The organism is Escherichia sp. KTE96 (assembly GCF_000408525.1).
Taxonomy (GTDB): Bacteria; Pseudomonadota; Gammaproteobacteria; order Enterobacterales; family Enterobacteriaceae; genus Escherichia; species Escherichia marmotae.
This window is the reverse complement of sequence record NZ_KE137146.1, coordinates 587,235-644,905: the sequence shown is the minus strand read 5'-3', so window position 1 is coordinate 644,905 and position 57,671 is coordinate 587,235. Positions and strand designations below refer to the sequence as shown.

Here is a 57,671-nt window from a genome sequence, read left to right as displayed (position 1 = left end):
GTTTTCAGGCTGCCAGGCTCCAGGTTCACAACATTTACGCCGAGTATGTCCATTTTGCTGACCTCAATGCACCGTTAAACGATGATGAGCACGCGCAACTTGAACGCCTGCTGAAATATGGCCCGGCACTCGCCAGCCATGCCCCGCAAGGCAAACTACTGCTGGTGACTCCGCGTCCTGGCACCATCTCTCCCTGGTCTTCGAAAGCGACCGATATTGCCCATAACTGCGGGCTGCAACAGGTAAACCGTCTTGAACGTGGCGTTGCTTACTATGTTGAAGCCGGTACGCTGACTCACGAACAATGGCAGCAGATTACCGCTGAACTACACGACCGCATGATGGAAACGGTCTTTTTTGCGTTAGATGATGCAAAGCAGTTGTTTGCTCATCATCAACCGGCTCCGGTTACCAGCGTTGATTTGCTGGGACAGGGTCGTCAGGCCCTGATCGACGCTAACCTGCGTCTTGGTCTGGCATTGGCAGAAGATGAGATTGACTATCTGCAAGACGCTTTCACAAAGCTTGGTCGTAACCCGAACGACATCGAGCTTTATATGTTCGCCCAGGCGAACTCTGAGCACTGCCGTCACAAGATTTTTAACGCCGACTGGATTATCGACGGTGAACAACAGCCAAAATCGCTGTTCAAGATGATTAAAAACACCTTCGAAACCACACCAGATCACGTTCTCTCTGCATATAAAGATAACGCCGCCGTGATGGAAGGTTCCGAAGTAGGCCGCTATTTTGCCGACCATGAAACGGGGCGCTACGATTATCATCAGGAACCGGCTCACATCCTGATGAAAGTGGAAACCCACAACCACCCGACGGCAATTTCTCCGTGGCCGGGTGCGGCGACCGGTTCCGGTGGTGAAATCCGTGATGAAGGCGCAACCGGACGCGGCGCGAAGCCGAAAGCCGGCCTGGTTGGATTCTCCGTTTCCAACCTGCGTATTCCAGGCTTTGAACAGCCGTGGGAAGAAGATTTTGGTAAACCGGAACGTATTGTTACCGCACTGGACATTATGACCGAAGGCCCGCTGGGCGGCGCGGCGTTTAACAACGAATTTGGCCGTCCGGCACTGAACGGTTACTTCCGTACTTATGAAGAAAAAGTGAACAGCCACAATGGCGAAGAGCTGCGTGGTTATCACAAGCCGATCATGCTGGCGGGCGGGATCGGCAACATCCGCGCCGATCATGTGCAGAAAGGCGAAATCAACGTTGGTGCTAAGCTCGTCGTCCTCGGTGGTCCGGCAATGAACATCGGTCTTGGCGGCGGAGCAGCGTCTTCTATGGCTTCCGGTCAGTCTGATGCCGACCTCGATTTCGCTTCTGTACAGCGCGACAACCCCGAAATGGAACGTCGTTGCCAGGAAGTGATCGACCGCTGCTGGCAGTTGGGCGATGCAAACCCAATCCTGTTTATCCATGACGTTGGTGCAGGTGGTCTTTCTAACGCTATGCCGGAACTGGTGAGTGACGGCGGGCGTGGCGGTAAATTCGAATTGCGCGATATTCTTAGCGACGAACCGGGGATGAGTCCGCTGGAAATCTGGTGTAACGAATCCCAGGAACGCTACGTGCTGGCTGTTGCCGCCGATCAGTTGCCGTTGTTTGACGAACTGTGTAAGCGTGAACGCGCGCCATATGCGGTGATTGGTGAAGCAACCGAAGAACTGCATCTTTCTCTGCACGATAGTCATTTTGATAATCAGCCGATCGATCTGCCGCTGGACGTGTTGCTTGGTAAAACGCCGAAGATGACCCGCGATGTACAAACGCTGAAAGCGAAAGGCGACGCGCTGGTTCGTGAAGGGATTACTATTGCTGACGCGGTGAAACGCGTGCTGCATCTGCCGACCGTGGCAGAGAAAACCTTCCTCGTTACCATTGGCGACCGTAGCGTAACCGGCATGGTGGCGCGCGATCAGATGGTCGGTCCGTGGCAAATACCGGTAGCTAACTGTGCGGTTACTACCGCCAGCCTCGACAGCTACTACGGTGAAGCAATGGCAATTGGTGAACGTGCGCCGGTTGCGCTGCTGGATTTTGCCGCCTCTGCTCGTCTGGCGGTCGGTGAAGCGTTAACCAACATTGCTGCTACGCAGATTGGCGATATTAAACGCATCAAACTTTCCGCCAACTGGATGGCGGCGGCAGGTCACCCTGGTGAAGATGCGGGCCTGTATGAAGCAGTGAAAGCGGTGGGCGAAGAACTTTGTCCGGCGCTCGGCCTGACGATCCCGGTCGGTAAAGACTCTATGTCGATGAAAACCCGCTGGCAGGAAGGTAATGAAGAGCGCGAAATGACCTCCCCGCTGTCGCTGGTAATCTCTGCATTTGCCCGTGTGGAAGATGTGCGTCACACCATTACGCCGCAGCTTTCTACCGAAGATAACGCACTGCTGCTGATTGACCTCGGCAAAGGCAATAACGCGCTGGGCGCAACGGCGCTGGCGCAGGTATATCGTCAGCTTGGCGATATACCGGCAGATGTGCGCGATGTTGCTCAACTGAAAGGTTTCTACGACGCCATTCAGGCGCTGGTCGCCCAACGTAAGCTGCTCGCCTACCACGATCGTTCTGACGGTGGCCTGTTGGTGACGCTGGCGGAAATGGCGTTTGCCGGTCATTGCGGCATTGAAGCAGATATCGCAACTCTGGGTGAAGATCGCCTGGCCGCGTTGTTTAACGAAGAGCTGGGGGCGGTGATTCAGGTACGCGCTGCAGACCGTGAAGCCGTAGAAGGCGTACTGGCACAGCACGGACTTGCTGATTGTGTCCATTATGTCGGTCAGGCTGTTTCTGGTGACCGTTTTGTGATTACGGCCAACGGGCAGGCTGTATTCAGCGAAAGTCGCACCACGTTGCGTGTCTGGTGGGCAGAAACCACCTGGCAGATGCAGCGTCTGCGTGACAATCCGGAGTGTGCCGATCAGGAACACCAAGCGAAATATAACGATGCCGATCCGGGTCTGAATGTGAAATTGTCGTTCGATATCAACGAAGATGTGGCGGCACCGTTTATTGCCACTGGCGCGCGCCCGAAAGTTGCTGTGCTGCGTGAGCAGGGTGTGAACTCGCATGTTGAAATGGCGGCAGCGTTCCACCGTGCGGGCTTCGATGCTATCGACGTGCATATGAGCGACCTGCTGGCTGGACGCACTGGCCTGGAGGATTTCCACGCCCTGGTCGCGTGCGGTGGTTTCTCCTACGGTGACGTGCTGGGCGCAGGTGAAGGTTGGGCGAAGTCTATCCTGTTCAACGACCGTGTGCGCGATGAGTTTGCAACCTTCTTCCATCGTCCGCAAACGCTGGCGCTGGGGGTATGTAACGGTTGCCAGATGATGTCTAATCTGCGTGAATTGATCCCTGGTAGTGACCTGTGGCCACGTTTTGTGCGTAACACCTCCGATCGCTTTGAAGCGCGTTTCAGTCTGGTTGAAGTGACCCAAAGCCCGTCACTGCTGTTGCAGGGGATGGTAGGTTCACAGATGCCGATAGCTGTTTCTCACGGTGAAGGGCGCGTGGAAGTGCGTGACGCTGCGCATCTGGCGGCACTGGAAAGCAAAGGGCTGGTGGCGCTGCGCTATGTTGATAACTTTGGTAAAGTCACTGAAACTTACCCGGCTAACCCGAACGGTTCCCCGAACGGCATTACGGCGGTCACGACTGAAAGCGGTCGTGTCACCATCATGATGCCGCACCCGGAACGTGTTTTCCGCACTGTCAGCAACTCCTGGCACCCGGAAAACTGGGGTGAGGATAGCCCGTGGATGCGTATTTTCCGCAATGCGCGTAAGCAGTTGGGGTAAGACTGCGGGTATTTTACGCAACGCATTGGTTTTACAGGCCGGATAAGGCGTTTACGCCGCATCCGGCATTAAACACCAACCATTATCATATGCTCCCAACTCCGGGAGCTTTTTTGTGTCTGTAAATCACGACAATGGGTGGTTTACCGTGTCGCTTATTGGCGACATTTAACCTGTTGATTTTATTTAAGACTAATAATTTTATCTTTAACCGTCTCTTTTAGGCGACACAACGGCTGATTTATAGTCAAATCGTGAAGCACTCATAAACCTATCAAAACAACGTACAATCAGTACGTTATCAAACTATTTTGTTTATTGGCACAGTTAATGCATAATAGTAAACAGTGGCTCATTCACCCACTTATGTCAGCCCCTTCGGGACGTGCTACATAAAAACCGAATGACGCACAACAAGGTGCCTGCCGTCCAACTTCTGATATCAGCGTAGCTATATCAACCATCGGGCGAAACGTCGAGTTAGGCACCGCCTTATTCCACAACAAAGCCGGGTAATTCCCGGCTTTGTTGTATCTGAACAGCCCCTCGGTTAGCATCACGTTATTCGCGTCTGACGAGAGTAATGCCTTGAAACGCTGGCCCGTTTTTCCCCATTCATTACGACAACTGGTAACGCTGGCATTCCTGCTGATCCTGCTGCCCTTGTTAGTGTTGGCATGGCAAGCCTGGCAAAGCCTGAATGTACTTAGCGATCAGGCGGCGCTGGTCAACCGCACGACGCTTATCGATGCCCGGCGCAGTGAAGCGATGACCAACGCGGCGCTGGAGATGGAGCGTAGCTACCGTCAGTATTGCGTGTTGGACGATCCCACCCTGGCGAAGGTCTACCAAAGCCAGCGCAAGCGTTACAGCGAAATGCTCGACGCCCACGCAGGCGTGCTGCCGGACGATAAACTCTACCAGGCATTGCGTCAGGATTTGAACAATCTCGCCCAACTTCAGTGCAACAACAGCGGCCCCGATGCCGCCGCTGCTGCGCGTCTGGAAGCCTTCGCCAACGCGAATACTGAAATGGTACAGGCCACGCGCACCGTGGTGTTCTCTCGTGGGCAGCAACTGCAACGAGAAATTGCCGAACGTGGGCAATATTTCGGCTGGCAATCGCTGGTACTGTTTCTGGTAAGCCTGGTAATGGTGCTGCTTTTCACACGGATGATTATCGGTCCGGTAAAAAATATTGAACGGATGATCAACCGATTGGGGGAAGGGCGTTCTCTGGGGAATAGCGTTTCGTTCAGCGGCCCTCGTGAATTACGTTCGGTCGGGCAACGAATTATCTGGTTAAGCGAGCGCCTGTCATGGCTGGAATCTCAACGCCATCAGTTTTTAAGACATCTATCTCATGAATTAAAAACGCCGCTGGCGAGTATGCGCGAAGGTACTGAATTACTTGCTGATCAGGTTGTTGGGCCGCTCACGGCAGAGCAGAAAGAGGTGGTGAGCATTCTCGATAACAGCAGTCGCAATCTGCAAAAGCTGATCGAACAACTGCTTGATTACAACCGTAAACAGGCGGACGGCGCGGTGGCACTGGAGAACGTCGAGCTTGCACCACTGGTGGAGATGGTAGTTTCCGCTCACAGCTTGCCTGCACGGGCTAAAATGATGCATACCGACGTCGATCTGCAGGCAACAGTTTGCCAGGCAGAGCCAATGTTGTTGATGAGCGTGCTGGATAATCTTTACTCCAATGCGGTGCACTACGGGGCTGAATCCGGTAACATTTGCCTTCACAGCAGCTTACATGGTGCGCGGGTTTACATTGATGTCATCAATACAGGTACGCCCATTCCGCAAGAGGAACGCGCCATGATCTTCGAACCCTTTTTTCAGGGAAGTCACCAGCGAAAAGGGGCGGTGAAGGGCAGCGGTCTGGGATTAAGCATTGCCAGGGATTGTATTCGCCGTATGCAAGGGGAACTGTATCTGGTCGATGAGAGCGGGCAAGACGTTTGTTTCCGTATTGAATTGCCTGCGTCAAAAAACACGAAATAATGCTAAGAGCCTATCCCATTAGGCTATTTTATTTGCCAGTTTGGCCCCGGGCAGTGCTCGAAATCCTCACGTACTACGTGTACGCTCCGGTTTCTTCGCGCTGTCCATGTCCAAACTTCCTGCAACAATTACGCCCACTGGGAAAGGCTCTAAGTCTGGTGAATATGCGACACATTTTTCAACAAATTTTGCCCCGGCGGCTATGGCTGGCGGGGTTGCCTTGTCTGGCATTGCTGGGTTGTGTGCAGAGTTACAATAAACCAGCTCTTAATACGCCAGCAGAAGAAAAAATTCCGGTTTATCAACTGGCTGATTATCTTCCTACTGAATGTAGTGACATCTGGGCGCTGCAAGGGAAATCAACCGAAACTAACCCGCTTTACTGGCTACGGGCGATGGATTGTGCCAACCGCTTAATGCCAGCGCAATCGCGTCAGGAAGCCCGCAAGTATGGCGACGGTAGCTGGCAAAATACCTTTAAACAGGGAATTTTGCTGGCCGACGCTAAAATTACGCCTTTTGAGCGCCGCCAGTTAGTTGCGCGCATTGACGCGTTAAGTACCGAGATCCCGGCGCAGGTTCGCCCGCTGTATCAGCTCTGGCGCGATGGTCAGGCGTTACAATTGCAACTGGCGGAAGAGCGTCAACGCTACAGTAAACTCCAGCAGTCCAGCGATAGCGAGCTGGATGCTTTGCGCCAGCAACATCACGTTCTACAGCAGCAACTGGAACTTACCACCCGTAAACTGGAAAATCTGACCGATATTGAACGTCAGCTCTCGACCCGTAAACCTGCCGGAAATTTCGCGCCGGACGCGACGCACGAGAGTGAAAAGCCCGCGCCATCTACCAATGAGGTCACCCCTGATGAGCCATAAACCTGCGCATTTATTATTGGTCGATGATGATCCCGGATTGTTGAAATTACTTGGTCTGCGCCTGACCAGCGAAGGCTACAGCGTGGTCACGGCGGAAAGTGGCGCTGAAGGGTTGCGGGTACTGAATCGCGAAAAAATAGATTTAGTCATCAGCGACCTGCGGATGGATGAAATGGACGGTATGCAACTGTTTGCCGAAATCCAGAAAGTGCAGCCGGGGATGCCGGTTATCATCCTCACCGCGCATGGTTCCATTCCCGATGCCGTTTCCGCGACACAGCAAGGCGTGTTTAGTTTCCTCACCAAACCCGTCGATAAAGACGCGTTGTATCAGGCAATTGACGATGCGCTGGAGCAATCCGCGCCAGCCACCGACGGACGCTGGAGCGAGGCTATTGTCACCCGCAGTCCGCTGATGCTGCGTTTGCTGGAACAGGCGAGGCTGGTAGCGCAGTCTGACGTTAGTGTGCTGATTAACGGCCAGAGCGGCACGGGGAAAGAGATTTTCGCCCAGGCGATCCACAACGCCAGCCCACGCAACAACAAACCGTTTATTGCCATTAACTGTGGCGCATTGCCTGAACAGTTGCTGGAGTCAGAACTGTTTGGTCATGCACGCGGCGCGTTTACTGGTGCCGTCAGCAATCGCGAAGGTTTATTCCAGGCGGCGGAAGGCGGTACGCTGTTTCTCGATGAGATTGGCGATATGCCCGCGCCGTTACAGGTAAAATTGCTGCGCGTGTTGCAGGAGCGCAAAGTCCGTCCGCTGGGCAGCAACCGCGATATTGATATCGACGTGCGGATTATTTCCGCCACTCATCGCGACCTGCCAAAAGCGATGGCGCGAGGTGAGTTCCGCGAAGATCTCTATTACCGCCTCAACGTTGTTAGTCTGAAGATCCCCGCACTGGCGGAACGCACGGAAGATATTCCGTTGTTAGCAAACCATTTATTGCGTCAGGCGGCAGAGCGACATAAACCGTTTGTCCGTGCGTTCTCCACCGATGCGATGAAGCGCCTGATGACCGCCACCTGGCCGGGCAATGTGCGCCAGTTGGTGAATGTGATTGAACAGTGCGTGGCGCTGACGTCATCTCCGGTGATTAGTGATGCGCTGGTGGAGCAGGCGCTGGAAGGAGAAAACACGGCGCTACCCACCTTTGTTGAGGCGCGTAATCAGTTTGAACTCAACTACTTGCGCAAGCTGCTGCAAATCACCAAAGGCAATGTCACCCACGCGGCGAGAATGGCGGGGCGCAACCGGACAGAATTTTATAAACTGCTTTCCCGACACGAACTGGATGCAAACGATTTCAAGGAATGAATTGGCGTAATGTGTTACGTTTAGCAGATCAAAAGACAGGCGACCTTTTCAAGGAATAGCATGAAAAAGATTGATGCGATTATTAAACCCTTCAAGCTGGACGATGTCCGCGAAGCACTGGCTGAAGTCGGCATTACCGGTATGACGGTAACCGAAGTGAAAGGTTTTGGCCGCCAGAAAGGCCATACCGAGCTGTATCGCGGCGCGGAGTATATGGTGGATTTTCTGCCGAAGGTGAAAATTGAGATCGTCGTACCCGACGACATTGTGGATACCTGTGTAGACACCATTATTCGCACAGCGCAAACCGGTAAAATTGGTGACGGTAAAATCTTCGTCTTTGACGTGGCACGGGTCATTCGTATCCGTACCGGTGAAGAGGACGACGCGGCAATTTAAACCGCGTCGGGGTTGCCGGATGTCTCCATCCGGCAATATCAAATCACAGCACCTTATGTGGGCCAAAGCATTCGTAATGAATGTTTTCCTGCTTCACGCCCAGATCCACTAACTGTTTTGCGGCAAACTGCATGAAGCCAACCGGGCCGCAGAGATAGAACTGCATTGTCGGATTGCTGAACGCACCTTCGAGTTTGCTCAGATCCATCAGACCTTCGCTATCAAACTGACCTTTCGCGCGATCGGCTTCACTTGGCTGACGATACCAGGTATGCGCGGTAAAGCGCGGCAGCGATTGCCCCAGTTCCTTAACTTCATCGGCAAAGGCGTGAACATCGCCATTTTCTGCAGCATGGAACCAGTTCACCTGGGCGCTATGGCCTGTTTTTGCCAACGTGTCGAGCATCGCCAGCATTGGCGTCTGACCGACACCCGCAGAGATTAAGGTCACTGGCGTGTCATTCGCTACATCCATAAAGAAATCACCAGCCGGAGCCACCAGCTTAACGACATCGCCAACGTTAGCGTGATTGTGCAGCCAGTTGGATACCTGTCCGCCATCTTCGCGTTTCACTGCAATACGATAGCCTTTGCCATCCGGTTTACGGGTCAAAGAGTACTGACGAATTTCCTGATGCGGGAAACCTTCCGGCTTCAGCCAAATGCCGAGATATTGTCCCGGACGGTATTCTGCCACTGCGCCACCGTCGACCGGTTCCAGTTCGAAACTGGTGATCAATGCGCTGCGTGGTGTTTTAGCCACAATGCGGAAATCGCGCGTACCTTCCCAGCCACCGGCTTTGCTGGCGTTTTCGTTATAAATTTCTGCTTCGCGATTGATAAACACATTTGCCAGTACGCCATACGCTTTGCCCCATGCGTCCAGCACTTCCTGACCCGGGCTGAACATTTCGTCGAGGGTGGCCAGCAGGTGTTCGCCTACGATGTTGTACTGCTCCGGTTTGATCTGGAAGCTGGTGTGTTTCTGCGCGATTTTCTCCACTGCTGGCAGCAGCGCAGGCAGGTTTTCAATATTACTGGCGTAGGCGGCAATGGCGTTAAACAGGGCTTCACGTTGATCGCCATTACGCTGGTTACTCATATTGAAAATGTCTTTGAGTTCTGGGTTATGAGTAAACATACGGTCGTAGAAATGGGCGGTTAATTTCGGCCCTGTTTCCACCAGCAAAGGGATAGTGGCTTTTACTGTAGCGATGGTTTGAGCGTCAAGCATAGAGTCTTCCTTTTTTTGCATCTTAATTGATGTATCTCAAATGCATCTTATAAAAAATAACCCTGTCCTGTAAATGGTTCCTTGGTGTTTTTCATTAGGAATGTGATGAAGTGAAAAATTTGCATCACAAACCTGAAAAGAAATCCGTTTCCGGGAGTAAGTCCTTTATTCACCAAAGCCTTGACGTGCTTGAAGGTAATCGTTTGCGTAAATTCCTTTGTCAAGACCTGTTATCGCAGAATGATTCGGTTATACTGTTCGCCGTTGTCCATCAGGACCGCCAAAATTAGGCGAAAAAATTTTATTGTTAGCTGAGTCAGGAGATGCGGATGTTAAAGCGTGAAATGAACATTGCCGATTATGATGCCGAACTGTGGCAGGCTATGGAGCAGGAAAAAGTACGTCAGGAAGAGCACATCGAACTGATCGCCTCCGAAAACTACACCAGCCCGCGCGTAATGCAAGCACAGGGCTCTCAGCTAACCAACAAATATGCTGAAGGTTATCCGGGTAAACGTTACTACGGCGGTTGCGAGTATGTTGATATCGTCGAACAACTGGCGATTGATCGCGCGAAAGAGCTGTTCGGCGCTGACTACGCTAACGTTCAGCCGCACTCCGGTTCCCAGGCTAACTTTGCGGTCTACACCGCGCTGCTGGAACCAGGCGATACCGTTCTGGGTATGAACCTGGCACACGGCGGTCACCTGACTCACGGTTCTCCGGTTAACTTCTCCGGTAAACTGTACAACATCGTTCCTTACGGTATCGATGCAACAGGTCATATCGACTACGCAGATCTGGAAAAACAAGCGAAAGAACACAAACCGAAAATGATCATCGGCGGCTTCTCAGCATATTCCGGCGTGGTTGACTGGGCGAAAATGCGTGAAATCGCTGACAGCATCGGTGCTTACTTGTTCGTTGATATGGCGCACGTTGCGGGCCTGGTTGCTGCTGGCGTCTATCCGAACCCGGTTCCTCATGCTCACGTTGTCACTACTACCACTCACAAAACCCTGGCGGGTCCGCGCGGCGGCCTGATCCTGGCGAAAGGTGGTAGCGAAGAACTGTACAAAAAACTGAACTCTGCAGTCTTTCCGGGTGGGCAGGGCGGTCCGCTGATGCACGTAATCGCCGGTAAAGCAGTAGCGCTGAAAGAAGCGATGGAGCCGGAGTTCAAAACTTACCAGCAGCAGGTCGCGAAAAACGCCAAAGCGATGGTAGAAGTGTTCCTCGAGCGCGGCTACAAAGTGGTTTCCGGCGGTACTGATAACCACCTGTTCCTGGTTGATCTGGTTGATAAAAACCTGACCGGTAAAGAAGCTGACGCCGCTCTGGGCCGTGCTAACATCACCGTGAACAAAAACAGCGTACCGAACGATCCGAAGAGCCCGTTTGTGACCTCCGGTATTCGTGTGGGTACTCCGGCGATTACCCGTCGCGGCTTTAAAGAAGCAGAAGCGAAAGAACTGGCTGGCTGGATGTGTGACGTGCTGGACAGCATCAATGATGAAGCGGTTATCGAGCGCATCAAAGGTAAAGTTCTCGACATCTGCGCTCGCTACCCGGTTTACGCATAAGCGAAACGGTGGTTTGCTGACAATGTGCTCGTTGTTCATGCCGGATGCGGCATGAACGCCTTATCCGGCCTACAAAACTTTGCAAATTCAATACATTGCAATATCCGTGTAGGCCTGATAAGCGTAGCGCATCAGGCAATCTTACGTTTGTGATCATCGCGAGGCTTCCTTCGGGAAGCCTTGTTACGTTATCGCGGCATTAAATTTGCCGTAACTGCGCTTCAACATACAAATAGCCAATCCCCAGCACCTGTTGCGCGCGGCTTAATTGCCCGAAGCCAATTTGCGTCGCTTTCACGCCAGGCCCTTCATCGCGGTCGAACGGATTAAACCCTGTCTGGCGAATAATGGTATTAAGCCAGTTCTCGCCAAAGGCGCAGCTACGACCATACAGCCAAATCTGATTAATATTGAGGATGTTGAGGAAGTTATACAGACTTAAACCAATGGCGTTAGCACTGCGGTCAACCCAACTGGTGACCCACGGTTCTCCACTTTGCCAGGCAGCGATTAATTGCGCGGTAGTCAGTTTTTCGGGATCAAGTTGAGTATTGTCCGGCTGTGATTTTAGCCATACCCGCGCCTGCTTTTTTAATGCGCTTAACGAGGCGACGGTTTCCAGGCAGCCGTAACGTCCACAATCGCAGGCGACGCCATCGGGGTTAACGATGGTGTGACCAATCTGTCCGCTGCCATACAAACTGCCGCGATAAATTTGCTCGTTAATCACGAACGACGAGCCAATGCCGTAATCAACGTTGATCACGCAGAAATCACGCCCCTGCGAATTTTTTTGCCATTTCTCCGCCAGCGCCAGCATCACGCAGTCATTATCGACCATTACCCGAATGCCGAGCTTCTCTTCCAGCAGATATTTCACCTCAACCGGCGCTGTCCACGGCGCTTGCGGCATGGTTTGCGATACGCCGGTGACCGGATCAACCTGGCCGTGAATTGCCAGCGCCAGATTGATAGTGCGCTCTGGCCACAGTTTGCGATGGCGATGCCAGCATTTTTCGATCTCCGCCAATAGCGCCTGCGGTGTCGGAGCGTCAATCTGAAAGCGTTCAAATTCACCTTTCGGACTTAAACAGGCATTAGCGACCTGACACTCAATGCTGGTGGGCGTAACGTTCAGACACAGCGTCCAGGCACCCTCCGGTGCAATGAGCCATGTGCCGCTGCTATGCCCGCGCGTCTGGCTTTCATCGTCGATATTCACCACCCGCTTTTCGTTTTCCAGCTCCTGCAAAATATTACTGACTGCCGGAATCGAAATTTGCGCCAGTCGGGCCAGCGTCGATTTATTGGCACGTTTTTGCCGGTACAGCAGTTCCAGAATCACGCATTTGTTATGGTGGCGGATCTGTTGATTGTTAATGCAGGCTCTCATCTTCACTAAACCTTGTTTAGTTAATTGCGTGATTATTCCGCGAAAACATTGCCAGATTGTTCAATACACTGCCACAAATCTTTTAATTCAGTATGTCTTGTTAATATTGAGGGCACCATGACTCCAGTAAAAGTGTGGCAAGAGCGCGTTGAGATCCCGACCTATGAAACCGGGCCGCAGGATATACATCCCATGTTTCTGGAAAATCGCGTTTATCAGGGATCGTCCGGCGCGGTTTATCCCTATGGCGTGACGGATACGCTGAGCGAGCAGAAAACCCTGAAATCGTGGCAGGCGGTATGGCTGGAAAACGACTACATCAAAGTGATGATCCTGCCGGAACTGGGCGGTCGTGTGCATCGCGCGTGGGATAAAGTAAAACAGCGCGATTTTGTCTATCACAATGAGGTGATAAAACCGGCGCTGGTAGGGCTGCTGGGGCCGTGGATCTCGGGCGGGATTGAGTTTAACTGGCCGCAACACCATCGCCCGACCACCTTTATGCCCGTTGATTTCGCCATCGAAGCACATGAAGATGGCGCACAGACAGTATGGGCTGGCGAAACGGAACCGATGCACGGTTTACAGGTGATGACCGGTTTCACGCTGCGCCCTGACCGTGCCGCACTGGAAATCGCCAGCCGCGTCTATAACGGCAATGCTACGCCGCGTCATTTTTTGTGGTGGGCCAATCCGGCGGTGAAAGGTGGTGAAGGGCATCAGAGTGTTTTCCCACCGGATGTGACTGCGGTATTCGATCATGGCAAACGGGCCGTTTCAGCTTTCCCCATTGCCACCGGAACCTATTACAAAGTGGACTACTCCGCCGGAGTGGACATTTCTCGTTATAAAAATGTACCCGTTCCAACATCATATATGGCCGAAAAATCACAGTACGATTTTGTTGGCGCGTGGTGTCACGATGAAGATGGCGGTTTGCTTCACGTTGCCAACCACCATATTGCACCAGGTAAAAAACAGTGGAGCTGGGGACACAGTGAATTTGGTCAGGCGTGGGATAAGAGCCTGACCGACAATAACGGCCCGTATATCGAACTGATGACTGGCATTTTTGCTGACAACCAGCCCGATTTTACCTGGCTTGATGCTTACGAAGAGAAGCGTTTCGAGCAGTATTTCCTGCCTTATCATTCTCTGGGCATGGTGCAAAACGCCTCCCGCGACGCGGTGATTAAATTAGAGCGTAGCGAGCGGGGGATTGAGTGGGGGCTGTATGCCATCTCCCCGTTGAGTGGATATCGTCTGGCGATCCGCGAAATCGGCAAATGCAACGTGTTACTTGACGATGCCGTAGCCCTGACACCAGCGACCGCCATCCAGGGCGTGTTACACGGTATTGATCCGGGCAGATTGACTATCGAACTTTCCGATGCTGACGGCAATATTGTACTGAGTTATCAGGAACATCAGCCGCAAGAGCTACCGTTGCCGGACGTTGCTAAAGCGCCACTGGCAGCACAAGACATTACCAGTACAGATAAAGCCTGGTTTGTCGGTCAGCATCTGGAGCAATACCATCACGCCAGCCGTTCGCCGTTCGATTACTACCTGCGCGGCGTGGCGTTGGATCCGCTCGATTATCGCTGCAACCTGGCCCTGGCGATGCTGGAATATAACCGCGCAGATTTCCCGCAAGCGGTGGCATATGCCAGTCAGGCGCTAAAACGCGCACATGCACTGAATAAAAACCCGCAGTGCGGACAGGCAAGTTTGATTCGCGCCAGTGCTTACGAACGTCAGGGGCAATATCAACAAGCTGAAGAGGATTTCTGGCGTGCAGTCTGGAGCGGCAACAGTAAAGCGGGCGGCTATTACGGTCTGGCACGACTGGCGGCGCGTAATGGCAACTTCGAGGCAGGGCTGGATTTTTGCCAACAAAGCCTGCGCGCCTGCCCAACTAATCAGGAAGTGCTTTGCCTGCATAATCTGCTGCTGGTATTAAGCGGCCGTCAGGATAATGCGCGTTTACAGCGCGAGAAACTGCTGCGCGATTATCCGCTGAACGCCACCCTGTGGTGGTTGAACTGGTTCGATGGTCGTTCTGAATCTGCCTTCACGCAGTGGCGAGGTCTGTGTCAGGGGCGCGACGTGAACGCCCTGATGACTGCCGGGCAGTTGATTAACTGGGGAATGCCCGCCCTGGCGGCAGAGATGCTGAACGCACTGGACTGCCAACGCACGTTGCCGCTTTATCTGCAAGCGAGCTTATTGCCGAAAGCTGATCGTGGCGAACTGGTGACAAAAGCCATTGATGTCTTTCCGCAGTTTGTCCGTTTCCCGAATACGCTGGAGGAAGTGGCGGCACTGGAGAGCATTGAAGAGTGTTGGTTCGCCCGTCATTTACTGGCCTGCTTCTACTACAACAAGCGTTGCTACGACAAAGCCATTGCCTTATGGCAGCGTTGCGTAGAGATGTCGCCGGAGTTTGCCGACGGCTGGCGCGGGTTGGCGATCCATGCGTGGAATAAGCAGCACGATGATGAACTGGCCGCGCGTTATCTTGATAATGCTTATCAGCTTGCGCCACAGGATGCACGTCTGCTTTTCGAACGCGATTTGTTGGATAAGTTAACCGGATCTTCGCCGGAGAAACGACTGGCACGTCTGGAAAATAATCTGGAAATTGCCCTGAAACGCGACGACATGACCGCAGAACTGCTCAATTTGTGGCATCTCACCGGTCAGGCAGACAAAGCGGCGGACATTCTCGCCACGCGCAAATTCCATCCGTGGGAAGGCGGGGAAGGGAAAGTTACCTGCCAGTTTATCCTCAACCAGTTGTTACGCGCCTGGCAACACCTTGATGCCAGACAGCCGCAGCAGGCAAGCGAACTGCTTCATGCCGCGCTGCATTATCCGGAGAATTTAAGCGAAGGTCGTTTACCTGGGCAGACTGATAACGACATCTGGTTCTGGCAGGCAGTATGCGCGAAAACGCAGGGCGATGAAGCTGAGGCGACGCGCTGCTTACGAATGGCGGCGACCGGCGATCGCACCATTAACATCCACAGTTATTACAACGATCAGCCGGTCGATTATCTCTTCTGGCAAGGGATGGCACTGCGATTGCTGGGCGAACAACAAACGGCACAGCAACTGTTCAGTGAAATGAAACAGTGGGCGCAACAGATGGCGAAAACCAGTATCGAAGCGGATTTCTTTGCTGTTTCACAACCGGACTTGTTGTCGCTGTATGGCGATTTACAACAGCAGCATAAAGAAAAATGCCTGATGGTGTCGATGCTGGCGGCTGCGGGATTAGGGGAGATTGCGCAATATGAATCTGTGCGCGCTGAACTGACGGCGATTAATCCGGCCTGGCCGAAAGCGGCATTATTCACCACCGTGATGCCTTTTATTTTTAACTACGTTCACTAAACCCTATTAACTGTAATATTTGAGCGGCATGCGCTGCCGCTCATCACTAAATAATTAAAATAAGCCGTTGTAAATAAAAACCCTACAGGAGGCACTATGCCTGAAAAAATGAGAGCAACCCGTAATATAATTTTAATAGCTACGCTTTTGGGTAGCGCACTATTCGCCAGGGCTGCGGAAAAAGAAATGACCATTGGCGCAATATATCTTGATACTCAGGGATATTACGCCGGTGTACGTCAGGGTGTTCAGGATGCGGCAAAAGATTCCTCAGTACAGGTACAGTTAATAGAAACCAACGCACAGGGGGATATTTCAAAAGAAAGTACTTTTGTTGATACCCTCGTGGCGCGTAATGTTGATGCCATTATTTTGTCGGCAGTGTCTGAAAATGGCAGTAGCCGCACCGTTCGACGCGCCAGTGAGGCGGGTATTCCAGTGATTTGCTACAACACCTGTATTAATCAGAAAGGGGTCGATAAATATGTCTCGGCGTATCTGGTGGGCGATCCTCTGGAATTCGGTAAAAAACTGGGTAATGCCGCCGCCGATTATTTTATTGCCAACAAAATTGAACAACCAAAAATTGCCGTCATAAATTGCGAAGCTTTTGAAGTTTGTGTGCAGCGGCGTAAAGGGTTTGAAGAAGTATTAAAAGCCCGTGTTCCCGGAGCGCAAATTGTCGCGAATCAGGAAGGTACTGTTTTAGATAAAGCGATTTCTGTCGGTGAAAAACTGATTATCTCCACGCCGGATCTCAACGCCATTATGGGGGAATCGGGCGGCGCGACACTCGGCGCAGTTAAAGCAGTACGTAATCAAAATCAGGCCGGGAAAATTGCCGTTTTTGGTTCAGATATGACGACTGAAATTGCCCAGGAACTGGAAAACAACCAGGTGCTGAAAGCGGTAGTGGATATTTCCGGTAAGAAAATGGGTAACGCTGTTTTTGCGCAAACATTGAAGGTTATCGATAAAAAAGCCGACGGTGAAAAAGTGATTCAGGTGCCTATCGATCTCTATACCAAAACGGAAGACGGTAAGCAGTGGCTGGCAACGCATGTTGATGGTCTGCCCTAATAGCTGATTCGCAGAGGTCCCTATGTTCACGGCAACAGAGGCAGTCCCGGTAGCAAAAGTGGTGGCAGGAAATAAGCGTTATCCCGGCGTCGTTGCGCTGGATAACGTTAATTTCACGCTCAATAAAGGCGAAGTTCGCGCGCTGTTAGGTAAAAACGGCGCGGGCAAATCGACCCTCATTCGAATGCTCACCGGCAGCGAACGCCCGGACAGCGGCGATATCTGGATTGGCGAGACGCGGCTGGAAGGTGACGAAGCTACGCTGACTCGCCGTGCCGCTGAACTGGGGGTACGCGCGGTTTATCAGGAGTTAAGTCTGGTGGAGGGGCTGACGGTGGCGGAAAACCTCTGCCTTGGTCAATGGCCACGCCGCAACAGCATGATTGATTACCCGCAAATGGCGCAGGATGCCCAATGTTGCTTACAGGCGCTGGGTGTCGACGTTAGCCCTGAACAACTTGTTTCGACGCTAAGTCCGGCGCAAAAGCAACTGGTGGAAATTGCGCGGGTGATGAAGGGCGAGCCGCGCGTGGTCATTCTTGATGAACCCACCAGTTCGCTTGCCAGTGCGGAAGTTGAACTGGTGATCAGCGCCGTGAAAAAGATGTCGGCACTGGGCGTGGCGGTGATTTATGTCAGCCACCGGATGGAAGAAATCCGCCGTATCGCTTCCTGCGCCACCGTCATGCGCGATGGTCAGGTGGCGGGCGATGTGATGCTCGAAAACACCTCTACCCGTCATATTGTGTCGCTGATGCTTGGACGCGATCACGTTGATATTGCGCCGGTTGCCGCCCAGGAAATTGCTGACCAGATCGTGCTGGATGTTCGTGCGTTACGCCACAGACCAAAACTTGCGGAGATCAATTTTTCACTGCGTCGTGGTGAAGTGCTCGGTATTGCTGGCCTGCTGGGAGCCGGGCGCAGTGAATTGCTGAAAGCGATTGTTGGACTGGAAGCGTTTGAGCAGGGCGAAATTGTTATCAACGGCGAGAAAATCACGCGCCCGGATTACGGCGACATGTTGAAACGCGGCATCGGCTATACCCCGGAAAATCGCAAAGAAGCGGGGATCATTCCCTGGCTGGGCGTTGACGAAAATACAGTGCTGACCAACCGGCAAAAAATCAGCGCTAACGGCGTGCTGCAATGGTCCACCATCCGCCGCCTGACCGAAGAGGTGATGCAACGGATGACAGTCAAGGCTGCCAGTAGCGAAACGCCGATTGGTACGCTTTCCGGCGGTAATCAGCAAAAAGTGGTGATCGGTCGTTGGGTCTATGCCGCCAGCCAGATTCTGTTGCTCGACGAGCCAACGCGCGGCGTCGATATCGAAGCCAAGCAGCAGATTTACCGTATTGTCCGCGAGCTGGCCGCCGAAGGAAAAAGCGTGGTGTTTATCTCCAGTGAAGTGGAAGAGTTGCCGCTGGTGTGCGACCGCATCCTGTTGTTACAGCACGGCACGTTCTCGCAGGAGTTTCACTCGCCGGTCAATGTGGATGAGCTGATGTCCGCCATTCTGTCTGTGCACTGATGAATTTTACCGAGGAACCTGAAGATGTCTGCTTCGTCATTACCATTGCCGCAGGGCAAGAGCGTCTCGCTCAAACAATTTGTCAGTCGCCACATTAATGAGATCGGTTTGCTGGTGGTGATAGCCATTCTATATCTGGTCTTCTCCCTGAACGCGCCAGGCTTTATCTCATTAAATAACCAGATGAACGTGCTACGCGATGCCGCCACCATCGGTATTGCCGCCTGGGCGATGACGCTGATTATTATCTCCGGTGAAATTGATGTCAGCGTTGGGCCAATGGTGGCTTTTGTCTCGGTGTGCCTGGCATTTTTACTGCAATTTGAGGTTCCTCTGGCGGTGGCGTGTTTGTTGGTGTTGCTGTTAGGCGCGCTGATGGGAACGCTCGCCGGGGTGTTACGTGGCGTGTTTAACGTGCCAAGTTTTGTGGCCACGCTGGGGTTGTGGAGCGCCCTGCGCGGTATGGGGCTGTTTATGACTAACGCCCTGCCTGTGCCGATTGACGAAAACGAGGTACTGGACTGGCTGGGTGGGCAATTTCTCGGCGTGCCGGTATCCGCGCTGATCATGATGGTGTTGTTTGCGCTGTTTGTGTTCATCAGCCGTAAAACTGCCTTCGGGCGTTCGGTTTTTGCTGTGGGCGGTAATGCCACGGCGGCGCAGTTGTGCGGGATTAACGTCCGGCGAGTACGCATTCTTATTTTTACCCTTTCAGGATTATTAGCGGCGGTGACCGGCATTTTACTGGCGGCGCGCCTCGGTTCTGGTAACGCAGGCGCGGCAAACGGTCTGGAGTTTGACGTGATCGCAGCCGTGGTAGTTGGTGGTACGGCGCTTTCCGGCGGTCGCGGCTCCCTGTTCGGTACGCTGCTTGGCGTTCTGGTCATTACGCTAATCGGTAACGGTCTGGTGCTGCTCGGAATTAACTCCTTTTTCCAGCAGGTGGTTCGCGGCGTCATCATCGTGGTGGCGGTACTGGCGAATATCTTGCTGACTCAGCGAAGCAGTAAAGCGAAACGCTAAATATTAACGCCCCTGGCGCGGGTGCGGCAGGGATGAAAATTAATCGTATTGTTAATGAGGGACTTATGAAAACGATGCTGGCAGCTTACTTACCAGGAAATTCGACCGTTGATCTAGGGGAAGTTGCGGTGCCGACGCCGGGGATTAACCAGGTACTGATCAAAATGAAATCCTCCGGGATTTGCGGAAGCGATGTCCACTATATCTATCATCAACACCGCGCCACGGCGGCGGCGCCCGATAAACCGTTGTATCAGGGATTTATCAACGGTCATGAACCGTGCGGGCAGATTGTGGCTATGGGGCAAGGCTGTCGCCATTTTAAAGAGGGTGACCGCGTGCTGGTGTATCACATTTCCGGCTGTGGTTTTTGCCAGAACTGTCGTCGTGGTTTTCCTATCTCCTGTACCGGTAAAGGAAAAGCGGCTTACGGCTGGCAGCGTGACGGCGGTCATGCCGAATATCTGCTGGCGGAAGAAAAAGATCTGATCCTCCTGCCAGACGCACTGAGCTACGAAGATGGAGCGTTTATCAGTTGCGGCGTTGGCACGGCGTATGAAGGGATTTTGCGCGGCGAAGTCTCCGGCAGCGATAACGTGCTGGTGGTCGGTCTGGGGCCGGTCGGGATGATGGCGATGATGCTGGCGAAAGGTCGCGGTGCGAAACGGATCATCGGCGTTGATATGTTGCCGGAACGTCTGGCGATGGCGAAACAGTTAGGTGTGATGGATCACGGTTATTTAGCAACCACTGAAGGTCTGCCGCAGATAATTGCCGAGCTCACCCACGGCGGCGCGGATGTTGCGCTCGATTGTTCCGGTAATGCTGCGGGGCGCTTGCTGGCATTGCAATCCACCGCCGACTGGGGACGCGTGGTTTACATCGGGGAAACTGGAAAAGTGGAGTTCGAGGTCAGCGCCGATCTGATGCATCATCAACGGCGGATTATTGGCTCCTGGGTGACCAGCCTGTTCCATATGGAAAAATGCGCTCACGATCTGACGGACTGGAAACTGTGGCCGCGTAACGCCATTACCCACCGCTTCTCACTGGAACAGGCGGGTGAGGCGTATGCGCTGATGGCAAGTGGCAAATGTGGGAAAGTCGTGATTAATTTCCCGGATTAAGGAGTTAGCGGATGACCATCTATACCTTATTTCATGGGGCGCTAAAGCTGGATATCTCTGACCAGGGCGGAGTCATAGAAGGCTTCTGGCACGACACGACGGCGTTGCTACGTCCGGGTAAAAAAAACGGTGTGGCAACCGATGCCTCCTGTTTTCCGCTGGTGCCGTTTGCTAACCGGGTGAGCGGCAACCGCTTTGTCTGGCAAGGGCGTGAGTATCCGCTACATCCTAACGTTGAATGGGACGCGCATTATCTGCACGGCGATGGCTGGCTGGGCCAGTGGCAATGTGTAACGCGCAGCGATGATAGTTTATGTCTGGAGTATGAACATCGCGGTGGCGTTTATCATTATCGGGTAAGTCAGACGTTTCATTTAACGGCAGATGCGCTGACGGTCACGCTCTCTGTCACCAATGAAGGTGCAGAGACGCTGCCGTTTGGTACGGGCTGGCATCCTTATTTTCCGTTGTCGTCGCAAACGCGGATTCAGGCGCAGGCGAGCGGTTACTGGCTGGAGCGGGAACAGTGGCTGGCGGGGGCGTTTTGCGCGCAGTTACCGCTGGAGCTGGATTTCAATCAGCTCGCGCCGTTGCCGCGTCAGTGGGTGAACAATGGTTTTTCCGGATGGAATGGTCAGGCACGCATTGAGCAGCCACAGCAGGGTTACGCCATCACTATGGAAACGACGCCGCCCGCACCGTGTTATTTCATCTTTGTTTCGGACCCGACGTTTGATAAAGGGTATGCGTTTGATTTCTTCTGCCTGGAGCCGATGAGTCATGCGCCGGATGACCATCATCGTCCCGAAGGCGGAGATCTCATTGCGCTTGCACCGGGGGAGTCAACAACCTTAGAGATGTCGTTGCGGGTTGAGTTGCTGTAATTTATAAAATGCCGGATGCACAGGCCTACAATGGGTGCCGGAGCGGTAGGCCGGATAAGGCGTTCACGCCGCATCCGGCATGTTTTTAACGCCGATCGAGAGAAATCGCCCCCGGTCCGGTAATCGCCAGCAGCAGGAATGCGCCTGCAATACTGACATTTTTCCAGAAATTAATCATATTTGGCCCGACCGCATCCCCCGTCATATCCCAGTAATGATGGCCAATCACCGCTGTACCCAGCGTGTAGAAAATAAACAGCACCGCCAGCGGACGAGTGAAAAAACCAAGCACGATTAATATCGCGGCAGGCACTTCCATAACTACCGCAATAATTGCCGCCAGCATCGGCATTGGTGCGCCCAGCGAGGCCATATATTGGACCGTACCGTCAAAGCCCATCATTTTGGGAAAACCAAAAATAATGAAAATTAAGATGATGGCAATACGGGCAATTAATAACAAAACGGGGCGGGCTGCGCCAAAATCAAAATAACGTAGTGTGTTCATAACCAATTCCTTTGCAAAAAGATGTGATTTAAACGTAATACACACTCTGGCACCTCGCCACGCCCCAGGCGTTGAGATATTCGCTAATTATCCTGGTTTGCTATAACGGCATAGCGCAGGTCGCTGACAATGTGCTTGCTGCTTCATGCCGGGAAGCTCGCTCGAATATTCTTATTTTCCAACTTGCAACAACATTCGATTAACTCCAGACTAACGCCTCCTGACGGGAGGGACTCATGGTTTTGCAATCCACGCGCTGGCTGGCGCTCGGTTATTTCACGTACTTTTTTAGCTACGGCATTTTTCTACCTTTCTGGAGCGTCTGGCTTGAGGGGATTGGCTTAACGCCAGAAACCATCGGTCTGTTGTTAGGGGCCGGTCTGGTTGCCCGTTTTCTCGGTAGTTTGATAATCGCGCCCCGCGTCAGCGATCCTTCTCGTCTGATTTCCGCGCTGCGGGTGCTGGCGTTGCTGACGCTGCTGTTTGCCGTCGCCTTCTGGGCTGGCGCGCATGTCGCGTGGCTGATGGTGGTAATGGTCGGTTTTAACCTCTTTTTCTCACCGTTGGTGCCGTTGACTGACGCGCTGGCGAATACCTGGCAAAAGCAGTTTCCGCTTGATTACGGCAAAGTGCGGCTGTGGGGCTCGGTGGCATTTGTCATTGGTTCGGCGCTGACGGGCAAACTGGTCACTGTGTTTGATTATCGGGTGATCCTCGCGATGTTGACGCTGGGCGTGGCATCCATGCTACTTGGTTTTCTCATTCGCCCGACCATTCAACCACAAGGGGTAAGCCGCCAGCAGGAGAGCACGGGATGGCCGGCCTGGCTGGCGCTGGTTCGCCAGAACTGGCGCTTTCTGGCTTGTGTTTGTCTATTGCAGGGAGCGCACGCGGCGTATTACGGTTTTAGCGCCATTTACTGGCAGGCAGCGGGTTACTCGGCTTCGGCGGTGGGCTATTTGTGGTCACTTGGGGTGGTGGCGGAAGTGCTCATCTTTGCGCTGAGTAACAAACTTTTCCGTCGCTGTAGCGCTCGCGATATGTTGTTGATCTCAGCGATTTGCGGAGTGGCGCGTTGGAGCATTATGGGGGCAACCACTGAGTTACCGTGGTTGATATTGGTGCAGATCCTGCATTGCGGCACTTTTACCGTGTGCCACCTGGCCGCCATGCGCTATATCGCCGCTCGTCAGGGTAGTGAGGTGATCCGTTTGCAGGCGGTTTACTCTGCCGTCGCGATGGGCGGCAGTATCGCTATCATGACCGTCTTCGCCGGATTCTTGTATCAATATCTGGGGCACGGCGTGTTCTGGGTGATGGCATTGGTGGCGCTTCCGGCAATGTTTCTGCGCCCAAAAGTGGTTCCCTCATGCTGATTATTCCAGCATTTTACGGATCTGCTCCTGTTGGTGTGCGGTCAGGGTCTGATTCGTATGAATCAGCGGCGGCGAAAAGAGCGGTAACGGGATGGTATAAGGTGCAATAATCAGCACAGCGTTTCTCGGTGCGCCATTTCGTAAAAAGGCCTTCACCGATATATGTTTAATATTGAGCGGCAGTAGCGTAATTTCGCGCAATTGTTGCTCAATACTTGCTTCTCTTTCACTGTCATTGTCCGTCAGTAAAACAATCTGTTTTTCGTTAACTTCATTTGCTTGCATCAGCCATGCGCCGAAAATCACCGCCACCAGACCACTTTCCTCATCGGAAAAACGGACATTGTATTCACTTTCAAACCCGGCCAGCGCCGCGCGGGTTGTACGAACCAGGCGTGGGTAAAGTCGGCTGAACTCTTCTGGCAAGGTGTTATCAATACCGATGGCAAACAAACTGCGGCGTAATGCCTGAGCGAGATGAGTATAAAGCTGATCGCATAACCCCTGTTCATCATAGAAACGGACATTTCCCAGCTCACGAAAATGTTGTACCAGACGGACAATAGCCTGACGCAATTGCCGATCGCGCTGATGGGTATCCTGCAGCGGATTGGGCACCCGCAACATGGAAAAGAGCAATGCCATAAACAACGCTTCATCTGGTGGTACAGGCTGGCGCGCCCGGCGTTGCCAGTGGCGGCCAATTTCTTGTGCTATCTGAAATTCAAGGCAGGATTCAGCCCATCGACGTTGCTGTGGGTTAAATTGTGGCGTGATCCCGGCATGATGTTGTAGCAGGCAATATTGCAGATACAGGCATAGAAAATGAATATCACGAGCTTCAAAGCATTTTTGCAATCGTCGCGAACACAGATTAACTAAAGCTTGTAGGTTGGTATCGTCGTAAAAGTTGCGAGCAATCCCCCGACGCTTCAATTCTCCCTTTATGGCAGGGGCGAAACGACCGGTGATAAATGACGGGCATAAACGGAAACCGCGTCGTAGCCAGTGAAATAAACATAAACGTTGATTAAGTACTGTACCTTCAATCCGGTAGCTACCGTCATAACCAGTAGTGAGCGTGAGTTGATGATAGCGCAGGATCTCCCGTCCTGTTTCGCTGATATCAAAACTGGCAATATCATCATCCACACCATTAAGCTCGCTAAACGTTGCCGTGGTGGCGGTCAACCCCGGCTGAAATAGCGTTAACAAGATCTGGCAGCGGCGCTGGGGAGCAGAAAGGGCAGATGGTGGAGCAAGTGTAGACATCATCTGTTGATCTCCCATAAGCATAATTGATAAGGATAGCTAAAGTTTGCTTAGGGAAATGGTGAATGGAACGCTATTTATCAGAAATGCGGGCAGGCGTCACAGAATTTTTATCGATATAAACAGCAATGGCCAGTTGAATGCCATGTCTTAAGGTGATTTCATGCTGTTTTATCGGGTTTTAATCTTAAGGTTAATTCTACGGGCTCAACGTATTGAGGATAAAATCTACCGCTTGTTCGCGATAAACATCACCATGACGATCGGAAAAAGCGTCAATGTGTTCGCCATCGGGGATCAGAATCAGCCGTTTTGGCTCTTTCGCCAGAGCATATAACTTTTCACTGTGCTGCCAGGGGATAACGTGATCGGCTTTGCCGTGAATCAGTAAAAGCGGAATGGGGCTGACGCTGGCAATGTAATTTTCACCGCTGTAACTTTCATCAAGTAAGTAACCACTGCCGGGGATCATCTGGTTGGCGATGGTTGAGTAAGAGGCAAATGTGGAGTCGAGGATCACCGCGCGGATGCCCTCACGATTGCCCTGACCAATAACATCAAGAATATTCGCACCGCCAATACTCTGACCAAACAGTACCAGTCGCTGCGGGTTTACATCACTGCGATGGCGCACCACGTTGATGGCGCTCAGTGTATCGTCCAGTAATCCGGCTTGCGAAGGCGTTCCTTTAGACTTACCAAACCCACGATAATCAAACATAAACACGTTGAAATTGCGTTCGGGTAACCAACTGACCAGTGGCCAATGTGCAGACATATTTCCGGCATTGCCATGAGCATGGATCACCGTAGCGATGGCGTTTTCAGCGGGGCCAGTCGATGACGGAATAAACCAGCCTTGCAGGCGTGTGCCATCTTCAGCGGTAAACTCTACGGATTCTGCTGACCAGGGGTCAGGGCCATAAATTTTGTTATCAGGATAATAGAAAAAATTGATAGCGACGCGCGGCACTAAATAAACGCAGACGGCAACAACAAAGAGAATAAACAGAATCTTGAAAACGCGCTTGTTTACTGGCAGGACCATAACCTTTCCTTGCGACTTTTTTGTAATCCATTAATCGGGGAAAGATGGTGGGAGAGCGGTGAGGGAAAGTAAAGCGGCGAGAAAGTATTTCGGAATAGCGCCTGAAAGGCGAGGGCGGGTGAGAGAAATCACCCGCCAGAGAAATTAACGCTTCAGTGCGTCGCTTAACTCGTCACGCATGTTTGACAGCATGGCTTTTACTACGCGTGGGTTACCCGCAACGATGTTACCGGTCAGTATATAGTTATGACCACCAGTGAAGTCGCTGACGATACCACCAGCTTCACGAACCAGCAGTTCGCCTGCGGCGAAGTCCCACGGACGCAGACCGATTTCAAAGAAACCGTCAACGCGACCAGCAGCGACATAAGCCAGATCCAGTGCCGCAGAACCAGTACGACGGAAGTCAGCACATTCGTTGAACAGTTTGCCGACGATGTTAATGTAGGTGGTGGCGTACTGTTTTGCTTTGAACGGGAAGCCAGTTGCCAGAATAGTACCGTCGAGATCGCGAGCAGTGCTGCCACGCAGACGGTAGCCGTTCAGTTGTGCGCCCTGACCGCGAGTCGCGGTGAACAGTTCGTTACGCATAGGATCGTAAACCACAGCAACTTCGGTGCGGCCTTTGATGCGAACAGCGATAGATACCGCGAAATGCGGCAGACGTTTGATAAAGTTGGTGGTGCCATCCAGTGGATCGATAACCCATTGAACATCCTGATCAGTACCTTCAAGTTCACCGCTTTCTTCGGTGATGATGGTGTGCTGCGGGTAAGATTTACGAATCGTGTCGATAATCACCGCTTCGGCAGCTTTATCTACGTTGGTCACGAAATCGTTGCTGCCTTTCTGGCTCGCTTCTACAGCGTCCGGGGTTTCATAGTTTTTGGCAATTAAATTACCCGCCTTGCGCGCTGCGCGCACGGCGATGTTCAGCATCGGATGCATCGGTCTCTCTCACTGGATGTTAAAGAACGGGAAAACGGCGCAGAGTATAGCAGCGAGATCGGCATCTGTCTTCGTTTTATGATAAGATGCGCGAATAATCTTTAGACGAAGAAAGACAATGCTGCAAAATATTCGAATTGTGCTGGTGGAGACGTCACACACCGGCAATATGGGTTCTGTTGCCCGAGCCATGAAAACAATGGGATTAACCAATCTGTGGCTGGTTAATCCTCTGGTGAAACCTGACTCCCAGGCGATCGCGTTGGCAGCGGGAGCCAGTGATGTGATTGGTAATGCGCAGATTGTCGATACACTCGACGAAGCGTTGGCTGGTTGTAGCCTGGTCGTTGGCACCAGCGCGCGTTCCCGTACGCTGCCGTGGCCGATGCTCGACCCGCGCGAATGCGGTTTGAAAAGCGTCGCTGAAGCGGCAAACACGCCGGTGGCGCTGGTCTTTGGTCGCGAGCGCGTCGGCTTGACCAATGAAGAGCTGCAGAAATGCCATTATCATGTCGCGATTGCCGCGAACCCGGAATACAGCTCGCTGAACCTGGCGATGGCAGTACAGGTTATCGCCTATGAAGTGCGTATGGCCTGGCTGGCGACCCAGGAAAACGGCGAGCAGGTTGAGCATGCAGAGACGCCGTATCCGCTGGTGGATGATCTGGAACGTTTTTACGGTCATCTGGAGCAAACGTTGCTGGCAACCGGTTTTATTCGTGAAAACCATCCGGGGCAGGTGATGAATAAATTGCGTCGTCTGTTTACGCGTGCGCGCCCGGAAAGTCAGGAGTTGAATATCCTGCGTGGGATTCTGGCTTCTATTGAGCAGCAGAATAAAGGCAATAAGGCCGAATAACAGTCATTGCCTGATGCGACGCTTAACGCGTCTTATCAGGCTTACAAGTGCACGGAACCGTAGGTCGGATAAGGCGTTTACGCCGCATCCGACAGTCATTGCCTGATGCGACGCTTAACGCGTCTTATCAGGCTTACAAGTGCGCGGAACCGTAGGTCGGATAAGGCGTTTACGCCGCATCCGACAACAGGTACAAATGCCACGATAAGAAAATGGCACTGAAGGCTAAATACCTGACTAAATCAGTCAAGTAAATAGTTGACCAATTTACTCGGGAATGTCAGACTTGACCCTGCTATGCAATACCCCCACTTTTACAATAAAAAACCCCGGGCAGGGGCGAGTTTGAGGTGAAGTAAGACATGAGACTGACATCTAAAGGGCGCTATGCCGTGACCGCAATGCTGGACGTTGCGCTCAACTCCGAAGCAGGCCCGGTTCCGTTGGCTGATATTTCTGAACGTCAGGGAATTTCCCTTTCTTATCTGGAACAACTGTTTTCCCGTCTGCGTAAAAATGGTCTGGTTTCCAGCGTACGTGGACCTGGCGGTGGTTATCTGTTGGGCAAAGATGCCAGCAGCATCGCCGTTGGCGAAGTGATTAGCGCCGTTGACGAATCTGTAGATGCCACCCGTTGTCAGGGTAAAGGCGGCTGCCAGGGCGGCGATAAATGCCTGACCCACGCGCTGTGGCGTGATTTGAGCGACCGTCTCACCGGTTTTCTCAACAACATTACTTTAGGCGAACTGGTCAATAACCAGGAAGTGCTGGATGTGTCTGGTCGTCAACATACTCACGACGCGCCACGTACCCGCACACAAGACGCGATCGACGTTAAGTTACGCGCTTAATAAAAAGAATTCAGAGTCAGGCCGGAGTGTTTATCACTTCGTAAACACGGTCGTACATCCAGCCGGTAGCCTGATTCCTTGCATTGAGTGATGTACGGAGTTTATAGAGCAATGAAATTACCGATTTATCTCGATTACTCCGCAACCACGCCGGTGGACCCGCGTGTTGCCGAGAAAATGATGCAGTTTATGACGATGGACGGAACCTTTGGTAACCCGGCCTCCCGTTCTCACCGTTTCGGCTGGCAGGCTGAAGAAGCAGTAGATATCGCCCGTAATCAGATTGCCGATCTGGTCGGTGCTGACCCGCGTGAAATCGTCTTTACCTCTGGCGCCACCGAATCTGACAACCTGGCAATTAAAGGTGCAGCCAACTTTTATCAGAAAAAAGGCAAGCACATCATCACCAGCAAAACCGAACACAAAGCGGTACTGGACACCTGCCGTCAGCTTGAGCGTGAAGGTTTTGAAGTCACCTACCTGGCGCCGCAGCGTAACGGAATTATCGATCTGAAAGAACTCGAAGCGGCGATGCGTGATGACACCATCCTCGTTTCTATCATGCACGTGAATAACGAAATCGGCGTGGTACAGGATATTGCGGCTATCGGTGAAATGTGCCGTGCCCGCGGCATTATCTATCACGTTGATGCAACCCAGAGCGTGGGTAAACTGCCTATCGACCTGAGCCAGTTGAAAGTTGACCTGATGTCTTTCTCCGGTCACAAAATCTACGGTCCGAAAGGTATTGGCGCGCTGTATGTGCGTCGTAAACCACGCGTGCGCATTGAAGCGCAAATGCACGGCGGCGGTCACGAGCGCGGTATGCGTTCCGGTACACTGCCGGTTCACCAGATCGTGGGTATGGGCGAAGCCTATCGCATCGCAAAAGAAGAGATGGCGACCGAGATGGAACGTCTGCGCGGCCTGCGTAACCGTCTGTGGAACGGCATCAAAGATATCGAAGAAGTTTACCTGAACGGTGACCTGGAACACGGTGCGCCGAACATTCTCAACGTCAGCTTTAACTACGTTGAAGGTGAGTCGCTGATTATGGCGCTGAAAGACCTCGCGGTTTCTTCAGGTTCCGCCTGTACGTCGGCAAGTCTCGAACCGTCCTACGTGCTGCGCGCGCTGGGGCTGAACGACGAGTTGGCACATAGCTCTATCCGTTTCTCTTTAGGTCGTTTTACTACTGAAGAAGAGATCGACTACACCATCGAGTTAGTTCGTAAATCCATCGGTCGTCTGCGTGACCTTTCTCCGCTGTGGGAAATGTACAAGCAGGGCGTGGATCTGAACAGCATCGAATGGGCTCATCATTAATCGGTATCGGAATCAGGAGAATTTATAATGGCTTACAGCGAAAAAGTTATCGACCATTACGAGAATCCGCGTAACGTGGGTTCCTTCGACAACAACGACGAAAACGTGGGCAGCGGCATGGTGGGTGCACCAGCCTGTGGCGACGTGATGAAGTTGCAGATTAAAGTCAACGATGAAGGTATCATTGAAGACGCGCGTTTTAAAACTTACGGCTGCGGTTCCGCTATCGCTTCCAGTTCTCTGGTGACCGAATGGGTGAAAGGGAAATCTCTCGACGAAGCACAGGCGATCAAAAACACCGATATTGCTGAAGAACTTGAACTGCCACCGGTGAAAATTCACTGTTCTATTCTGGCAGAAGACGCGATCAAAGCCGCCATTGCGGACTATAAAAGCAAACGTGAAGCAAAATAAGAGTTGAGGTTTGGTTATGTCGATTACACTGAGCGACAGTGCAGCAGCGCGAGTAAATACCTTTCTGGCTAACCGCGGTAAAGGGTTTGGCCTGCGTCTGGGTGTGAGAACCTCTGGGTGTTCAGGTATGGCGTATGTACTGGAATTTGTTGACGAACCGACGCCGGAAGACATCGTGTTTGAAGACAAAGGCGTGAAAGTCGTGGTCGATGGCAAAAGCCTGCAATTTCTGGACGGTACGCAACTGGACTTCGTAAAAGAAGGCCTGAACGAAGGGTTTAAATTCACCAACCCGAACGTAAAAGATGAATGTGGTTGCGGCGAAAGCTTCCACGTCTGATGCGCATACCGATAACCCCACCGTGGTCGCCTGCGCGTGGGGTTTGTTTTACCTGATTCGCCGTCATTGCGGCGGATCTCAGCCCTGAGAATGTTATGGATTACTTCACCCTCTTTGGCTTGCCTGCCCGTTATCAACTCGATACCCAGGCATTGAGCCTGCGTTTTCAGGATCTACAACGTCAGTATCATCCTGATAAATTCGCCAGCGGAAGCCAGGCGGAACAACTCGCCGCCGTCCAGCAATCCGCAACCATTAACCAGGCATGGCAAACGCTGCGTCATCCATTGATGCGGGCAGAATACCTGCTTTCGCTGCACGGTTTTGATCTTGCCAGCGAGCAGCATACAGTGCGCGACACCGCGTTCCTGATGGAACAACTGGAGCTGCGCGAGGAGCTGGACGAGATCGAACAGGCGAAAGACGAAGCGCGGCTGGAAAGCTTTATCAAACGCGTCAAAAAGATGTTTGATACCCGCCATCAGTTGATGGTTGAACAGTTAGACAACGAGGCGTGGGACGCGGCGGCGGATACCGTGCGTAAGCTGCGTTTTCTCGATAAACTGCGAAGCAGTGCCGAACAACTCGAAGAAAAACTGCTCGATTTTTAATTTCTGGAAGCTAAACATGGCCTTATTACAAATTAGTGAACCTGGTTTGAGTGCTGCGCCGCATCAGCGTCGTCTGGCGGCCGGTATTGACCTGGGCACAACCAACTCGCTGGTGGCGACAGTACGCAGCGGTCAGGCCGAAACGTTAGCCGACCATGAAGGCCGTCACCTGCTGCCGTCTGTTGTTCACTATCAACAGCAAGGGCATTCGGTGGGGTATGACGCGCGTACTAATGCAGCGCTTGACACAGCCAACACCATTAGTTCTGTTAAACGCCTGATGGGGCGCTCGCTGGCTGATATCCAGCAACGCTATCCGCATTTGCCTTATCAATTCCAGGCCAGCGAGAATGGTCTGCCGATGATTGAAACGGCGGCGGGACTGCTGAACCCGGTGCGCGTTTCTGCGGACATCCTCAAAGCACTGGCAGCACGGGCAACTGAAGCCCTGGCTGGCGAGCTGGATGGTGTGGTTATCACCGTTCCGGCGTACTTTGACGATGCCCAGCGTCAGGGCACCAAAGACGCAGCGCGTCTGGCTGGCCTGCATGTCCTGCGCTTGCTCAACGAACCGACCGCTGCGGCTATCGCCTACGGGCTGGATTCCGGTCAGGAAGGTGTGATTGCCGTTTATGACCTCGGCGGCGGGACTTTTGATATTTCCATTCTACGTTTAAGTCGCGGCGTGTTTGAAGTGCTGGCGACCGGCGGTGATTCTGCGCTCGGTGGTGATGACTTCGACCATCTGCTGGCGGATTACATTCGCGAGCAGGCGGGCATTCCTGACCGTAGCGATAACCGCGTTCAGCGTGAACTGCTGGATGCCGCCATTGCGGCCAAAATCGCTCTGAGCGATGCCGATTCCGTGACTGTTAATGTTGCGGGCTGGCAGGGCGAAATCAGCCGTCAACAATTCAACGAACTGATCGCACCACTGGTTAAACGAACCTTACTGGCCTGTCGTCGCGCGCTGAAAGACGCGGGCGTTGAGGCTGATGAAGTTCTGGAAGTGGTGATGGTTGGCGGTTCTACCCGTGTGCCGTTGGTGCGTGAACGGGTGGGCGAATTTTTCGGTCGTCCGCCACTGACCTCCATCGACCCGGATAAAGTTGTCGCCATTGGCGCGGCGATTCAGGCTGATATTCTGGTGGGTAACAAGCCGGACAGTGAAATGCTGCTGCTCGACGTGATCCCCCTGTCGCTGGGCCTTGAGACTATGGGCGGCCTGGTGGAGAAAGTGATCCCACGTAATACCACCATTCCGGTGGCCCGCGCCCAGGATTTCACCACCTTTAAAGATGGTCAGACGGCAATGTCTATCCATGTTATGCAGGGTGAGCGTGAACTGGTGCAGGATTGCCGCTCGTTGGCACGTTTTGCGCTGCGTGGGATCCCGGCGTTACCGGCTGGCGGTGCGCATATTCGCGTAACGTTCCAGGTCGATGCCGACGGTCTTTTAAGTGTGACGGCGATGGAGAAATCCACCGGCGTTGAGGCGTCTATTCAGGTCAAACCTTCTTATGGTCTGACCGACAGCGAAATCGCCTCAATGATTAAAGACTCAATGAGCTATGCCGAGCAGGACGTAAAAGCCCGTATGCTGGCTGAACAAAAAGTCGAAGCGGCGCGCGTACTGGAAAGTCTGAACGGCGCGCTGGCTGCGGATGCCGCGCTGTTAAGCACCGCAGAACGTCAGGTCATCGACGATGCCGCTGCTCACCTGAGTGAAGTAGCGCAGGGCGATGATGTTGACGCCATCGAACAAGCGATTAAAAACGTAGACAAACAAACCCAGGATTTCGCCGCTCGCCGCATGGACCAGTCGGTTCGTCGTGCGCTGAAAGGCCATTCCGTGGACGAGGTTTAATATGCCAAAGATTGTTATTTTGCCTCATCAGGATCTCTGCCCTGATGGTGCTGTTCTGGAAGCTAAGAGCGGTGAAACCATTCTCGACGCTGCGCTGCGTAACGGCATCGAGATTGAACACGCCTGTGAAAAATCCTGCGCTTGCACCACCTGCCACTGTATCGTTCGTGAAGGTTTTGACTCGTTGCCGGAAAGCTCTGAGCAGGAAGACGACATGCTGGACAAAGCCTGGGGGCTGGAGCCGGAAAGCCGTTTAAGCTGCCAGGCGCGCGTCACCGATGAAGATTTAGTGGTCGAAATTCCGCGTTACACTATCAACCATGCGCGTGAGCATTAACAGAGGTTAGTATGGGACTTAAGTGGACCGATAGCCGCGAAATTGGCGAAGCACTGTACGATGCGTATCCCGATCTCGACCCGAAAACGGTTCGATTCACCGATATGCATCAGTGGATTTGCGATCTGGAAGATTTCGACGACGACCCGCAGGCATCTAACGAGAAAATCCTCGAAGCGATTTTGTTAGTCTGGCTGGACGAAGCTGAGTGAATAAACGGGCTGCCTGGGGGTAGCCCGTTTTGCTGTTAAACAAATAAGGATAACTAAAATGACAGAAGCGATGAAAATTACCCTTTCTTCCCAACCTGCTGATGCGCGTTGGGGAGAAAAAGCGACTTACAGCATTAATAATGATGGCATTACCCTGCACCTGACCGGGGCTGACGATTTGGGGCTGATCCAGCGTGCGGCGCGCAAGATTGACGGTCTGGGCATTAAGCATGTTCAGTTAAGTGGTGAAGGCTGGGATGTGGATCGTTGCTGGGCGTTCTGGCAGGGTTACAAAGCGCCTAAAGGTACGCGTAAAGTCGAGTGGCCGGAGTTGGACGATGCACAACGCCAGGAACTGGATAACCGCCTGATGATCATCGACTGGGTGCGTGACACCATCAACGCACCGGCTGAAGAACTGGGGCCATCACAACTGGCGCAGCGTGCTGTTGATCTGATCAGCAACGTTGCGGGCGATCGAGTGACTTACCGGATCACTAAAGGCGAAGATCTGCGCGAGCAGGGTTATATGGGGCTGCACACCGTTGGACGCGGATCAGAACGTTCCCCGGTATTGCTGGCGCTGGACTATAACCCAACGGGCGATAAAGAAGCGCCGGTATACGCTTGCCTGGTAGGCAAAGGCATCACCTTTGATTCCGGCGGTTACAGTATCAAACAGACCGCGTTTATGGACTCGATGAAGTCCGATATGGGCGGTGCTGCAACGGTTACCGGAGCGCTGGCATTTGCTATTACGCGCGGTCTGAATAAACGCGTGAAACTGTTCCTCTGCTGTGCGGATAACCTGATCAGCGGCAACGCGTTCAAACTGGGCGATATCATCACCTATCGCAACGGTAAAAAAGTCGAAGTGATGAACACCGATGCGGAAGGGCGACTGGTGCTGGCAGATGGCCTGATTGATGCCAGCGCGCAGAAACCGGAACTGATTATTGATGCTGCGACCCTGACCGGAGCGGCGAAAACCGCGCTGGGTAATGATTATCACGCACTGTTCAGTTTTGACGATGCGCTGGCAGGGCGTTTGCTGACGAGTGCCGCGCAGGAGAATGAACCATTCTGGCGTCTGCCACTGGCGGAGTTCCATCGTAACCAGTTACCGTCAAACTTTGCCGAACTTAACAATACCGGAAGCGCGGCTTATCCGGCAGGGGCGAGTACGGCTGCGGGCTTCCTGTCGCACTTTGTTGATAACTATCAGCAAGGTTGGCTGCACATTGACTGCTCAGCGACTTACCGTAAAGCGCCGGTTGAGCAGTGGTCTGCGGGCGCGACCGGGCTGGGTGTGCGCACGATTGCCAATCTGTTAACTGCGTAATCTTTTATGCCGGATGCGGTTCAAGCCACATCCGGTTTTTTTATCAGACCGTTGGCAAAGTGCATTTGTTCATGCTGGATGCGGCGTAAACGCCTTATCCAGCCTACAAAGTATTGCAAATTCAACAAATTGCGATTCACTTGTAGGCCTGATAAGCGTAGCGCATCAGGCACTTGCGCCCAGAACGTTGAATGAATTGTGGTTCTTATGTCCGAAACAAAAAATGAACTTGAAGACCTGCTGGAAAAAGCAGCAACCGAACCGGCACACCGTCCGGCCTTTTTCCGTACTCTACTGGAATCCACTGTCTGGGTGCCGGGTACAGCGGCGCAGGGCGAGGCAGTAGCTGAAGATAGTGCACTTGATTTACAGCACTGGGAAAAAGAAGATGGCACCAGCGTCATTCCTTTTTTCACCTCGTTAGAAGCACTTCAACAGGCGGTTGAAGACGAACAAGCATTTGTCGTGATGCCCGTTCGCACGCTGTTTGAGATGACCCTTGGTGAAACGCTCTTCCTTAATGCAAAACTGCCCACCGGCAAAGAGTTTATGCCGCGTGAAATCAGTTTGCTGATCGGTGAAGAGGGAAACCCACTGAGCAGTCAGGAAGTGCTGGAAGGTGGCGAGTCGCTGATATTATCGGAAGTCGCAGAGCCGCCAACACAAATGATTGATTCGCTCACCACCTTATTTAAAACCATTAAGCCGGTGAAGCGCGCTTTTATTTGTTCAATTAAAGAAAGCGAAGAGGCACAACCTAATTTGCTTATTGGTATTGAAGCAGATGGCGATATCGAAGAAATTATTCAGGCGGCGGGAAGTGTGGCGACCGATACGTTTCCGGGCGATGAACCTATCGATATTTGTCAGGTGAAAAAAGGGGAAAAAGGAATTAGCCACTTTATTACCGAACATATTGCGCCATTCTATGAACGTCGCTGGGGTGGATTCCTGCGTGATTTTAAACAGAATCGGATAATATAAAATATGCCGCCTCAAAGGGCGGCATTCGGGCTTACTTGCTGCGCTGAAGGTTGTTAGCCACCAGTAAATTATTACCAGAGAAACTCCGGTTATTATTTACCTGGGAAAACAGCGCACCAGAAACAATAAGTACGATACAAAAGCACCGTATCTTCATTGTGCGATCCATGCGAAGACCGCATCACGACAGCACCACTGGCGATATTGCCGCGATAGCAAGCGCTGTGAAGCACCTGCGTTGCTTATGCAACACAAGTCAATCTGCTGGAAAGGCCGCGAACCAGACCAGCAATAAAAAGCTTATATCACTGGCTCAACCGGCAAATCTGCCCGTGCCCCCCATTCACTCCATGCACCGTCGTACAGTTTTATGTTTGGCACATCCAGCGTAGCGAGTGCCAGCAACACGACGGCTGCCGTTACGCCAGAACCGCAACTGACAATAATCGGTTTGTCATAGCTGACGCCGCGTCCAAAAAATATTGTATCCAGTTCATCGGTCGTCTTCAGTTCGCCTTCGCGCACCAACTCCGTCCACGGAACATTCAGCGCGCCGGGAATATGCCCACGACGTAAACCTGGGCGAGGTTCATCAACTTCAGCATTAAAACGCGCTGCCGGTCGGGCATCAATAATTTGCGCCGTTTTTTCATGGCTTGCCAATAACACATCGGTCACTTTCACCACGGCTTCCAGGTTAAACGCGGTGTTAAACTCCCCTTCCGGCAATACCACCGCGCCCTCTTCTAACAGAAGACCATCGCGCTGCCAGCCCGCCAGTCCACCGCCCAGAATCGACACTTTCTCCACGCCAAAAGTGCGCAGCATCCACCATGCGCGCGGTGCAGAGAAAAGGTTACCTTCATCATAGACAATCAGATGTTTGTCCTGATTAACGCCCAGTTCACGCATTGCCACTGCGAATGTTTCCGGGCGTGGCAGCATGTGCGGAAGCGGGGAAGTGTGATCGGAAAGTGCTTCGATATCGAAAAATACTGCGCCGGGGATATGTCCATTGAGATATTCCTGGGCAATGTCACGATCTTCCTGTCCGGGCGGTGCCATACGGGCATCAATAATCTGAATTTCCGGATCATCTATATGTTCAGCGAGCCAGTCGGCTCCTACAAACCATGTCGTGGACATAGGCATCTCCATTTTTGCCGGGGTTAAGCTAAATTGTCGGATGTTTGCCGAAAAGCGACAAGCAAAAGAGACTGATTTGGCTGTCTGAGCCACATTTCTCACTAAAATTCGGATTCTGTAGGCGTGATAGTGAATTACATAACGTCATTTCTCACGCATAATAATTATTCGATGTTGCTAACGGGCCATTGTGGCAGGGATGAGAGATGAAAAAGTTACGCATAGCCGCCTGCATGTTAATGCTGGCGCTGGCAGGGTGCGACAACAACGATAACGCGCCAATAGAGGTGAAAAAAGACGCGTCCTCAGAAGTTGCTAAAGACACATCGTCGGGAAATACGAATTCTGCAAAAACCTCCGCGGTGGAGCGACAAAAACTGGCACAACAGAGTGCCGGTAAAGCACTGACATTGCTGGATCTCTCTGAAGTACAACTCGATGGCGCAGCCACGCTGGTGCTGACTTTCTCCATCCCCCTCGACCCGGATCAGGATTTCTCGCGTGTTATCCATGTCGTCGATAAAAAGAGCGGCAAAGTGGATGGTGCCTGGGAGCTATCAGATAATCTCAAAGAGCTACGCTTGCGCCACCTTGAACCTAAACGTGATTTGATCGTCACTATTGGCAAGGAGGTCAAAGCTCTCAATAACGCAACCTTCAGTAAAAATTACGAAAAAACGATTTCTACCCGCGATATCCAACCCAGCGTCGGTTTTGCCAGCCGTGGTTCGCTGCTGCCCGGGAAAGTCGTTGAAGGGCTGCCGGTAATGGCGCTCAACGTTAACAATGTCGATGTTAACTTCTTCCGTGTGAAGCCTGAATCTCTGCCTGCTTTCATTAGCCAGTGGGAATACCGTAATTCGCTGGCGAACTGGCAATCGGACAAACTATTGCAGATGGCTGATTTGGTCTACACCGGGCGTTTTGATCTCAATCCTGCGCGTAACACCCGTGAAAAATTATTGCTGCCGCTGGGCGATATCAAGCCGCTTCAGCAGGCGGGCGTGTATCTGGCGGTGATGAATCAGGCCGGACGTTACGATTACAGTAATCCGGCTACGTTGTTTACGTTAAGTGATATTGGCGTATCGGCCCACCGTTATCACAATCGTCTGGATATCTTTACCCAAAGCCTGGAAAACGGCGCGGCTCAGCAAGGAATTGAAGTCTCGCTATTAAATGAGGAAGGGCAGACGCTGACTCAGGCGACCAGTGATGCACAGGGCCATGTGCAACTGGAAAATGACAAAAACGCGGCACTGCTGCTGGCGCGTAAAGACGGTCAGACAACGTTGCTTGATTTAAAACTTCCGGCGCTGGACTTAGCGGAATTTAACATTGCAGGCGCGCCAGGCTACAGCAAGCCGTTCTTTATGTTTGGCCCGCGCGATCTTTATCGCCCTGGCGAAACGGTAATTCTCAATGGGTTATTGCGGGATGCGGACGGTAAAATGTTACCGGATCAACCTGTCAAACTGGACGTGATTAAACCCGACGGGCAGGTTCTTAGGAGCGTCGTTAGTCAGCCGCAAAATGGCCTCTATCACTTTACCTGGCCACTCGATAGCAGTGCGCCAACAGGCATGTGGCATATCCGCGCTAACACGGGCGATAACCAGTATCGAATGTGGGATTTCCACGTCGAAGATTTCATGCCTGAGCGTATGGCGCTGAATCTGAGTGGCGAGAAAACGCCGTTAACGCCGAAAGATGAGGTGAAATTCTCTGTGGTGGGTTACTACCTGTACGGAGCGCCTGCTAACGGTAATACCTTGCAGGGGCAGCTTTTCCTGCGGCCACTGCGTGAAGCGGTTGCTGCATTACCCGGTTTCGAATTTGGTGATATTGCTGCCGAAAACCTTTCCCGATCATTGGATGAAGTCCAGTTGACGCTGGATGATAAAGGGCGCGGCGAAGTTTCTACAGAAAGTCAGTGGAAAGAAACACATTCTCCATTGCAGGTTATTTTCCAAGGGAGTTTACTGGAATCCGGCGGCCGCCCGGTGACGCGCCGTGTTGAACAGGCTATCTGGCCTGCGGATGCGTTGCCAGGGATCCGCCCGCAGTTCTCGTCAAAATCGGTTTACGATTACCGCACTGACAGCACGGTAAAACAGCCCATTGTTGATGAAGAGAGTAACGCTGCTTTTGATATCGTTTATAGCGATGCACAGGGCGTGAAAAAAGCCGTGTCGGGCTTGCAGGTGAGACTGATTCGTGAACGTCGTGATTACTACTGGAACTGGTCGGAAGATGAAGGCTGGCGGTCGCAGTTTGATCAAAAAGATCTGATCGAAAATGAGCAAACACTGGATCTGCAAGCGGGTGAAACCGGCAAAGTGAGTTTCCCGGTAGAGTGGGGCGCTTATCGTCTGGAAGTCAAAGCGCCGAATGAAGCGGTCAGTAGCGTGCGTTTTTGGGCCGGATATAGCTGGCAGGATAATAGCGACGGTAGCGGTGCGGTACGACCAGACCGTGTCACGATGAAACTGGATAAAGCCAGTTATCGACCTGGCGATACGATCAAGTTGCATATTGCTGCGCCAACGGCGGGTAAAGGCTACGCGATGGTCGAGTCCAGTGAAGGGCCGCTGTGGTGGCAAGAGATTGATGTCCCGGCACAAGGGCTGGATTTGACGATTCCGGTCGATAAAACCTGGAATCGACATGACCTCTATTTAAGTACGCTGGTGGTTCGTCCGGGAGATAAATCTCGTTCCGCGACGCCAAAACGTGCGGTTGGCGTGTTGCATTTGCCGCTTGGCGATGAAAACCGTCGCCTCGATCTGGCGTTGGAAACACCAACAAAAATGCGCCCCAATCAGCCATTAACCGTGAAAATCAAAGCCAGCAATAAAAATGGTGAGATGCCAAAACAGGTGAATGTGCTGGTGTCGGCCGTTGATAGTGGTGTGCTGAATATCACTGATTACGTTACACCAGATCCGTGGCAGGCATTCTTTGGTCAGAAACGTTATGGTGCTGATATTTACGATATTTACGGTCAGGTTATTGAAGGTCAGGGACGTCTGGCAGCGCTGCGCTTTGGTGGCGATGGCGATGAGCTGAAACGCGGGGGTAAACCGCCCGTGAACCACGTCAATATTGTTGCGCAACAGGCACAGCCGGTAACGCTCAACGAACAGGGGGAAGGCACGGTTACGCTACCCATTGGCGATTTTAATGGTGAGCTACGAGTCATGGCGCAGGCCTGGACAGCGGATGATTTCGGCAGTAGCGAAAGTAAAGTGGTTGTTGCCGCACCGGTGATAGCGGAACTGAATATGCCACGCTTTATGGCCAGCGGCGATACCTCGCGTCTGACGCTGGATATCACTAATCTTACCGATAAACCGCAAAAACTGAACGTTGCTCTGACCGCCAGCGGTTTGCTTGAACTGGTGAGTAACTCGCCCGCAGGCGTTGAATTAGCGCCAGGCGTGCGAACTACGCTGTTTATCCCGGTACGCGCACTGGCGGGCTATGGAGATGGCGAAATTCGGGCCACCATTAGCGGGTTAGTGTTACCGGGTGAAACCGTTGCCGATCAGCATAAGCAGTGGAAAATTGGCGTCCGTCCGGCATTCCCGGCACAAACGGTCAATTATGGTACGGCGTTGCAGCCTGGTGAAACATGGGCGATGCCAACTGATGGATTGCAAAACTTCTCGCCTGTTACGCTGGAAGGACAGTTGTTGTTGAGCGGCAAACCACCGCTGAACATTGCTCGTTATATTAAAGAGTTAAAAGCGTATCCTTACGGATGTCTGGAGCAAACCACCAGCGGCCTGTTCCCGTCACTTTATACCAACGCTGCCCAGCTACAGGCATTGGGTATCAAAGGCGACAGTGATGATAAACGCCGTGCGGCAGTCGATATTGGCATTTCGCGTTTGCTGCAAATGCAACGTGATAACGGCGGCTTTGCGCTGTGGGATAAAAACGGTGACGAAGAGTACTGGCTGACTGCCTACGTGATGGATTTTCTGGTTCGCGCAGGTGAGCAGGGTTACAGCGTGCCGACAGAAGCCATTAACCGGGGAAATGAGCGTCTGCTGCGCTATTTACAAGATCCGGGCATGATGTCGATTCCGTATGCGGATAACCTCAAAGCCAGCAAGTTTGCCATACAGTCTTATGCTGCGCTGGTACTGGCACGGCAGCAAAAAGCACCGCTGGGTGCACTGCGTGAAATCTGGGAGCGTCGTGCAGATGCTGCTTCGGGTTTGCCACTGTTGCAACTTGGCGTTGCGCTGAAAACGATGGGCGATGCGACGCGTGGTGAAGAAGCGATTGCACTGGCGCTGAAAACGCCGCGCAATGATGAGCGGAAATGGCTGGGCGATTACGGTAGCCCACTGCGCGACAACGCGTTGATGCTCTCCTTGCTGGAAGAGAACAAACTGTTGCCAGATGATCAGAACACCTTATTGAACACGCTTTCGCAGCAGGCGTTTGGTGAACGTTGGCTATCAACTCAGGAAAGTAACGCGTTGTTCCTGGCTGCCCGTGCGATTCAGGATTTACCAGGCAAATGGCAGGCGCAAACGTCTTTCTCTGCCGCACCGCTGACAGGCGAGAAAGCGCAAAACAGCAATCTGAATAGCGATCAACTTGCAACTTTGCAGGTAACCAACAGTGGCGACCAACCGCTATGGCTGCGTGTGGATGCCAGCGGTTATCCGCAGTCCGCACCGCTTCCAGCGAATAATGTTCTGCAAATTGAGCGCCATATATTAGGTACTGATGGTAAGAGCAAGTCTCTGGACTCGTTACGTAGTGGCGATCTGGTGCTGGTCTGGTTGCAGGTAAAAGCCAGTAACAGCGTGCCGGATGCGCTGGTGGTTGATTTGTTGCCAGCGGGTCTGGAACTGGAAAACCAGAACCTGGCGAACGGCAGCGCCAGTCTGGAACAAAGTGGTGGCGAAGTGCAAAACTTGCTCAATCAAATGCAGCAAGCGAGCATTAAGCACATTGAGTTCCGTGACGATCGCTTTGTGGCCGCGGTTGCCGTTGATGAATATCAACCGGTAACGCTGGTATATCTGGCGCGGGCGGTAACGCCGGGAACGTATCAGATGCCGCAGCCGATGGTGGAATCGATGTATGTTCCCCAATGGCGGGCGACGGGTGCGACTGAAGATTTGCTGATTGTCAGACCGTAAATGCCTCGTCTGTTAACAAAACGCGGCTGCTGGATAACGCTGGCAGCCGCGCCTTTTATCATCATTCTGGCGGCGTGGGGAGCAGATAAACTCTGGCCTCTGCCGCTACATGAAGTCAATCCCGCACGCGTGGTTGTGGCGCAGGACGGTACGCCACTGTGGCGCTTTGCTGATGCAGATGGTATCTGGCGTTATCCGGTAGCAATCGAAGATGTTTCTCCACGTTATATTGAAGCACTGATTAATTACGAAGATCGCTGGTTCTGGAAGCATCCGGGCGTAAACCCGTTCTCGGTGGCGCGCGCAGCCTGGCAGGATCTGACTTCTGGTCGGGTTATCTCTGGCGGTAGCACGCTCACCATGCAAGTGGCGCGTCTGCTTGATCCTCACCCCAAAACGTTTGGCGGCAAAATTCGTCAGCTCTGGCGCGCGTTTCAACTGGAGTGGCATCTGTCTAAACGTGAAATTCTGACTTTGTATCTTAATCGCGCCCCGTTTGGCGGTACGTTGCAGGGAGTTGGGGCAGCAAGCTGGGCTTATCTTGGGAAATCGCCTGCAAATTTAAGCTATTCCGAGGCAGCAATGCTGGCGGTATTACCGCAAGCACCCAGTCGGCTGCGCCCGGATCGCTGGCCGGAGCGTGCCGAGGCTGCGCGTAATAAAGTGCTCAAACGGATGGCAGTGCAAGGTGTATGGTCCCGTGAGCAGGTAAAAGAGTCAATCGAAGAACCTGTCTGGCTGGCACCCAGACAGATGCCAAAACTGGCACCGCTGTTTTCGCGGATGATGCTCGGTAAAAGTAAAAGCGACAAAATCGTTACTACACTGGATGCAGGCCTTCAGCGGCGTCTGGAAGAACTGGCGCTAAACTGGAAAGGACGATTGCCGCCGCGCAGTTCACTGGCGATGATCGTGGTTGATCATACTGATATGCGTGTTCGCGGCTGGGTAGGATCGGTTGATCTCAATGATGATTCACGCTTTGGTCATGTCGATATGGTTAATGCGATCCGATCGCCGGGATCGGTGCTTAAACCGTTTGTCTATGGTCTGGCGCTGGATGAGGGATTGATCCATCCGGCATCGTTGTTGCAGGACGTCCCCCGACGCACCGGCGATTATCGACCAGGTAACTTTGATAGCGGATTTCATGGCCCGATCAGCATGAGCGAGGCGCTGGTGCGCTCGCTGAACTTACCCGCCGTGCAGGTGCTGGAAGCCTATGGTCCGAAACGGTTTGCGGCAAAGCTGCGTAACATCGGGTTACCGCTGTTTCTGCCCAACGGTGCTGCGCCGAATCTGTCGCTCATTCTCGGTGGCGCAGGTGCAAAACTGGAAGATATGGCAGCAGCGTATACCGCTTTTGCTCGCCGCGGTAAGGCAGGTAAATTGCGCTTACAGCCTGACGACCCCCTGCTTGAACGCCCCTTAATGTCGCCGGGGGCTGCGTGGATCATCCGCCGGATCATGGCTGATGAAGCGCAACCCTTGCCGGATGGCGCTTTGCCGCGCGTCGTACCACTGGCATGGAAAACTGGCACCAGTTATGGCTATCGAGATGCATGGGCGATAGGTATAAATGCTCGCTATATCATCGGTATCTGGACCGGCAGGCCGGACGGTACGCCTGTTGTTGGTCAGTTTGGCTTTGCCAGCGCCGTACCGCTGTTGAATCAGGTCAATAATATCTTACTGTCGCGCAGTGCAAATCTGCCAGAAGACCCACGTCCGAACTCTGTAAGCCGTGGTGTTATCTGCTGGCCGGGCGGGCAGTCTTTGCCGGAAGGTGACAGTAACTGTCGGCGTCGCCTGGCAACCTGGTTACTGGATGGAAGCCAGCCGCCAACTCTGTTACTGCCGGAGCAGGAAGGGATTAATGGCATACGTTTCCCTATCTGGCTGGATGAAAATGGCAAACGAGTCGCCGCCGATTGTCCACAGGCGCGACAAGAAATGATAAATGTCTGGCCGCTACCGCTGGAACCCTGGCTGCCTGCTCCGGAACGCCGGGCTGCGCGTTTGCCTCCGGCATCGACAATGTGCCCGCCATACGGTCGCGATGCCCAACTCCCGTTGCAACTAACAGGAGTACGTGATGGCACCATTATTAAGCGATTACCTGGCGCTGCTGATGCTTCTTTGCCTGTGCAAACCAGTGGTGGCGCAGGTGAACGCTGGTGGTTTCTTAATGGTGAGCCGTTAACTGAACGTGGGCGTAACGTTACGCTGCGTTTGAGTGAAAAAGGCGATTATCAATTACTGGTGATGGATGAAATGGGGCAAGTAGCGACGGTGAGATTTTCCATGCAGTAGTCTGTTTCACGACGGTTTGTTGCTTAAGCTCGGTTTATTTTAAAAAAATGTTACCTTCATCAATAGTCAACGGCCTTGTTGCTCATTATAATCCGCGCCATCTCGTACGCTGGTACAGACAACAACAGAACAATTTACAGAGGTAAAAATGGCTATTGAACGTACTTTTTCCATCATCAAACCGAACGCGGTAGCAAAAAACGTCATTGGTAGTATCTTTGCGCGCTTCGAAGCTGCAGGGTTCAAAATTGTCGGCACTAAAATGCTGCACCTGACCGTTGAACAGGCTCGTGGTTTTTATGCTGAACACGATGGAAAACCGTTCTTTGATGGTCTGGTTGAGTTCATGACCTCTGGCCCGATCGTGGTTTCTGTGCTGGAAGGCGAAAATGCGGTTCAGCGTCACCGCGATCTGCTCGGCGCAACCAACCCGGCAAATGCGCTGGCGGGTACTCTGCGTGCTGATTACGCTGACAGCCTGACTGAAAACGGCACCCACGGTTCTGATTCCGTAGAATCTGCCGCTCGCGAAATCGCTTATTTCTTCGGTGAAGGCGAAGTGTGTCCGCGCACGCGTTAATAATTTCGTAAATGCCGCGTGCAAACGTGGCATCCGTGCGCCAGAATTTGTACAATGCAGCGCCCCCGGACGAGCAGCCGCTCACCGGGGCGTTTCTTTTTTCAACCCTCCAGGGGCCATAACGTGTAATAACGAGGCCGGAATAGCATATGTCTGAACAATTAGTCACACCTGAAAACGTCACCACGAAAGATGGGAAAATCAACCTGCTGGATCTCAACCGTCAGCAGATGCGGGAGTTTTTTAAAGAGTTAGGTGAAAAACCCTTCCGCGCCGATCAGGTGATGAAGTGGATGTATCATTATTGCTGCGACAACTTTGATGAGATGACCGACATCAACAAAGTGTTGCGCGGCAAGCTGAAAGAGGTGGCGGAAATCCGCGCACCGGAAGTGGTTGAAGAACAGCGCTCATCTGACGGCACCATTAAATGGGCGATTGCCGTGGGCGATCAGCGCGTCGAAACGGTGTATATCCCGGAAGATGACCGAGCCACACTTTGTGTCTCTTCGCAGGTAGGGTGTGCGCTGGAGTGTAAATTCTGTTCCACCGCCCAGCAGGGCTTTAACCGTAACCTGCGGGTGTCGGAAATTATCGGCCAGGTGTGGCGGGCGGCGAAAATCGTCGGCGCAGCAAAAATCACCGGTCAGCGCCCAATCACTAACGTTGTTATGATGGGCATGGGCGAGCCGCTGCTTAACCTGAACAATGTGGTTCCGGCGATGGAAATCATGCTCGATGACTTTGGCTTTGGCCTGTCTAAACGCCGCGTGACGCTCTCTACTTCGGGCGTGGTTCCGGCGCTGGATAAACTGGGCGATATGATTGACGTTGCACTGGCAATCTCTCTGCATGCACCAAATGATGAAATTCGTGACGAAATTGTACCGATCAATAAAAAGTACAATATCGAAACTTTCCTTGCTGCGGTGCGCCGTTATCTGGAGAAATCCAACGCTAACCAGGGCCGTGTTACTATCGAGTACGTGATGCTCGACCACGTTAATGACGGTACTGAACACGCGCACCAACTGGCGGAGCTGCTGAAAGATACGCCGTGTAAGATCAACCTGATTCCGTGGAACCCGTTCCCGGGTGCGCCGTATGGTCGTAGCTCGAACAGCCGTATCGATCGCTTCTCAAAAGTGCTGATGAGCTACGGTTTCACCACCATTGTGCGTAAAACCCGTGGTGATGATATCGACGCCGCTTGTGGCCAGTTAGCGGGAGATGTCATCGACCGTACTAAACGTACTCTGCGTAAACGGATGCAGGGTGAAACCATCGACATTAAAACGGTCTGATAGCCATTACGCCACGGTTACTTTATGTACCGTGGCGTAATGTTTTATGAATGTCGCATTAAGTTGCAATTGTCTGATCAATATTAACGGTGCGTTTTTGCTGACTTTAAGGCAGTATGTAACGATGCAACAGTAAGTTAGCTTTGATTCACGTGGGCTTTGTCACGAGCACACAGACAGTCTTATACTGTATGATAAAGGTTAACCTTACAGATGTTTCGCGGTGTGGGTGGGCGTGATGGTTCACCGGCATCCCAATTCTCATTTAAACGTACCTGCAGCGAATGAATACTGAAGCCACGCACGACCAAAATGAAGCACTTACCACCGGCGCTCGCTTGCGTAATGCCCGTGAACAAATTGGACTTAGCCAGCAAGCCGTTGCCGAACGACTTTGTTTGAAGGTTTCCACGGTACGCGACATTGAAGAAGATAAGGCACCAGCCGATCTTGCTTCAACATTCTTGCGCGGGTATATCCGCTCTTATGCGCGTCTGGTCCATATTCCAGAAGAAGAACTGCTGCCAGGGCTGGAAAAGCAGGCACCTCTGCGGGCCGCAAAAGTTGCGCCGATGCAGAGTTTCTCCCTCGGGAAGCGACGTAAAAAACGCGATGGCTGGTTGATGACCTTTACCTGGCTGGTTCTGTTTGTAGTGATTGGCCTGAGCGGTGCCTGGTGGTGGCAGGATCACAAAGCCCAGCAGGAAGAGATCACCACGATGGCTGATCAATCTACCGCGGAATTGAATAATAACCAGAGCCAGAGTGTACCGTTAGATACGGCTACTGATCAGAACAGTACCACTACGTCGCCATCGGCGGCGGAGACCACCGTTACGAACACGCAAGCGCCAGCCGTGACGACGCCAGTTCCTGCTGTAGATCCACAGCAGAACGCGGTTGTTCCTCCTTCGCAGGCGAATGTTGATACTGCGGCCACTACTACACCGGCGGCTCCGGTTGCAACAACGACGCCAGATGCCGCAGCACCATTGCCAACCGATCAGGCTGCTGTAACAACGCCAGCGGCTGATCCTAATGCACTGGTCATGAACTTTACCGCCGATTGCTGGCTGGAAGTTACCGATGCTACCGGTAAAAAACTGTTCAGCGGGATGCAACGTAAAGGCGGTAATTTGAATTTAGCCGGTCAGGCACCGTATAAACTAAAAATTGGTGCGCCAGCCGCAGTGCAGATCCAGTATCAAGGGAAACCTGTCGATCTGAGTCGTTTTATCAGAACTAACCAGGTTGCGCGTCTGACCCTAAATGCCGAACAATCACCGGCGCAGTAACAGACGGGTAACGCGGGAGATTTTTCATGCATAACCAGGCTCCAATTCAACGTAGAAAATCAACACGTATTTACGTTGGGAATGTGCCGATTGGCGATGGTGCTCCCATCGCCGTACAGTCCATGACTAATACGCGCACGACGGATGTCGAAGCGACGGTCAATCAAATCAAGGCGCTGGAACGTGTCGGTGCCGATATCGTTCGCGTCTCTGTACCGACGATGGACGCTGCAGAAGCGTTCAAACTTATCAAGCAGCAGGTTAATGTGCCGCTGGTGGCCGACATCCACTTCGACTATCGCATTGCGCTGAAAGTGGCGGAATATGGCGTTGATTGCTTGCGCATTAACCCTGGTAATATCGGCAATGAAGAGCGTATTCGCATGGTGGTTGACTGCGCGCGCGATAAAAACATTCCGATTCGTATTGGCGTTAACGCCGGATCGTTGGAAAAAGATCTGCAAGAAAAATATGGCGAACCGACGCCGCAGGCGCTGCTGGAATCCGCTATGCGTCATGTTGATCATCTCGATCGCCTGAACTTTGATCAGTTCAAAGTCAGCGTGAAAGCGTCTGACGTCTTCCTGGCCGTGGAGTCTTACCGTCTGTTGGCAAAACAGATCGATCAGCCGTTGCATCTGGGTATTACCGAAGCCGGTGGCGCACGTAGCGGGGCAGTGAAATCCGCTATTGGTTTAGGTCTGCTGTTGTCGGAAGGCATTGGCGATACGCTGCGCGTATCACTGGCGGCAGATCCGGTTGAAGAGATCAAAGTCGGTTTTGATATTTTGAAATCGCTGCGGATCCGTTCGCGCGGGATCAACTTCATTGCCTGTCCGACCTGTTCTCGTCAGGAATTCGACGTTATTGGTACGGTCAACGCGCTGGAGCAGCGTCTGGAAGATATCATCACCCCGATGGACGTTTCTATCATCGGCTGTGTGGTGAACGGTCCTGGCGAGGCGTTGGTTTCCACGCTTGGCGTCACGGGCGGCAACAAGAAAAGCGGCCTCTATGAAGATGGCGTGCGCAAAGACCGTCTGGACAACAACGACATGATCGACCAGTTGGAAGCACGCATTCGTGCAAAAGCCAGCCAACTGGACGAAGCGCGTCGAATTGACGTTCAGCAGGTTGAAAAATAATAACGTGATGGGAAGCGTCTCGCTTCCCGTGTATGATTGAACCCGCATGGCTCCCGAAATATTGAGGGAAGCGTTGAGGGTTCATTTTTATATTCAGAAAGAGAATAAACGTGGCAAAAAACATTCAAGCCATTCGCGGCATGAACGATTACCTGCCTGGCGAAACGGCCATCTGGCAGCGCATTGAAGGCACACTGAAAAACGTGCTCGGCAGCTACGGTTACAGTGAAATCCGCTTGCCGATTGTAGAGCAGACCCCGCTATTCAAACGTGCGATTGGTGAAGTCACCGACGTGGTTGAAAAAGAGATGTACACCTTTGAGGATCGCAATGGCGACAGCCTGACTTTGCGCCCTGAAGGGACGGCGGGCTGTGTACGCGCCGGCATCGAGCATGGTCTTCTGTACAATCAGGAACAGCGTCTGTGGTATATCGGGCCAATGTTCCGTCACGAGCGTCCGCAAAAAGGGCGTTATCGTCAGTTCCATCAGTTGGGCTGCGAAGTCTTCGGTCTGCAAGGCCCGGATATCGACGCCGAACTGATTATGCTCACCGCCCGCTGGTGGCGCGCGCTGGGTATCTCTGAACACGTTACCCTCGAGCTGAACTCAATTGGTTCGCTGGAAGCGCGTGCCAATTACCGCGATGCGCTGGTTGCTTTCCTCGAACAGCATAAAGAAAAGCTGGACGAAGACTGCAAACGCCGCATGTATACCAACCCGCTGCGCGTGCTGGACTCCAAGAATCCGGAAGTGCAGGCGCTACTTAACGATGCTCCGGCGTTGGGCGATTATCTGGACGAAGAGTCTCGCGAGCACTTTGCTGGTCTTTGCAAACTGCTGGAGAGCGCAGGTATCGCCTACACCGTAAATCAGCGTCTGGTTCGTGGTCTGGATTACTACAACCGTACCGTTTTCGAGTGGGTGACTAACAGTCTTGGTTCTCAGGGCACAGTGTGCGCAGGCGGTCGTTATGACGGTCTGGTGGAACAACTGGGCGGACGCGCAACACCGGCAGTGGGTTTTGCAATGGGCCTCGAACGTCTTGTGTTGTTAGTTCAGGCAGTTAATCCGGAATTTAAAGCCGATCCTGTTGTCGATATATACCTGGTGGCCTCAGGTGCTGATACTCAATCTGCGGCTATGGCATTAGCTGAGCGTCTGCGTGATGAATTACCTGGCGTGAAATTGATGACCAACCACGGCGGCGGCAACTTTAAGAAACAGTTTGCCCGTGCTGATAAATGGGGCGCATGTGTTGCTGTGGTGCTGGGTGAGTCCGAAGTGGCCAACGGCACGGCAGTGGTGAAGGATTTGCGCTCTGGTGAGCAAACGGCAGTTGCGCAGGATAGCGTGGCCGCGCATTTGCGCACGTTACTGGGTTAAGGAAGGAGAAGGACAGCGTGGAAATTTACGAGAACGAAAACGACCAGGTTGAAGCAGTTAAACGCTTTTTTGCTGAAAATGGCAAAGCACTGGCTGTTGGGGTGATTTTAGGTGTTGGCGCACTGATTGGCTGGCGCTACTGGAACAGCCATCAGGTTGAGTCCTCACGATCCACTTCTCTTGCTTATCAAAATGCGGTTACCGCAGTGAGCGAAGGCAAACCGGGCAGCATCCCGGCGGCGGAAAAATTCGCTGCTGAAAATAAAAATACTTATGGCGCGCTGGCTTCTTTGGAACTTGCGCAGCAATTTGTTGACAAAAATGAACTAGAGAAAGCTGCCACCCAATTACAACAAGGGTTGGCGGACACGAGCGATGAAAATCTCAAAGCCGTGATAAATCTGCGTCTTGCCCGAGTTCAGGTGCAGCTCAAGCAGGCTGATGCCGCGCTGAAAACCCTCGATACCATTAAAGGTGAAGGTTGGGCTGCTATTGTTGCTGACCTGCGTGGTGAAGCATTGCTGAGCAAAGGTGATAAGCAAGGTGCGCGTAGTGCGTGGGAAACAGGCGTGAAAAGCGATGTTACCCCGGCACTGAGTGAAATGATGCAGATGAAAATTAATAATTTGTCCATCTGAGAGGGACCCGATGCAATTGCGTAAATTACTGCTGCCAGGAATGCTTTCCGTTACCCTTTTAAGCGGCTGTTCGCTGTTTAACAGTGAAGAAGATGTGGTGAAGATGTCCCCATTACCGACCGTTGAAAACCAGTTTACGCCGACCACGGCGTGGAGCACTTCCGTTGGTAGCGGCATTGGTAACTTCTACTCTAATCTTCATCCGGCATTGGCGGATAACGTTGTCTATGCTGCCGATCGCGCTGGTTTGGTTAAAGCGATGAATGCGGATGACGGCAAAGAAATCTGGTCTGTCAGTCTGGCCGAGAAAGATGGCTGGTTATCTAAAGAGCCTGCGTTACTTTCCGGCGGCGTGACCGTCGCGGGTGGTCATGTCTATATTGGCAGCGAAAAAGCGCAGGTTTACGCGCTGAACACCAGCGATGGTACTGTTGCATGGCAAACCAAAGTAGCGGGTGAAGCACTTTCTCGTCCGGTAGTCAGTGACGGTCTGGTTTTGATTCACACCAGCAACGGTCAGTTGCAGGCGTTGAACGAAGCTGACGGCGCTGTTAAATGGACAGTTAACCTCGATATGCCTTCGCTCTCTCTGCGTGGCGAGTCTGCGCCAGCAACTGCATTTGGTGCGGCAGTGGTCGGTGGTGATAATGGTCGCGTCAGTGCTGTGTTGATGCAGCAGGGACAGATGATTTGGCAGCAGCGTATCTCCCAGGCGACCGGTTCTACCGAAATCGACCGTTTGAGCGATGTTGATACTACGCCGGTTGTGGTGAACGGTGTTGTTTTCGCGCTGGCCTATAATGGTAACCTGACGGCGCTTGATTTGCGCAGTGGTCAGATTATGTGGAAACGCGAGTTGGGTTCGGTGAATGATTTCATCGTCGACGGCAACCGCATCTATCTGGTCGATCAAAATGACCGGGTGATGGCGCTGACCATCGACGGTGGCGTTACACTGTGGACTCAAAGCGATCTGCTGCATCGCCTGCTGACGTCCCCGGTGCTGTATAATGGCAATCTGGTGGTGGGTGACAGCGAAGGTTATCTGCACTGGATTAACGTTGAAGATGGCCGTTTCGTTGCCCAGCAAAAAGTTGATAGCTCCGGTTTCCAGACTGACCCGGTTGCCGCTGATGGCAAACTGCTGATCCAGGCAAAAGACGGGACCGTGTATTCCATTACACGTTAATCGTCTCTGTCGTTCACTTTGAAAACGGCTCCTGGACAGGGGCCGTTTTCCTGTTTTTAACAACGACGCGAAAATTGCGGGCGTTGTCTGATGATTTATAAAAATGAGGCTTTAAACATGGTACCTGTGGTCGCGCTTGTCGGGCGCCCTAACGTAGGAAAATCCACGTTATTTAACCGTCTAACTCGCACCCGAGATGCGCTGGTTGCGGATTTCCCGGGTCTGACTCGTGACCGTAAGTACGGTCGTGCGGAAATTGAAGGCCGCGAGTTTATCTGTATTGATACCGGCGGGATTGACGGCACAGAAGACGGTGTAGAAACCCGCATGGCGGAACAATCGCTGCTGGCGATTGAAGAGGCGGATGTGGTGCTGTTTATGGTGGATGCACGCGCGGGTCTGATGCCAGCGGATGAAGCCATTGCCAAACATCTGCGTTCCCGCGAAAAGCCAACCTTCCTGGTGGCGAATAAAACCGACGGACTGGATCCGGATCAAGCAATCGTTGATTTTTATTCACTTGGTTTAGGTGAAATCTACCCGATTGCCGCTTCGCATGGTCGTGGTGTTTTGAGTCTGCTTGAGCATGTTCTGCTGCCGTGGATGGAAGATATCGCGCCGCAAGAAGAAGTGGATGAAGACGCGGAATATTGGGCGCAATTTGAAGCGCAAGAGAATGGCGAGGAAGAAGAAGAGGAAGACGACTTCGATCCGCAAAGTCTGCCGATCAAACTGGCGATAGTGGGTCGTCCGAACGTGGGTAAGTCTACACTCACTAACCGTATTCTCGGTGAAGAGCGCGTGGTGGTTTACGACATGCCCGGGACTACGCGCGACAGCATCTACATTCCAATGGAACGTGATGGACGTGAGTATGTACTCATTGACACAGCAGGCGTACGTAAACGTGGCAAAATTACCGATGCGGTAGAGAAGTTCTCGGTAATCAAAACGTTGCAGGCAATTGAAGATGCCAACGTTGTGATGCTGGTGATTGATGCACGCGAAGGTATTTCCGATCAGGATCTCTCCCTGCTGGGCTTTATTCTCAATAGTGGGCGCTCACTTGTGATTGTGGTGAACAAGTGGGATGGCCTGAGCCAGGAAGTGAAGGAGCAGGTGAAAGAGACGCTGGACTTCCGTCTGGGCTTTATCGATTTTGCTCGCGTGCACTTTATCTCTGCGTTGCATGGTAGCGGGGTTGGCAATCTGTTTGAATCAGTGCGTGAAGCGTATGACAGCTCTACCCGTCGCGTAGGCACGTCTATGCTGACGCGTATCATGACTATGGCTGTTGAAGACCACCAGCCGCCGCTGGTTCGCGGTCGTCGCGTGAAGCTGAAATATGCCCACGCCGGTGGTTACAACCCGCCGATTGTGGTAATCCACGGCAACCAGGTAAAAGACCTGCCGGATTCCTATAAGCGTTATCTGATGAATTACTTCCGCAAATCTCTGGATGTGATGGGTACGCCGATTCGTATTCAGTTCAAAGAAGGGGAAAACCCGTATGCGAACAAGCGTAACACCCTGACGCCGACCCAGATGCGTAAGCGCAAGCGTCTGATGAAGCACATCAAAAAAAATAAGTAATAGTAGGTAAGTACTTATCTATAGTTTCCCTCTCGTAAGTAGGGGGAAACTTATCGAAGGAGTTTATATGGAACTCAACTGCCCAATCTGTCAGAAACCTCTCGAGCGTAATGGTGACATCGCTCATTGTGAAACCTGTGACAAAAATTTCTCTCTCCAGGCATTGTGCCCTGATTGCCATCAGCCTTTGCAGGTACTCAAAGCCTGCGGTGCGGTAGATTACTTCTGTCAGAATGGTCACGGGCTTATTTCCCGCAAACGTGTTGAGTTTGTCCTTCCTGAATATTAAGTTTTATTTAAAATCTATATTCACACTATAAAAATTAGATTTATCAGTGTCTGGTCGATAAACAGATCGGTTAGACTATTTTAATTAAAATTGTATTTATATTTGCTTGAGTGATTTTTCCTTTATGTGTGGAATATACTGCCTGTCATTATTAATTTTTTGTATTGATATATTATTCAGGGATGGTGCATTGGGGGCGCTGTATTGTAATGATGCTGATCTCTGGTGCAGCCATTGCCGCACCGGAGACAAACATTAAACAAAATAACGACCCATAGCTCGAGTTCGGCAGCGAAGCGACCCGACAAGAAGCACAGAATAATAAAGGAACTTCATTTAAAGAACGCAGTGCCGATTACATCACCAACTCTGCAACACAAGGGTTTGAAAAACACATCGACCTCTGTTGAAAACAGAATTACCTTCTGGTGCAGTTGTTGTGGTGGCACCAAATGTCGCCAACGAAACCTGGGCGTTGGGACACTGAGTTGATTCAGGCAAATGTGATATAGCAAAACAGTGTGGAAGTATGAGTAATACGGCAGGGTACATTCAGTGATGCCCGGATTATATCTGGTGTTGGCATGGTGATATTGCCGGATGCGATACTGGCGCATCTTATCCGGCCTACGGATTAGCCGCTTTTTTACGTGGTTTGCGGGTTTTCATAACTGAACTGACTTCGCTGACCACCACGCCATCACCTAACCGCGTGGTCAACGTATCGCCCGCTTTGACCTGCTTAACCTGTTTCAGCACTGTGCCATCGGCGGCGCTGGTTACGCTATATCCACGCGCCAGTGTTGACAGCGGGCTCACGGCTTCCAGGTGTGTTACTGCATTACCAAAACGTTCACGTGTTACGCTAAGTTGTGCGTGTAACACTTCCGCCAGACGATATTCCAGTTGCTGAATCCGCGTTTGCGCGCGATGAATACGTGACTGCGGATTTTGCTGGGTTAGTCGCTGTGTTAATCGCTGCTGTTGCTGTCCGACACGTTTTAGTTGATTTTCCAGTGCAAAGCTCATCCGCTTTTGTAGACGTTCGAGAGTGGTTTGCTGACGCGCCAGCCGTAGCTGTGGGTGCTGCTGCTGTAATCGATGATGAATCTGTGTAAAACGCCGGGTGCGATTGGCGAGATAATAATCCATCGCCATCTCCAGTCGCTGACGGGCAGATTGCACCTGACGGAGTAATTCTTGCTGATTACGGCTCACCACTTCGGCGGCAGCCGATGGTGTGGGTGCTCGTAAATCGGCAACAAAATCGGCAATGGTCACATCAGTTTCATGTCCAACGGCGCTGACAACCGGAATGTGACTGGCAAAAATCGCCCGCGCTACGCGTTCGTCGTTAAAACTCCATAAATCTTCCAGCGACCCGCCGCCGCGCCCGACAATCAATACGTCGCACTCGTTGCGCTTATTCGCCAGTTCAATGGCGCGAACAATTTGCCCAGGCGCATCATCACCCTGTACGGCGGTAGGATAGATGATCACGGGTAGAGACGGATCGCGGCGTTTAAGCACATGCAAAATATCGTGCAACGCGGCACCGGTTTTTGAGGTGATGACACCTACACAGTGCGCGGGGGAGGGGAGCGGCTTCTTAAACTGTTGATCGAACAAACCTTCAGCCTGCAATTTCGCTTTTAGCTGTTCATACTTCTGTTGCAACAAGCCTTCACCGGCGGGCTGCATACTTTCAACGATTATCTGATAGTCACCACGCGGCTCATACAGCGTAATATTGGCGCGAACCAGCACCTGTTGCCCGTGCTGTGGGCGAAAGGCTACCCGGCGGTTGCTGTTACGGAACATTGCGCAGCGCACCTGGGCGGTATCGTCTTTGAGCGTAAAATACCAGTGACCGGAAGCCGGTTGCGTGAAGTTAGATATTTCACCGCTGATCCATACCAGTCCCATCTCATGCTCAAGCAGCAGACGAACCGTTTGATTCAGGCGACTAACGGTAAAAATTGCAGGGGATTGAGAAGGTAACATGTGAGCGAGATCAAATTCTAAATCAGCAAGTTATTCAGTCGATAGTAACCCGCCAGCAGGGGATAGCAAGCATTTTTTGCAAAAAGGGGTAGATGCAATCGGTTACGCTCTGTATAATGCCGCGGCAATATTTATTAACCACTCTGGTCGAGATATTGCCCATGCTACGTATCGCTAAAGAAGCTCTGACGTTTGACGACGTTCTCCTCGTTCCTGCTCATTCTACCGTCCTGCCGAATACCGCTGACCTCAGCACTCAACTGACGAAAACTATTCGTCTGAACATCCCTATGCTTTCCGCAGCAATGGATACCGTAACGGAAGCGCGCCTGGCTATTGCCCTGGCTCAGGAAGGCGGTATTGGCTTTATCCACAAAAACATGTCCATTGAACGCCAGGCGGAAGAAGTTCGCCGCGTGAAAAAACACGAGTCTGGCGTGGTGACTGACCCGCAGACTGTTCTGCCAACCACGACTCTGCGCGAGGTGAAAGAACTGACCGAGCGTAACGGTTTTGCTGGCTACCCGGTAGTAACCGAAGAAAACGAACTGGTTGGTATCATCACCGGTCGTGACGTGCGTTTTGTGACCGACCTGAATCAGCCGGTTAGCGTTTACATGACGCCGAAAGAGCGTTTGGTGACCGTGCGTGAAGGCGAAGCCCGTGAAGTTGTGCTGACCAAAATGCACGAAAAACGCGTTGAGAAAGCGCTGGTGGTTGATGATGAATTCCACCTGATTGGCATGATCACCGTGAAAGATTTCCAGAAAGCGGAGCGTAAACCGAACGCCTGTAAAGACGAGCAAGGCCGTCTGCGTGTTGGTGCGGCGGTTGGTGCTGGCGCAGGTAACGAAGAGCGTGTTGATGCGCTGGTGGCCGCTGGTGTTGACGTTCTGCTGATCGACTCCTCTCACGGTCACTCTGAAGGTGTTCTGCAACGTATTCGCGAAACCCGAGCCAAATACCCGGATCTGCAAATCATCGGCGGTAACGTCGCCACTGCTGCAGGCGCTCGTGCGCTGGCGGAAGCCGGTTGTAGCGCGGTTAAAGTTGGTATCGGCCCTGGTTCTATTTGTACCACCCGTATCGTCACTGGCGTAGGTGTTCCGCAGATCACCGCCGTTGCTGACGCAGTAGAAGCCCTGGAAGGCACCGGTATTCCAGTTATCGCTGACGGTGGTATTCGCTTCTCCGGCGATATCGCTAAAGCTATCGCTGCTGGCGCAAGCGCGGTGATGGTAGGCTCCATGCTGGCAGGTACGGAAGAATCTCCGGGTGAAATCGAACTCTACCAGGGCCGTTCTTATAAATCTTACCGTGGTATGGGCTCTCTGGGCGCGATGTCCAAAGGTTCTTCTGACCGTTACTTCCAGAGCGACAACGCCGCTGACAAACTGGTGCCAGAAGGCATCGAAGGCCGTGTGGCTTACAAAGGTCGCCTGAAAGAGATCATCCACCAGCAGATGGGCGGTCTGCGCTCCTGTATGGGCCTGACCGGCTGTGGTACTATCGACGAACTGCGTACTAAAGCGGAGTTTGTACGTATCAGCGGTGCTGGCATTCAGGAAAGCCACGTTCATGACGTGACCATCACCAAAGAGTCCCCGAACTACCGTATGGGCTCCTGATTCT

At 52.5% G+C, this 57,671-nt stretch carries 45 protein-coding genes and 1 pseudogene (1 of these 46 only partly in view); 37 read left to right on the top strand and 9 right to left on the bottom strand.

The annotated features are described in order from the left end of the window. The 5 genes from purL to glnB all read left to right on the top strand — a co-directional run. A protein-coding gene (gene purL / locus A1WG_RS18320) for a phosphoribosylformylglycinamidine synthase (protein WP_001516893.1) crosses the window boundary here: on the top strand, positions 1–3,824 show its 3' portion. 64 nt of this gene lie to the left of the window's left edge; only the last 3,824 of its 3,888 coding nucleotides appear in the window; its start codon lies off the left edge, out of view; the stop codon is at positions 3,822–3,824. Between the two features lie 588 nt (positions 3,825–4,412). After that, positions 4,413–5,840, top strand: a complete 1,428-nt coding sequence (gene qseE, locus A1WG_RS18325) for a two component system sensor histidine kinase QseE/GlrK (RefSeq protein WP_001516892.1) — start codon at positions 4,413–4,415, stop codon at positions 5,838–5,840. A gap of 164 nt (positions 5,841–6,004) precedes the next feature. Further along, positions 6,005–6,718 carry a two-component system QseEF-associated lipoprotein QseG gene (gene qseG, locus A1WG_RS18330; protein ID WP_001215851.1) on the top strand — a complete coding sequence of 238 codons (714 nt, stop codon included), beginning with the start codon at positions 6,005–6,007 and terminating at the stop codon, positions 6,716–6,718. After that, entirely contained in the window at positions 6,708–8,042 is a 1,335-nt protein-coding gene (glrR, locus tag A1WG_RS18335) for a two-component system response regulator GlrR (protein ID WP_001516890.1), read from the top strand. The genes qseG and glrR overlap by 11 nt, the downstream gene beginning before the upstream one ends. A 60-nt stretch (positions 8,043–8,102) precedes the next feature. Further along, positions 8,103–8,441, top strand: a complete 339-nt coding sequence (glnB, locus tag A1WG_RS18340) for a nitrogen regulatory protein P-II (RefSeq protein WP_000717694.1) — start codon at positions 8,103–8,105, stop codon at positions 8,439–8,441. Positions 8,442–8,484: 43 nt separating this feature from the next. On the opposite strand, the gene hmpA is transcribed toward glnB, so the two are convergent. Continuing rightward, on the bottom strand, positions 8,485–9,675 hold the full coding sequence (hmpA, locus tag A1WG_RS18345) for an NO-inducible flavohemoprotein (protein WP_001516889.1): 1,191 nt from the start codon (positions 9,673–9,675) through the stop codon (positions 8,485–8,487). 329 nt (positions 9,676–10,004) lie between these two features. On the opposite strand from hmpA, the gene glyA reads away from it, so the two are divergent. Next, the gene (glyA, locus tag A1WG_RS18350) at positions 10,005–11,258 is read left to right on the top strand and encodes a serine hydroxymethyltransferase (RefSeq protein WP_000919159.1); all 1,254 of its coding nucleotides are present in this window, start codon (positions 10,005–10,007) and stop codon (positions 11,256–11,258) included. A gap of 199 nt (positions 11,259–11,457) precedes the next feature. Here the strand turns inward: glyA and A1WG_RS18355 are convergent, their stop codons facing one another. Beyond that, positions 11,458–12,651: an ROK family protein gene (locus A1WG_RS18355; protein WP_001516887.1), complete on the bottom strand. Its 1,194-nt coding sequence runs from the start codon at positions 12,649–12,651 to the stop codon at positions 11,458–11,460. A gap of 117 nt (positions 12,652–12,768) precedes the next feature. Between A1WG_RS18355 and A1WG_RS18360 the strand changes: the two genes are divergently transcribed. The 6 genes from A1WG_RS18360 to A1WG_RS18385 all read left to right on the top strand — a co-directional run bounded on the left by A1WG_RS18360 (position 12,769) and on the right by A1WG_RS18385 (position 21,698). Further along, a complete protein-coding gene (locus A1WG_RS18360; protein ID WP_001516886.1) occupies positions 12,769–16,050 on the top strand; it encodes a DUF5107 domain-containing protein in 3,282 nt (1,093 codons plus the stop codon). A 96-nt stretch (positions 16,051–16,146) separates the two neighbouring features. Continuing rightward, on the top strand, positions 16,147–17,130 hold the full coding sequence (locus tag A1WG_RS18365) for a substrate-binding domain-containing protein (protein ID WP_016242530.1): 984 nt from the start codon (positions 16,147–16,149) through the stop codon (positions 17,128–17,130). A gap of 22 nt (positions 17,131–17,152) precedes the next feature. Beyond that, entirely contained in the window at positions 17,153–18,664 is a 1,512-nt protein-coding gene (locus tag A1WG_RS18370; RefSeq protein ID WP_001516884.1) for a sugar ABC transporter ATP-binding protein, read from the top strand. A gap of 24 nt (positions 18,665–18,688) precedes the next feature. Continuing rightward, positions 18,689–19,687, top strand: a complete 999-nt coding sequence (locus A1WG_RS18375; RefSeq protein WP_001276671.1) for an ABC transporter permease — start codon at positions 18,689–18,691, stop codon at positions 19,685–19,687. A 32-nt stretch (positions 19,688–19,719) separates the two neighbouring features. Then, positions 19,720–20,814, top strand: coding sequence for a zinc-dependent alcohol dehydrogenase family protein (locus A1WG_RS18380; RefSeq protein WP_024191902.1), 1,095 nt, complete (start codon positions 19,720–19,722; stop codon positions 20,812–20,814). Positions 20,815–20,825: 11 nt separating this feature from the next. Then, the gene (locus A1WG_RS18385) at positions 20,826–21,698 is read left to right on the top strand and encodes an aldose 1-epimerase (protein ID WP_001516882.1); all 873 of its coding nucleotides are present in this window, start codon (positions 20,826–20,828) and stop codon (positions 21,696–21,698) included. Between the two features lie 85 nt (positions 21,699–21,783). Here the strand turns inward: A1WG_RS18385 and A1WG_RS18390 are convergent, their stop codons facing one another. Further along, on the bottom strand, positions 21,784–22,206 hold the full coding sequence (locus A1WG_RS18390; protein ID WP_001094718.1) for a DoxX family protein: 423 nt from the start codon (positions 22,204–22,206) through the stop codon (positions 21,784–21,786). Positions 22,207–22,442: 236 nt separating this feature from the next. Here A1WG_RS18390 and A1WG_RS18395 point away from each other — a divergent pair, with 236 nt between their 5' ends. Continuing rightward, the gene (locus A1WG_RS18395; RefSeq protein ID WP_001516881.1) at positions 22,443–23,582 is read left to right on the top strand and encodes a 3-phenylpropionate MFS transporter; all 1,140 of its coding nucleotides are present in this window, start codon (positions 22,443–22,445) and stop codon (positions 23,580–23,582) included. Here the strand turns inward: A1WG_RS18395 and csiE are convergent, their stop codons facing one another. The 3 genes from csiE to suhB all read right to left on the bottom strand — a co-directional run bounded on the left by csiE (position 23,583) and on the right by suhB (position 26,850). Then, on the bottom strand, positions 23,583–24,857 hold the full coding sequence (gene csiE / locus A1WG_RS18400) for a stationary phase inducible protein CsiE (protein ID WP_001516880.1): 1,275 nt from the start codon (positions 24,855–24,857) through the stop codon (positions 23,583–23,585). Positions 24,858–25,053: 196 nt separating this feature from the next. Beyond that, positions 25,054–25,902, bottom strand: a complete 849-nt coding sequence (locus A1WG_RS18405; RefSeq protein WP_001516879.1) for an alpha/beta hydrolase — start codon at positions 25,900–25,902, stop codon at positions 25,054–25,056. A 144-nt stretch (positions 25,903–26,046) separates the two neighbouring features. After that, the gene (gene suhB, locus A1WG_RS18410) at positions 26,047–26,850 is read right to left on the bottom strand and encodes an inositol-1-monophosphatase (RefSeq protein WP_000553448.1); all 804 of its coding nucleotides are present in this window, start codon (positions 26,848–26,850) and stop codon (positions 26,047–26,049) included. A gap of 118 nt (positions 26,851–26,968) precedes the next feature. Here suhB and trmJ point away from each other — a divergent pair, with 118 nt between their 5' ends. From trmJ to sseB, 11 genes are all read left to right on the top strand, one after another. Beyond that, positions 26,969–27,709 (top strand): tRNA (cytosine(32)/uridine(32)-2'-O)-methyltransferase TrmJ, encoded by a 741-nt coding sequence (gene trmJ / locus A1WG_RS18415; protein WP_000940037.1) that lies wholly within the window; start codon positions 26,969–26,971, stop codon positions 27,707–27,709. Between the two features lie 362 nt (positions 27,710–28,071). Further along, entirely contained in the window at positions 28,072–28,560 is a 489-nt protein-coding gene (iscR, locus tag A1WG_RS18420) for a Fe-S cluster assembly transcriptional regulator IscR (protein ID WP_001241357.1), read from the top strand. A 111-nt stretch (positions 28,561–28,671) separates the two neighbouring features. Further along, positions 28,672–29,886 (top strand): cysteine desulfurase, encoded by a 1,215-nt coding sequence (iscS, locus tag A1WG_RS18425; protein ID WP_001295373.1) that lies wholly within the window; start codon positions 28,672–28,674, stop codon positions 29,884–29,886. A gap of 27 nt (positions 29,887–29,913) precedes the next feature. Next, positions 29,914–30,300: a Fe-S cluster assembly scaffold IscU gene (gene iscU, locus A1WG_RS18430; RefSeq protein ID WP_000331707.1), complete on the top strand. Its 387-nt coding sequence runs from the start codon at positions 29,914–29,916 to the stop codon at positions 30,298–30,300. 16 nt (positions 30,301–30,316) lie between these two features. After that, positions 30,317–30,640, top strand: coding sequence for an iron-sulfur cluster assembly protein IscA (gene iscA / locus A1WG_RS18435; protein WP_000028953.1), 324 nt, complete (start codon positions 30,317–30,319; stop codon positions 30,638–30,640). A gap of 95 nt (positions 30,641–30,735) precedes the next feature. Continuing rightward, positions 30,736–31,251 carry a co-chaperone HscB gene (gene hscB / locus A1WG_RS18440; protein WP_000384411.1) on the top strand — a complete coding sequence of 172 codons (516 nt, stop codon included), beginning with the start codon at positions 30,736–30,738 and terminating at the stop codon, positions 31,249–31,251. Between the two features lie 16 nt (positions 31,252–31,267). After that, positions 31,268–33,118 (top strand): Fe-S protein assembly chaperone HscA, encoded by a 1,851-nt coding sequence (gene hscA / locus A1WG_RS18445; protein ID WP_001516878.1) that lies wholly within the window; start codon positions 31,268–31,270, stop codon positions 33,116–33,118. 1 nt (position 33,119) lies between these two features. Continuing rightward, entirely contained in the window at positions 33,120–33,455 is a 336-nt protein-coding gene (gene fdx / locus A1WG_RS18450) for an ISC system 2Fe-2S type ferredoxin (protein WP_001124467.1), read from the top strand. Positions 33,456–33,466: 11 nt separating this feature from the next. Next, on the top strand, positions 33,467–33,667 hold the full coding sequence (gene iscX / locus A1WG_RS18455) for a Fe-S cluster assembly protein IscX (protein ID WP_000523616.1): 201 nt from the start codon (positions 33,467–33,469) through the stop codon (positions 33,665–33,667). A 58-nt stretch (positions 33,668–33,725) separates the two neighbouring features. Then, positions 33,726–35,009, top strand: coding sequence for an aminopeptidase PepB (gene pepB / locus A1WG_RS18460; protein ID WP_001516877.1), 1,284 nt, complete (start codon positions 33,726–33,728; stop codon positions 35,007–35,009). Positions 35,010–35,216: 207 nt separating this feature from the next. After that, a complete protein-coding gene (sseB, locus tag A1WG_RS18465) occupies positions 35,217–35,993 on the top strand; it encodes an enhanced serine sensitivity protein SseB (protein WP_001516876.1) in 777 nt (258 codons plus the stop codon). Positions 35,994–36,024: 31 nt separating this feature from the next. Here sseB and timP read toward each other — a convergent pair whose 3' ends face one another. Together timP and sseA are read right to left on the bottom strand one after the other, a co-directional pair. Next, positions 36,025–36,150 (bottom strand): small toxic inner membrane protein TimP, encoded by a 126-nt coding sequence (gene timP, locus A1WG_RS25060; protein ID WP_249415905.1) that lies wholly within the window; start codon positions 36,148–36,150, stop codon positions 36,025–36,027. 143 nt (positions 36,151–36,293) lie between these two features. Continuing rightward, on the bottom strand, positions 36,294–37,139 hold the full coding sequence (gene sseA, locus A1WG_RS18470; protein WP_000108593.1) for a 3-mercaptopyruvate sulfurtransferase: 846 nt from the start codon (positions 37,137–37,139) through the stop codon (positions 36,294–36,296). A gap of 206 nt (positions 37,140–37,345) precedes the next feature. On the opposite strand from sseA, the gene yfhM reads away from it, so the two are divergent. From yfhM to A1WG_RS25235, 12 genes and pseudogenes are all read left to right on the top strand, one after another. Next, entirely contained in the window at positions 37,346–42,304 is a 4,959-nt protein-coding gene (gene yfhM / locus A1WG_RS18475) for an alpha2-macroglobulin (RefSeq protein WP_001516875.1), read from the top strand. Beyond that, positions 42,305–44,617 carry a peptidoglycan glycosyltransferase PbpC gene (gene pbpC / locus A1WG_RS18480; protein WP_001516874.1) on the top strand — a complete coding sequence of 771 codons (2,313 nt, stop codon included), beginning with the start codon at positions 42,305–42,307 and terminating at the stop codon, positions 44,615–44,617. 148 nt (positions 44,618–44,765) lie between these two features. Beyond that, a complete protein-coding gene (ndk, locus tag A1WG_RS18485) occupies positions 44,766–45,197 on the top strand; it encodes a nucleoside-diphosphate kinase (RefSeq protein ID WP_000963841.1) in 432 nt (143 codons plus the stop codon). Between the two features lie 149 nt (positions 45,198–45,346). Continuing rightward, a complete protein-coding gene (locus A1WG_RS18490; RefSeq protein WP_000003330.1) occupies positions 45,347–46,501 on the top strand; it encodes a dual-specificity RNA methyltransferase RlmN in 1,155 nt (384 codons plus the stop codon). Positions 46,502–46,785: 284 nt separating this feature from the next. Beyond that, complete coding sequence (gene rodZ, locus A1WG_RS18495) at positions 46,786–47,796, top strand: cytoskeleton protein RodZ (RefSeq protein ID WP_001090818.1); 1,011 nt, start codon at positions 46,786–46,788, stop codon at positions 47,794–47,796. 26 nt (positions 47,797–47,822) lie between these two features. Continuing rightward, the gene (gene ispG, locus A1WG_RS18500; protein WP_000551807.1) at positions 47,823–48,941 is read left to right on the top strand and encodes a flavodoxin-dependent (E)-4-hydroxy-3-methylbut-2-enyl-diphosphate synthase; all 1,119 of its coding nucleotides are present in this window, start codon (positions 47,823–47,825) and stop codon (positions 48,939–48,941) included. 110 nt (positions 48,942–49,051) lie between these two features. After that, complete coding sequence (gene hisS, locus A1WG_RS18505; protein WP_001107164.1) at positions 49,052–50,326, top strand: histidine--tRNA ligase; 1,275 nt, start codon at positions 49,052–49,054, stop codon at positions 50,324–50,326. 17 nt (positions 50,327–50,343) lie between these two features. Continuing rightward, complete coding sequence (gene yfgM, locus A1WG_RS18510; protein ID WP_001516873.1) at positions 50,344–50,964, top strand: ancillary SecYEG translocon subunit YfgM; 621 nt, start codon at positions 50,344–50,346, stop codon at positions 50,962–50,964. Positions 50,965–50,974: 10 nt separating this feature from the next. Further along, positions 50,975–52,153: an outer membrane protein assembly factor BamB gene (gene bamB, locus A1WG_RS18515; protein WP_001177078.1), complete on the top strand. Its 1,179-nt coding sequence runs from the start codon at positions 50,975–50,977 to the stop codon at positions 52,151–52,153. 117 nt (positions 52,154–52,270) lie between these two features. Beyond that, positions 52,271–53,746, top strand: coding sequence for a ribosome biogenesis GTPase Der (der, locus tag A1WG_RS18520; protein WP_001516872.1), 1,476 nt, complete (start codon positions 52,271–52,273; stop codon positions 53,744–53,746). Positions 53,747–53,813: 67 nt separating this feature from the next. Next, the gene (locus A1WG_RS18525; RefSeq protein ID WP_000422354.1) at positions 53,814–54,035 is read left to right on the top strand and encodes a zinc ribbon domain-containing protein; all 222 of its coding nucleotides are present in this window, start codon (positions 53,814–53,816) and stop codon (positions 54,033–54,035) included. A 182-nt stretch (positions 54,036–54,217) separates the two neighbouring features. Next, positions 54,218–54,424, top strand: a pseudogene (locus tag A1WG_RS25235) (hypothetical protein); the annotation flags it as partial. A 238-nt stretch (positions 54,425–54,662) separates the two neighbouring features. Here the strand turns inward: A1WG_RS25235 and xseA are convergent. Then, positions 54,663–56,039, bottom strand: coding sequence for an exodeoxyribonuclease VII large subunit (gene xseA / locus A1WG_RS18530; RefSeq protein ID WP_001516871.1), 1,377 nt, complete (start codon positions 56,037–56,039; stop codon positions 54,663–54,665). A gap of 161 nt (positions 56,040–56,200) precedes the next feature. Here xseA and guaB point away from each other — a divergent pair, with 161 nt between their 5' ends. After that, complete coding sequence (guaB, locus tag A1WG_RS18535; protein WP_001516870.1) at positions 56,201–57,667, top strand: IMP dehydrogenase; 1,467 nt, start codon at positions 56,201–56,203, stop codon at positions 57,665–57,667. Positions 57,668–57,671 lie beyond the last annotated feature (4 nt).

Excerpts from the sequence above, each read along its gene's own strand:
- qseG (WP_001215851.1), top strand. The coding sequence starts at position 6,005 with ATGCGACACATTTTTCAACAAATTTTGCCCCGGCGGCTATGGCTGGCG.
- glrR (WP_001516890.1), top strand. The coding sequence starts at position 6,708 with ATGAGCCATAAACCTGCGCATTTATTATTGGTCGATGATGATCCCGGA.
- glnB (WP_000717694.1), top strand. The coding sequence starts at position 8,103 with ATGAAAAAGATTGATGCGATTATTAAACCCTTCAAGCTGGACGATGTC.
- hmpA (WP_001516889.1), bottom strand. The coding sequence starts at position 9,675 with ATGCTTGACGCTCAAACCATCGCTACAGTAAAAGCCACTATCCCTTTG.
- glyA (WP_000919159.1), top strand. The coding sequence starts at position 10,005 with ATGTTAAAGCGTGAAATGAACATTGCCGATTATGATGCCGAACTGTGG.
- A1WG_RS18355 (WP_001516887.1), bottom strand. The coding sequence starts at position 12,651 with ATGAGAGCCTGCATTAACAATCAACAGATCCGCCACCATAACAAATGC.
- A1WG_RS18360 (WP_001516886.1), top strand. The coding sequence starts at position 12,769 with ATGACTCCAGTAAAAGTGTGGCAAGAGCGCGTTGAGATCCCGACCTAT.
- A1WG_RS18365 (WP_016242530.1), top strand. The coding sequence starts at position 16,147 with ATGCCTGAAAAAATGAGAGCAACCCGTAATATAATTTTAATAGCTACG.
- A1WG_RS18370 (WP_001516884.1), top strand. The coding sequence starts at position 17,153 with ATGTTCACGGCAACAGAGGCAGTCCCGGTAGCAAAAGTGGTGGCAGGA.
- A1WG_RS18375 (WP_001276671.1), top strand. The coding sequence starts at position 18,689 with ATGTCTGCTTCGTCATTACCATTGCCGCAGGGCAAGAGCGTCTCGCTC.
- A1WG_RS18380 (WP_024191902.1), top strand. The coding sequence starts at position 19,720 with ATGAAAATTAATCGTATTGTTAATGAGGGACTTATGAAAACGATGCTG.
- A1WG_RS18385 (WP_001516882.1), top strand. The coding sequence starts at position 20,826 with ATGACCATCTATACCTTATTTCATGGGGCGCTAAAGCTGGATATCTCT.
- A1WG_RS18390 (WP_001094718.1), bottom strand. The coding sequence starts at position 22,206 with ATGAACACACTACGTTATTTTGATTTTGGCGCAGCCCGCCCCGTTTTG.
- A1WG_RS18395 (WP_001516881.1), top strand. The coding sequence starts at position 22,443 with ATGGTTTTGCAATCCACGCGCTGGCTGGCGCTCGGTTATTTCACGTAC.
- csiE (WP_001516880.1), bottom strand. The coding sequence starts at position 24,857 with ATGATGTCTACACTTGCTCCACCATCTGCCCTTTCTGCTCCCCAGCGC.
- A1WG_RS18405 (WP_001516879.1), bottom strand. The coding sequence starts at position 25,902 with ATGGTCCTGCCAGTAAACAAGCGCGTTTTCAAGATTCTGTTTATTCTC.
- suhB (WP_000553448.1), bottom strand. The coding sequence starts at position 26,850 with ATGCATCCGATGCTGAACATCGCCGTGCGCGCAGCGCGCAAGGCGGGT.
- trmJ (WP_000940037.1), top strand. The coding sequence starts at position 26,969 with ATGCTGCAAAATATTCGAATTGTGCTGGTGGAGACGTCACACACCGGC.
- iscR (WP_001241357.1), top strand. The coding sequence starts at position 28,072 with ATGAGACTGACATCTAAAGGGCGCTATGCCGTGACCGCAATGCTGGAC.
- iscS (WP_001295373.1), top strand. The coding sequence starts at position 28,672 with ATGAAATTACCGATTTATCTCGATTACTCCGCAACCACGCCGGTGGAC.
- iscU (WP_000331707.1), top strand. The coding sequence starts at position 29,914 with ATGGCTTACAGCGAAAAAGTTATCGACCATTACGAGAATCCGCGTAAC.
- iscA (WP_000028953.1), top strand. The coding sequence starts at position 30,317 with ATGTCGATTACACTGAGCGACAGTGCAGCAGCGCGAGTAAATACCTTT.
- hscB (WP_000384411.1), top strand. The coding sequence starts at position 30,736 with ATGGATTACTTCACCCTCTTTGGCTTGCCTGCCCGTTATCAACTCGAT.
- hscA (WP_001516878.1), top strand. The coding sequence starts at position 31,268 with ATGGCCTTATTACAAATTAGTGAACCTGGTTTGAGTGCTGCGCCGCAT.
- fdx (WP_001124467.1), top strand. The coding sequence starts at position 33,120 with ATGCCAAAGATTGTTATTTTGCCTCATCAGGATCTCTGCCCTGATGGT.
- iscX (WP_000523616.1), top strand. The coding sequence starts at position 33,467 with ATGGGACTTAAGTGGACCGATAGCCGCGAAATTGGCGAAGCACTGTAC.
- pepB (WP_001516877.1), top strand. The coding sequence starts at position 33,726 with ATGACAGAAGCGATGAAAATTACCCTTTCTTCCCAACCTGCTGATGCG.
- sseB (WP_001516876.1), top strand. The coding sequence starts at position 35,217 with ATGTCCGAAACAAAAAATGAACTTGAAGACCTGCTGGAAAAAGCAGCA.
- timP (WP_249415905.1), bottom strand. The coding sequence starts at position 36,150 with ATGAAGATACGGTGCTTTTGTATCGTACTTATTGTTTCTGGTGCGCTG.
- sseA (WP_000108593.1), bottom strand. The coding sequence starts at position 37,139 with ATGTCCACGACATGGTTTGTAGGAGCCGACTGGCTCGCTGAACATATA.
- yfhM (WP_001516875.1), top strand. The coding sequence starts at position 37,346 with ATGAAAAAGTTACGCATAGCCGCCTGCATGTTAATGCTGGCGCTGGCA.
- pbpC (WP_001516874.1), top strand. The coding sequence starts at position 42,305 with ATGCCTCGTCTGTTAACAAAACGCGGCTGCTGGATAACGCTGGCAGCC.
- ndk (WP_000963841.1), top strand. The coding sequence starts at position 44,766 with ATGGCTATTGAACGTACTTTTTCCATCATCAAACCGAACGCGGTAGCA.
- A1WG_RS18490 (WP_000003330.1), top strand. The coding sequence starts at position 45,347 with ATGTCTGAACAATTAGTCACACCTGAAAACGTCACCACGAAAGATGGG.
- rodZ (WP_001090818.1), top strand. The coding sequence starts at position 46,786 with ATGAATACTGAAGCCACGCACGACCAAAATGAAGCACTTACCACCGGC.
- ispG (WP_000551807.1), top strand. The coding sequence starts at position 47,823 with ATGCATAACCAGGCTCCAATTCAACGTAGAAAATCAACACGTATTTAC.
- bamB (WP_001177078.1), top strand. The coding sequence starts at position 50,975 with ATGCAATTGCGTAAATTACTGCTGCCAGGAATGCTTTCCGTTACCCTT.
- der (WP_001516872.1), top strand. The coding sequence starts at position 52,271 with ATGGTACCTGTGGTCGCGCTTGTCGGGCGCCCTAACGTAGGAAAATCC.
- A1WG_RS18525 (WP_000422354.1), top strand. The coding sequence starts at position 53,814 with ATGGAACTCAACTGCCCAATCTGTCAGAAACCTCTCGAGCGTAATGGT.
- xseA (WP_001516871.1), bottom strand. The coding sequence starts at position 56,039 with ATGTTACCTTCTCAATCCCCTGCAATTTTTACCGTTAGTCGCCTGAAT.
- guaB (WP_001516870.1), top strand. The coding sequence starts at position 56,201 with ATGCTACGTATCGCTAAAGAAGCTCTGACGTTTGACGACGTTCTCCTC.